The sequence below is a fragment of the Streptomyces sp. Y2F8-2 genome (assembly GCF_014905555.1).
Classification (GTDB): Bacteria; Actinomycetota; Actinomycetes; order Streptomycetales; family Streptomycetaceae; genus Streptomyces; species Streptomyces cynarae.
Map to the genome: position 1 here is coordinate 337,693 of NZ_BNGS01000003.1, position 55,707 is coordinate 393,399.

The 55,707-nt window shown below is 71.4% G+C and carries 55 protein-coding genes and 1 riboswitch (2 of these 56 cut by a window edge); of the genes, 35 read left to right on the plus strand and 20 right to left on the minus strand.

All coding sequences use genetic code 11. The features are described 5' to 3' along the window. Window positions 1-71, minus strand: partial view of a hypothetical protein gene (locus SY2F82_RS11545; protein WP_200418904.1) — the 5' portion only. 706 nt of this gene lie to the left of the window's left edge; 71 of the gene's 777 nt are visible here — the first part of the coding sequence; it begins with the start codon at window positions 69-71; the stop codon falls past the left edge of the window. Window positions 72-303: 232 nt separating this feature from the next. Between SY2F82_RS11545 and purN the strand changes: the two genes are divergently transcribed. Beyond that, window positions 304-1,086, plus strand: a complete 783-nt coding sequence (gene purN, locus SY2F82_RS11550; protein WP_374707145.1) for a phosphoribosylglycinamide formyltransferase — start codon at window positions 304-306, stop codon at window positions 1,084-1,086. Next, window positions 1,083-2,645: a bifunctional phosphoribosylaminoimidazolecarboxamide formyltransferase/IMP cyclohydrolase gene (purH, locus tag SY2F82_RS11555; protein WP_200418905.1), complete on the plus strand. Its 1,563-nt coding sequence runs from the start codon at window positions 1,083-1,085 to the stop codon at window positions 2,643-2,645. The genes purN and purH overlap by 4 nt, the downstream gene beginning before the upstream one ends. A 150-nt stretch (window positions 2,646-2,795) precedes the next feature. Here the strand turns inward: purH and SY2F82_RS11560 are convergent, their stop codons facing one another. Then, window positions 2,796-3,482, minus strand: coding sequence for an RDD family protein (locus SY2F82_RS11560; protein ID WP_200418906.1), 687 nt, complete (start codon window positions 3,480-3,482; stop codon window positions 2,796-2,798). A gap of 269 nt (window positions 3,483-3,751) precedes the next feature. On the opposite strand from SY2F82_RS11560, the gene SY2F82_RS11565 reads away from it, so the two are divergent. From SY2F82_RS11565 to SY2F82_RS11585, 5 genes are all read left to right on the plus strand, one after another. Then, the gene (locus tag SY2F82_RS11565; protein ID WP_200418907.1) at window positions 3,752-4,606 is read left to right on the plus strand and encodes a bifunctional methylenetetrahydrofolate dehydrogenase/methenyltetrahydrofolate cyclohydrolase; all 855 of its coding nucleotides are present in this window, start codon (window positions 3,752-3,754) and stop codon (window positions 4,604-4,606) included. Between the two features lie 64 nt (window positions 4,607-4,670). Further along, complete coding sequence (locus SY2F82_RS11570; RefSeq protein ID WP_308437765.1) at window positions 4,671-5,108, plus strand: DUF3017 domain-containing protein; 438 nt, start codon at window positions 4,671-4,673, stop codon at window positions 5,106-5,108. A gap of 349 nt (window positions 5,109-5,457) precedes the next feature. Continuing rightward, a complete protein-coding gene (locus tag SY2F82_RS11575) occupies window positions 5,458-6,096 on the plus strand; it encodes a helix-turn-helix transcriptional regulator (protein ID WP_200418909.1) in 639 nt (212 codons plus the stop codon). A gap of 399 nt (window positions 6,097-6,495) precedes the next feature. Next, window positions 6,496-7,707 (plus strand): XRE family transcriptional regulator, encoded by a 1,212-nt coding sequence (locus SY2F82_RS11580; protein WP_200418910.1) that lies wholly within the window; start codon window positions 6,496-6,498, stop codon window positions 7,705-7,707. Window positions 7,708-8,137: 430 nt separating this feature from the next. Next, window positions 8,138-9,127, plus strand: a complete 990-nt coding sequence (locus SY2F82_RS11585) for a malate dehydrogenase (RefSeq protein ID WP_200418911.1) — start codon at window positions 8,138-8,140, stop codon at window positions 9,125-9,127. 88 nt (window positions 9,128-9,215) lie between these two features. On the opposite strand, the gene SY2F82_RS11590 is transcribed toward SY2F82_RS11585, so the two are convergent. Next, a complete protein-coding gene (locus SY2F82_RS11590) occupies window positions 9,216-9,992 on the minus strand; it encodes a hypothetical protein (RefSeq protein ID WP_200418912.1) in 777 nt (258 codons plus the stop codon). A gap of 182 nt (window positions 9,993-10,174) precedes the next feature. Here SY2F82_RS11590 and SY2F82_RS11595 point away from each other — a divergent pair, with 182 nt between their 5' ends. From SY2F82_RS11595 to SY2F82_RS11615, 5 genes are all read left to right on the plus strand, one after another. After that, the gene (locus SY2F82_RS11595) at window positions 10,175-11,695 is read left to right on the plus strand and encodes an aldehyde dehydrogenase family protein (protein ID WP_200418913.1); all 1,521 of its coding nucleotides are present in this window, start codon (window positions 10,175-10,177) and stop codon (window positions 11,693-11,695) included. Window positions 11,696-11,815: 120 nt separating this feature from the next. Further along, entirely contained in the window at window positions 11,816-13,345 is a 1,530-nt protein-coding gene (locus tag SY2F82_RS11600; protein ID WP_200418914.1) for a GMC family oxidoreductase, read from the plus strand. Then, window positions 13,345-14,622: a glycine betaine/L-proline ABC transporter ATP-binding protein gene (locus SY2F82_RS11605; RefSeq protein ID WP_200418915.1), complete on the plus strand. Its 1,278-nt coding sequence runs from the start codon at window positions 13,345-13,347 to the stop codon at window positions 14,620-14,622. Before SY2F82_RS11600 ends, SY2F82_RS11605 begins: the two co-directional genes overlap by 1 nt. Continuing rightward, on the plus strand, window positions 14,622-16,565 hold the full coding sequence (locus SY2F82_RS11610) for a proline/glycine betaine ABC transporter permease (protein WP_200418916.1): 1,944 nt from the start codon (window positions 14,622-14,624) through the stop codon (window positions 16,563-16,565). The genes SY2F82_RS11605 and SY2F82_RS11610 overlap by 1 nt, the downstream gene beginning before the upstream one ends. A 1-nt stretch (window position 16,566) precedes the next feature. Next, window positions 16,567-17,529, plus strand: coding sequence for an ABC transporter substrate-binding protein (locus SY2F82_RS11615; protein ID WP_200418917.1), 963 nt, complete (start codon window positions 16,567-16,569; stop codon window positions 17,527-17,529). 16 nt (window positions 17,530-17,545) lie between these two features. Here SY2F82_RS11615 and SY2F82_RS11620 read toward each other — a convergent pair whose 3' ends face one another. Genes SY2F82_RS11620 through SY2F82_RS11630 form a run of 3 tightly spaced genes read right to left on the minus strand, consistent with a single transcriptional unit; the run spans window position 17,546 to window position 19,208 of the window. Then, entirely contained in the window at window positions 17,546-18,262 is a 717-nt protein-coding gene (locus SY2F82_RS11620; protein ID WP_200418918.1) for an isocitrate lyase/phosphoenolpyruvate mutase family protein, read from the minus strand. Beyond that, entirely contained in the window at window positions 18,259-18,705 is a 447-nt protein-coding gene (locus SY2F82_RS11625; RefSeq protein WP_200418919.1) for a carboxymuconolactone decarboxylase family protein, read from the minus strand. The genes SY2F82_RS11620 and SY2F82_RS11625 overlap by 4 nt, the downstream gene beginning before the upstream one ends. Further along, window positions 18,702-19,208 (minus strand): carboxymuconolactone decarboxylase family protein, encoded by a 507-nt coding sequence (locus tag SY2F82_RS11630; RefSeq protein WP_200418920.1) that lies wholly within the window; start codon window positions 19,206-19,208, stop codon window positions 18,702-18,704. Before SY2F82_RS11630 ends, SY2F82_RS11625 begins: the two co-directional genes overlap by 4 nt. Window positions 19,209-19,255: 47 nt before the next feature. On the opposite strand from SY2F82_RS11630, the gene SY2F82_RS11635 reads away from it, so the two are divergent. Continuing rightward, entirely contained in the window at window positions 19,256-20,647 is a 1,392-nt protein-coding gene (locus SY2F82_RS11635) for a PLP-dependent aminotransferase family protein (RefSeq protein ID WP_200418921.1), read from the plus strand. A 54-nt stretch (window positions 20,648-20,701) separates the two neighbouring features. On the opposite strand, the gene SY2F82_RS11640 is transcribed toward SY2F82_RS11635, so the two are convergent. After that, window positions 20,702-21,532, minus strand: a complete 831-nt coding sequence (locus tag SY2F82_RS11640; protein WP_200419419.1) for a hypothetical protein — start codon at window positions 21,530-21,532, stop codon at window positions 20,702-20,704. Between the two features lie 141 nt (window positions 21,533-21,673). On the opposite strand from SY2F82_RS11640, the gene SY2F82_RS11645 reads away from it, so the two are divergent. From SY2F82_RS11645 to SY2F82_RS11655, 3 genes are all read left to right on the plus strand, one after another. Further along, complete coding sequence (locus SY2F82_RS11645) at window positions 21,674-22,015, plus strand: hypothetical protein (protein ID WP_200418922.1); 342 nt, start codon at window positions 21,674-21,676, stop codon at window positions 22,013-22,015. A 6-nt stretch (window positions 22,016-22,021) separates the two neighbouring features. Next, the gene (locus tag SY2F82_RS11650; RefSeq protein WP_200418923.1) at window positions 22,022-23,206 is read left to right on the plus strand and encodes a glutathionylspermidine synthase family protein; all 1,185 of its coding nucleotides are present in this window, start codon (window positions 22,022-22,024) and stop codon (window positions 23,204-23,206) included. A gap of 138 nt (window positions 23,207-23,344) precedes the next feature. Continuing rightward, window positions 23,345-23,434, plus strand: a riboswitch (ZMP/ZTP riboswitch). A 37-nt stretch (window positions 23,435-23,471) separates the two neighbouring features. Beyond that, entirely contained in the window at window positions 23,472-24,923 is a 1,452-nt protein-coding gene (locus SY2F82_RS11655) for a glycine hydroxymethyltransferase (RefSeq protein WP_200418924.1), read from the plus strand. Window positions 24,924-24,933: 10 nt separating this feature from the next. On the opposite strand, the gene SY2F82_RS11660 is transcribed toward SY2F82_RS11655, so the two are convergent. Next, window positions 24,934-25,629 carry a hypothetical protein gene (locus SY2F82_RS11660; protein WP_374707146.1) on the minus strand — a complete coding sequence of 232 codons (696 nt, stop codon included), beginning with the start codon at window positions 25,627-25,629 and terminating at the stop codon, window positions 24,934-24,936. Window positions 25,630-25,719: 90 nt separating this feature from the next. On the opposite strand from SY2F82_RS11660, the gene trpS reads away from it, so the two are divergent. The 3 genes from trpS to SY2F82_RS11675 all read left to right on the plus strand — a co-directional run bounded on the left by trpS (window position 25,720) and on the right by SY2F82_RS11675 (window position 28,599). Further along, complete coding sequence (gene trpS, locus SY2F82_RS11665; RefSeq protein WP_200418925.1) at window positions 25,720-26,733, plus strand: tryptophan--tRNA ligase; 1,014 nt, start codon at window positions 25,720-25,722, stop codon at window positions 26,731-26,733. A gap of 164 nt (window positions 26,734-26,897) precedes the next feature. After that, window positions 26,898-27,479, plus strand: coding sequence for a 2'-5' RNA ligase family protein (locus SY2F82_RS11670; protein WP_200418926.1), 582 nt, complete (start codon window positions 26,898-26,900; stop codon window positions 27,477-27,479). 151 nt (window positions 27,480-27,630) lie between these two features. Beyond that, window positions 27,631-28,599: a YihY/virulence factor BrkB family protein gene (locus SY2F82_RS11675; RefSeq protein WP_200418927.1), complete on the plus strand. Its 969-nt coding sequence runs from the start codon at window positions 27,631-27,633 to the stop codon at window positions 28,597-28,599. Here SY2F82_RS11675 and SY2F82_RS11680 read toward each other — a convergent pair. Beyond that, a complete protein-coding gene (locus tag SY2F82_RS11680; protein WP_236041357.1) occupies window positions 28,502-29,770 on the minus strand; it encodes a D-alanyl-D-alanine carboxypeptidase family protein in 1,269 nt (422 codons plus the stop codon). The genes SY2F82_RS11675 and SY2F82_RS11680 overlap by 98 nt on opposite strands. Before the next feature lie 103 nt (window positions 29,771-29,873). Here SY2F82_RS11680 and SY2F82_RS38780 point away from each other — a divergent pair, with 103 nt between their 5' ends. From SY2F82_RS38780 to SY2F82_RS11705, 6 genes are all read left to right on the plus strand, one after another. After that, a complete protein-coding gene (locus SY2F82_RS38780) occupies window positions 29,874-30,116 on the plus strand; it encodes an SCO4848 family membrane protein (RefSeq protein WP_236041359.1) in 243 nt (80 codons plus the stop codon). 18 nt (window positions 30,117-30,134) lie between these two features. Continuing rightward, window positions 30,135-31,391, plus strand: a complete 1,257-nt coding sequence (locus SY2F82_RS11685; RefSeq protein ID WP_200418929.1) for a metallophosphoesterase — start codon at window positions 30,135-30,137, stop codon at window positions 31,389-31,391. A 148-nt stretch (window positions 31,392-31,539) separates the two neighbouring features. Further along, the gene (locus SY2F82_RS11690; RefSeq protein WP_200418930.1) at window positions 31,540-33,096 is read left to right on the plus strand and encodes an ABC transporter substrate-binding protein; all 1,557 of its coding nucleotides are present in this window, start codon (window positions 31,540-31,542) and stop codon (window positions 33,094-33,096) included. A 156-nt stretch (window positions 33,097-33,252) separates the two neighbouring features. Continuing rightward, on the plus strand, window positions 33,253-33,639 hold the full coding sequence (locus SY2F82_RS11695; RefSeq protein WP_200418931.1) for a TM2 domain-containing protein: 387 nt from the start codon (window positions 33,253-33,255) through the stop codon (window positions 33,637-33,639). Between the two features lie 7 nt (window positions 33,640-33,646). Next, a complete protein-coding gene (locus tag SY2F82_RS11700; protein WP_200418932.1) occupies window positions 33,647-34,039 on the plus strand; it encodes a DUF2752 domain-containing protein in 393 nt (130 codons plus the stop codon). 277 nt (window positions 34,040-34,316) lie between these two features. After that, window positions 34,317-34,580 carry a TM2 domain-containing protein gene (locus SY2F82_RS11705; RefSeq protein WP_200418933.1) on the plus strand — a complete coding sequence of 88 codons (264 nt, stop codon included), beginning with the start codon at window positions 34,317-34,319 and terminating at the stop codon, window positions 34,578-34,580. 21 nt (window positions 34,581-34,601) lie between these two features. On the opposite strand, the gene SY2F82_RS11710 is transcribed toward SY2F82_RS11705, so the two are convergent. The 6 genes from SY2F82_RS11710 to SY2F82_RS11735 form a co-directional block, all read right to left on the minus strand. Continuing rightward, window positions 34,602-35,189 carry a Uma2 family endonuclease gene (locus SY2F82_RS11710; protein ID WP_200418934.1) on the minus strand — a complete coding sequence of 196 codons (588 nt, stop codon included), beginning with the start codon at window positions 35,187-35,189 and terminating at the stop codon, window positions 34,602-34,604. Window positions 35,190-35,344: 155 nt separating this feature from the next. Further along, window positions 35,345-36,115 (minus strand): succinate dehydrogenase iron-sulfur subunit, encoded by a 771-nt coding sequence (locus tag SY2F82_RS11715; protein ID WP_200418935.1) that lies wholly within the window; start codon window positions 36,113-36,115, stop codon window positions 35,345-35,347. Continuing rightward, complete coding sequence (gene sdhA / locus SY2F82_RS11720) at window positions 36,115-37,869, minus strand: succinate dehydrogenase flavoprotein subunit (RefSeq protein WP_200418936.1); 1,755 nt, start codon at window positions 37,867-37,869, stop codon at window positions 36,115-36,117. The genes SY2F82_RS11715 and sdhA overlap by 1 nt, the downstream gene beginning before the upstream one ends. 19 nt (window positions 37,870-37,888) lie before the next feature. Continuing rightward, window positions 37,889-38,371 carry a succinate dehydrogenase hydrophobic membrane anchor subunit gene (locus tag SY2F82_RS11725; protein ID WP_200418937.1) on the minus strand — a complete coding sequence of 161 codons (483 nt, stop codon included), beginning with the start codon at window positions 38,369-38,371 and terminating at the stop codon, window positions 37,889-37,891. Between the two features lie 5 nt (window positions 38,372-38,376). Continuing rightward, the gene (sdhC, locus tag SY2F82_RS11730; protein ID WP_103837432.1) at window positions 38,377-38,757 is read right to left on the minus strand and encodes a succinate dehydrogenase, cytochrome b556 subunit; all 381 of its coding nucleotides are present in this window, start codon (window positions 38,755-38,757) and stop codon (window positions 38,377-38,379) included. Between the two features lie 301 nt (window positions 38,758-39,058). Next, the gene (locus tag SY2F82_RS11735) at window positions 39,059-39,661 is read right to left on the minus strand and encodes a 2-oxo-4-hydroxy-4-carboxy-5-ureidoimidazoline decarboxylase (protein WP_200418938.1); all 603 of its coding nucleotides are present in this window, start codon (window positions 39,659-39,661) and stop codon (window positions 39,059-39,061) included. Window positions 39,662-39,998: 337 nt separating this feature from the next. On the opposite strand from SY2F82_RS11735, the gene SY2F82_RS11740 reads away from it, so the two are divergent. The 3 genes from SY2F82_RS11740 (at window position 39,999) to SY2F82_RS11750 (ending at window position 42,823) form a co-directional block, all read left to right on the plus strand. Next, window positions 39,999-41,558, plus strand: a complete 1,560-nt coding sequence (locus SY2F82_RS11740; RefSeq protein ID WP_374707158.1) for a glycoside hydrolase family 20 protein — start codon at window positions 39,999-40,001, stop codon at window positions 41,556-41,558. A gap of 163 nt (window positions 41,559-41,721) precedes the next feature. Next, on the plus strand, window positions 41,722-42,288 hold the full coding sequence (locus tag SY2F82_RS11745; RefSeq protein WP_200418940.1) for a hypothetical protein: 567 nt from the start codon (window positions 41,722-41,724) through the stop codon (window positions 42,286-42,288). A gap of 220 nt (window positions 42,289-42,508) precedes the next feature. Next, the gene (locus SY2F82_RS11750) at window positions 42,509-42,823 is read left to right on the plus strand and encodes a hypothetical protein (RefSeq protein ID WP_236041422.1); all 315 of its coding nucleotides are present in this window, start codon (window positions 42,509-42,511) and stop codon (window positions 42,821-42,823) included. Window positions 42,824-42,857: 34 nt separating this feature from the next. Here the strand turns inward: SY2F82_RS11750 and SY2F82_RS11755 are convergent, their stop codons facing one another. After that, window positions 42,858-43,742 carry a hypothetical protein gene (locus SY2F82_RS11755; RefSeq protein ID WP_200418942.1) on the minus strand — a complete coding sequence of 295 codons (885 nt, stop codon included), beginning with the start codon at window positions 43,740-43,742 and terminating at the stop codon, window positions 42,858-42,860. 318 nt (window positions 43,743-44,060) lie between these two features. Between SY2F82_RS11755 and SY2F82_RS11760 the strand changes: the two genes are divergently transcribed. The 4 genes from SY2F82_RS11760 (at window position 44,061) to SY2F82_RS11775 (ending at window position 47,670) form a co-directional block, all read left to right on the plus strand. Continuing rightward, the gene (locus SY2F82_RS11760; protein WP_200418943.1) at window positions 44,061-44,663 is read left to right on the plus strand and encodes an RNA polymerase sigma factor; all 603 of its coding nucleotides are present in this window, start codon (window positions 44,061-44,063) and stop codon (window positions 44,661-44,663) included. Between the two features lie 90 nt (window positions 44,664-44,753). Then, window positions 44,754-45,518 (plus strand): hypothetical protein, encoded by a 765-nt coding sequence (locus tag SY2F82_RS11765; RefSeq protein ID WP_200418944.1) that lies wholly within the window; start codon window positions 44,754-44,756, stop codon window positions 45,516-45,518. A gap of 407 nt (window positions 45,519-45,925) precedes the next feature. Further along, the gene (locus SY2F82_RS11770; RefSeq protein ID WP_200418945.1) at window positions 45,926-46,600 is read left to right on the plus strand and encodes an RNA polymerase sigma factor; all 675 of its coding nucleotides are present in this window, start codon (window positions 45,926-45,928) and stop codon (window positions 46,598-46,600) included. Then, window positions 46,600-47,670, plus strand: coding sequence for a hypothetical protein (locus SY2F82_RS11775; protein ID WP_200418946.1), 1,071 nt, complete (start codon window positions 46,600-46,602; stop codon window positions 47,668-47,670). The genes SY2F82_RS11770 and SY2F82_RS11775 overlap by 1 nt, the downstream gene beginning before the upstream one ends. A 221-nt stretch (window positions 47,671-47,891) precedes the next feature. Here the strand turns inward: SY2F82_RS11775 and SY2F82_RS11780 are convergent, their stop codons facing one another. Continuing rightward, on the minus strand, window positions 47,892-48,740 hold the full coding sequence (locus SY2F82_RS11780; protein ID WP_236041361.1) for a L,D-transpeptidase family protein: 849 nt from the start codon (window positions 48,738-48,740) through the stop codon (window positions 47,892-47,894). A 240-nt stretch (window positions 48,741-48,980) separates the two neighbouring features. Between SY2F82_RS11780 and SY2F82_RS11785 the strand changes: the two genes are divergently transcribed. Further along, on the plus strand, window positions 48,981-50,561 hold the full coding sequence (locus tag SY2F82_RS11785; protein WP_200418947.1) for a methylmalonyl-CoA mutase: 1,581 nt from the start codon (window positions 48,981-48,983) through the stop codon (window positions 50,559-50,561). A 51-nt stretch (window positions 50,562-50,612) separates the two neighbouring features. After that, a complete protein-coding gene (gene leuE / locus SY2F82_RS11790; protein ID WP_200418948.1) occupies window positions 50,613-51,272 on the plus strand; it encodes a leucine efflux protein LeuE in 660 nt (219 codons plus the stop codon). Between the two features lie 138 nt (window positions 51,273-51,410). On the opposite strand, the gene SY2F82_RS11795 is transcribed toward leuE, so the two are convergent. The 3 genes from SY2F82_RS11795 to SY2F82_RS11805 all read right to left on the minus strand — a co-directional run bounded on the left by SY2F82_RS11795 (window position 51,411) and on the right by SY2F82_RS11805 (window position 54,859). Then, window positions 51,411-52,334 (minus strand): class I SAM-dependent methyltransferase, encoded by a 924-nt coding sequence (locus SY2F82_RS11795; RefSeq protein ID WP_200418949.1) that lies wholly within the window; start codon window positions 52,332-52,334, stop codon window positions 51,411-51,413. Between the two features lie 210 nt (window positions 52,335-52,544). Then, entirely contained in the window at window positions 52,545-53,885 is a 1,341-nt protein-coding gene (locus SY2F82_RS11800; RefSeq protein WP_200418950.1) for an alpha-2,8-polysialyltransferase family protein, read from the minus strand. Next, complete coding sequence (locus tag SY2F82_RS11805) at window positions 53,882-54,859, minus strand: glycosyltransferase family 2 protein (protein ID WP_200418951.1); 978 nt, start codon at window positions 54,857-54,859, stop codon at window positions 53,882-53,884. Before SY2F82_RS11805 ends, SY2F82_RS11800 begins: the two co-directional genes overlap by 4 nt. Window positions 54,860-55,057: 198 nt before the next feature. Between SY2F82_RS11805 and SY2F82_RS11810 the strand changes: the two genes are divergently transcribed. Then, window positions 55,058-55,707 carry the 5' end (the start) of a DUF6716 putative glycosyltransferase gene (locus SY2F82_RS11810; RefSeq protein WP_200418952.1) on the plus strand. 724 nt of this gene lie beyond the right edge of the window, so only the first 650 of its 1,374 coding nucleotides appear in the window; it begins with the start codon at window positions 55,058-55,060; its stop codon lies off the right edge, out of view.

The following is a 55,707-nucleotide window of genomic DNA, read 5'->3' on the forward strand; positions in this document are numbered from 1 at the left end:
TGCGGCGGCACAGGCGAAGGGTGCCGCTCGCGCAGCAGCAGCGGAGGGAGTCGGAGACTGCGGTCCGGCATCAGGTGTGCGTCTTCCCCTTGGTGGTACGGGCGGGCGGTTCGTCCACGGAGCTCGCCGTGCGGTGGGCGCGCCCCGCACAGGCGGTGCCGCGGGCGTCCCCCTCACCCGGTCAACGTCCCGCGCAGGTGCGGCGTTCCCCGCCTCCGACCGCTTTCCGGGCTGCTTCTTCGGGTGGCTCCTCCCCAGACGCTACCTTCCGGCCACGCCCCCGTCGCCCGGGGGCCTGCCGGTGTGCCGGTATCGTTGCTGACGGTCGGCCGCTTCGTAGACTTCCCCGTATCCCGGGGCGCGAAGCATTCGTACGACCGTACAAACGCTCTCCCGAGCGACCGCACGCACACTTCGCCGAGAAAGGGCCCCGCCGTGCCCGAGTCCGTGGCCGAGACCGTCACCGAGTCCGCGGCCAAGCGCCTGGTCGTCCTGGTCTCCGGTTCCGGCACCAACCTGCAGGCGCTTCTCGACGCCATCGCCGAGGCCGGCCCCGCCGCCTACGGGGCTCAGGTCGTGGCCGTCGGCGCCGACCGCGACGGGATCGAGGGCCTCGCCCGCGCCGAGCGCGCCGGGCTGCCCACCTTCGTGTGCCGGGTGAAGGACTTCGAGAGCCGGGACGCGTGGGACGCGGCCCTCACCGAGGCCGTCGCCTCCTATGAACCCGACCTCGTCGTCTCCGCCGGGTTCATGAAGATCGTGGGCAAGGAGTTCCTCGCCCGGTTCGGTGGGCGGTTCGTCAACACCCACCCCGCACTCCTGCCCAGCTTTCCCGGAGCCCACGGTGTGCGTGACGCGCTCGCGTACGGCGCCAAGGTCACCGGTTGCACCGTCCACTTCGTCGACGACGGCGTCGACACCGGGCCGATCATCGCGCAGGGCGTGGTGGAGGTCCGGGACGAGGACGACGAGAGCGCTCTGCACGAGCGCATCAAGGAAGTCGAGCGAAGACTGCTCGTCGAGGTCGTGGGGCGGATCGCCCGCAACGGCTATCGCATTGAGGGACGAAAGGTAGTTATCCAGTGACCGCCGAGAGCACCAAGCGGCCCATCCGGCGCGCGCTCGTCAGCGTCTACGACAAGACCGGGCTCGAAGAGCTCGCCCGTGGCCTGCACGAGGCGGGCGTGGAGCTCGTCTCGACCGGTTCCACCGCCGGCCGTATCGCCGCCGCCGGCGTCCCCGTCACCAAGGTCGAGGAGCTGACCGGCTTCCCCGAGTGCCTGGACGGCCGGGTCAAGACCCTGCACCCCAAGGTCCACGCGGGCATCCTCGCCGACCTGCGCCTCGAAACCCACCGGCAGCAGCTCGCCGAGCTGGGCGTCGAGCCGTTCGACCTCGTCGTCGTCAACCTCTACCCGTTCCGCGAGACCGTCGCCTCGGGCGCCTCCCCCGACGAGTGCGTCGAGCAGATCGACATCGGCGGCCCCTCCATGGTCCGCGCCGCCGCCAAGAACCACCCGTCGGTGGCCGTGGTGACCAGCCCCGACCGGTACGCCGACGTCCTCGCCGCCGTCCGCGACGGCGGCTTCGACCTCACCGCCCGCAAGCGGCTCGCCGCCGAGGCCTTCCAGCACACCGCCGCCTACGACGTCGCCGTCGCCTCCTGGTTCGCGTCCTCGTACGCACCCGTCGACGACTCGGTCTTCCCCGACTTCGTCGGCGCCACCTACGAGCGCCGCAACACCCTGCGCTACGGCGAGAACCCGCACCAGCCCGCCGCCCTCTATGTCGACGGCACCGGCGGCCTGGCGGAGGCGGAGCAGCTGCACGGCAAGGAGATGTCGTACAACAACTACACGGACACGGACGCCGCGCGCCGTGCCGCGTACGACCACGCCGAGCCGTGCGTCGCCATCATCAAGCACGCCAACCCGTGCGGCATCGCGATCGGCGCGGACGTCGCCGAGGCGCACCGCAAGGCGCACGCCTGCGACCCGGTCTCCGCCTACGGCGGCGTCATCGCCGTGAACCGCCCGGTGAGCCGGGAGATGGCCGAGCAGGTCGCCGACATCTTCACCGAGGTCATCGTCGCGCCCGATTACGAGGAGGGTGCGCTCGAGGCGCTCGCCAAGAAGAAGAACATCCGGGTGCTGAAGGCCCCGAACGCTCCCGAGAACCCCGCCGAGATCAAGCAGATCGACGGCGGTGCGCTGCTCCAGGTCACCGACCGCCTCCAGGCCGACGGCGACGACCCGGCCAACTGGACCCTGGCGTCGGGTGAGGCACTGAGCGCCGAGGAGCTGAAGGAACTCGCCTTCGCCTGGAAGGCCTGCCGCGCCGTCAAGTCCAACGCCATCCTGCTCGCCAAGGACGGTGCCTCCGTCGGCGTGGGCATGGGCCAGGTCAACCGGGTGGACTCCTGCAAGCTCGCCGTCGAGCGGGCGGGCGAGGAGCGGGCGCGCGGCTCGTACGCCGCCTCGGACGCCTTCTTCCCCTTCCCCGACGGCCCGGAGATCCTGATCGCCGCGGGCGTCAAGGCGATCGTGCAGCCCGGCGGTTCGATCCGCGACGAGCAGGTCGTGGAGGCCGCACAGAAGGCGGGCGTGACGATGTACTTCACGGGCACGCGCCACTTCTTCCACTGACACCGGCGGTGCGGGGCCGGCGGGAGCCATCGGGCGAACGCCGGGCCCCGCCGCGGCACTTCACCCGCTGACGCGGGCTGCACACGACGCGCAAGGGCCGTGCCTCCCCCTGTCCGGGGCGAGGCACGGCCCTTGGTGTGGTGCCTGCGGTCAGTTCTGGACGACCATCGTGCCCGCGGCCTTGTCGTGCCAGCCCTGCTGGCGGCCGGACTTGTCCCAGAACGGGGACAGGTAGACCAGGAGCTGGCCGATGCCGCAGGCGATGGAGCCGACCATCGGGATGATCCAGCGGATGAAGGACTTGCCCAGGCCCGGCTTGCCGCCCGTCTCGGCGTTCACCACGTGCAGGCCGACGGCCATCTTGCCCAGGGTGCGGCCCACCAGGCCGACCATCAGCCACTCGTAGAGCAGGCCGATGATCGCGAGGATGCCGATCACGGCGGTGAACTTGGCCACGAAGCCCGAGCTCGCGTTGTTGATGCAGGTGCTGTAGTCGGCGGCGTTCGGGTCGCAGTCCTTGGCCGCCCCCACGGCACCAGCCGCACCCGCGACGGCGAGGATGGTGTAGATGACGCCGAAGACGACGCCGTCGATCAGGCGGGCGCCGAACCGGCGGCCCATCGACGCGACCCGGGGAGCGGGGGCGCCGCCGCCCGCGTAGCCCGGCTGCTGCGGGTAGCCGTAGCCCCCCTGCGGCGGCACGCCCGGCGCCTGCGGGTAGCCGTAGCCGGGCTGCTGGCCCTGCTGGGGGTACTGCTGGCCCTGCTGGGGGTAGCCGTACCCCTCCTGGGGGTTCTGCGGCTGTCCGTAGGGATTGTTGGGCGAGCCGAAACTCATGGCCGGTTTCCTCCGTTGACGCAAGCGGGGACGGTGCGGATTGCGCGGAGGAACGTCACGAACCAAGCGGTTGCCCCCCGAACACGAACCGCAGAACTGCGCCGTTCATCGTTCTAGCAGCGGTGACAATTTGTCCAGTCGGCGGAAACATGTGTTGTGCAGTCGCAATGTGCGCGATCCTCCCGGTCCGGGCGCGCCCGCAGACGACCGTCCGAACCGGTTCCCACCCGGATTGGAACCGGGGCCGGGTCATCCGCGAGGATGGGACCATGACCGCCCAGATTCTCGATGGCAAGGCCACCGCAGCCGCGATCAAGTCCGATCTGACCGCCCGCGTGGCGGCGCTGAAGGAGAAGGGCGTCACGCCCGGCCTCGGCACGATCCTCGTCGGGGACGACCCCGGCAGCCGCAAGTACGTCGCGGGCAAGCACCGCGACTGCGCCGAGGTCGGCATCGCGTCGATCCAGCGCGAGCTGCCCGCGACGGCGACCCAGGAGGAGATCGAGGCGGTCGTCCGCGAGCTGAACGAGGACCCCGCCTGCACCGGCTACATCGTGCAGCTGCCGCTGCCCAGGGGCATCGACGAGAACCGGATCCTGGAGCTGATGGACCCGGCCAAGGACGCGGACGGCCTGCACCCGATGAACCTCGGCCGACTCGTGCTGAACGAGCCGGCCCCGCTGCCCTGCACCCCCAACGGCATCCTCACCCTGCTGCGCCGCTACGGCGTCGAGATCAAGGGCGCCGAGGTCGTGGTCGTCGGCCGGGGCGTGACCATCGGGCGCCCGATGCCGCTGCTGCTGACGCGGCGCAGCGAGAACGCCACGGTCACCCAGTGCCACACCGGCACCCGCGACCTCTCCGCCCACCTCAAGCGCGCCGACATCATCGTCGCCGCGGCGGGATCCGCACACCTGGTCCGGGCCGAGGACGTGAAGCCGGGCGCCGCCGTCCTCGACGTCGGTGTCTCGCGCAACGCCGAGGGGAAGATCGTCGGCGATGTCCACCCGGACGTGGCCGAGGTGGCCGGCTGGATCTCCCCGAACCCGGGCGGTGTCGGCCCGATGACCCGCGCCCAGCTCCTCGTCAACGTGGTCGAGGCGGCGGAGCGCAGTGTCGGCTGAGGCCAGGCCCGCGGGCGACCCCGAGAAGGGGTCCGCGGAGGAGCGGGAAGCCGACACCGAGCCGGTGGTGACGGACGCGGTCAGCGCCCCCGACGCGGACGGTGTGCCACGGCGCGTCACCCGTCGTTTTCCGCGGGTCACGCGGGACACCGCGCGGCCCGAGGGCGGCGGCAGGGCCGCGCCCCGTGACGCTCCCGCGCCCGCCCGGCAGTGGCCGATCCTCGCCGTGCTGGCCGTCGTCGGCCTCGGGCTGCTGCTGACCGCGCTGGACGCGTTCCGCTTCGGCACGATCCTGATCGGCGTCGCGCTGCTGGGCGGCGCCGTGATGCGCTGGGCACTGCCCGACGTGGGCATGCTCGCGGTGCGGTCCCGCTTCACGGACATGATCACCTACGGCGTCCTGGGCCTGGCCATCGTGCTGCTCGCGATGATGGCGCAGCCCCACCCGTGGCTGGAGATACCGTTCCTGGACGACACGCTGCACTTCACGGTCCGTGCCTGAACGGTCCGTGCCTGAACGGGCCGTGCCTGAACGGGCCGTGGAGGAACAAGCCGTACAGGAACGGCCGGTATCGAACGGGCCGTGACAAGCGGTCCCTGGCCAACGGTCTCTCACGAGCAGTCCGTGTCCCGCCTCGGGCGGCGCCCGGTCCCGACCCCCGTCCGGAACCGGGCGCCGGAAACACCTTCATGTACATGCAGGAACTGTTCAACACCTGACGGTTCGCTGTGGCACGGAAGTGACCGTTCCGCTACGGTGTCCGCGCCCCGCAGCGGAACCGGCCTTCCCCCTGACGTCGTCAATCGAACGGAAACACGCTTTTCGACCGGGTGACGCGGAGGGGTGAGGGATGGGCGCCTGGCAGCCGCTGCCGGACGATCTGCCGCCGGAGGTACGGCACTTCGTGGAACAGTTGCGGCTCCTGAAGGACCGCACCGGGCTCAGCCTCGTCGCACTCGGCGCCCGCACCGCGTACAGCAAGTCCTCCTGGCAGCGCTACCTCAACGCCACCCAGCCGCCGCCCCGCCAGGCGGTCACGGCGCTGTGCCGGGTCGCCGGTCTCGAGGCGGAGGAGACGGAACGTTTCGGTGTGCGCTGGGAACTGGCGGTGCGCGCCTGGCCCCGGCAGCCGGCCCCGGCGCCCGCGCCGGCGGGAGGCCCGGCTACTGCTTCCGCCCCAGTGGGAGGCTCGGTCACCGTGCCCGCCTCGGTAGGACGTCCGGCCACCGCGCCCGCCTCGGCGGGAGGCTCGTCCACTGTTCCCGCCCCCGCCGGAAGTCCGGCCACCGCGCCCGCCCCCGCAGGAGCTCCGGCGCCCGCTCCCCTCCCGGGGGAGTACGAGGAGGAGCCGACGCTTCCGTGGTGGGACCGGCTGGAGGAGGAGCCCGAGCCGCGGCCCGCCGGCCGCCGTCTCCTGCTCGCCGCGGTTCTCGGGCTGCTGGCGTTGCTCGTCGTCGCCGTCGTCGGCGCCATGACCTTCGGGTCCTGACATTCGGGTGAGGTGACCGGGGTCCCCTGAGTCCTGAGTCCCCTGTGTCCTCTGAGGTCGCCGCCGTGTCCCTGTTGTGTCGATGTGTTGACAAGTTCGCGCATGGACCGCGAACCGTTCGCACATGGCCGCTAACGTGTCCAATCGGGACGGTCCGGGGCGTCCCGCGCGGCGAACCGGGCGTTCTGTTCGGCCCTACGAACAGGCAGTGGACGCCGGTCCGCAGACCCACGGGGGCGTGCGACGGCGCTCGCTCCCGTCCGACTGCCTCCGTGCGCCCCTGCTCCGGGCACGGAAGCCCCGCCGGGCCAGTCCGGCGTGGGTAGCCACAACGGGGACCGGGAGCGGGCACCACGCACAGGGGAAAACAGGATGTACCGGGGGAAGAGGGGGGAAGCAATGCCTCGCTGGAAGACCTTGCCCGATGAACTCGATCCGCAGGTCAAGGAGTTCGCGGCACAGCTGCGGCGGCTCGTGGACCGCAGCGGCCTCAGCGTCTCCGCCGTGGCCGACCGCACCGGCTACAGCAAGACGTCCTGGGAGCGGTACCTCAACGGCCGGCTGCTCGCGCCGAAGGGCGCGATCGTCGCCCTGGCCGAGGTGACCGGCACCCATCCCGTCCATCTGACCACCATGTGGGAGCTGGCCGAACGGGCCTGGAGCCGGGCGGAGATGCGCCACGACAGAACCATGGAGGCCATCCGGATCTCCCAGGCGCGCGCCGTGCTCGGTGAGTTCGGGGCGGCCACCGAGAACCAGGGCCGCGGCGGCAGGGCGGCCCGCAGCGCCACGGTGGCACCGGGCATCGCGGGCCCTGCGGGCGTGTCCCCGACGGTGCCGCCGCAGCCGACGCCCGAGCAGACCCCGGACGCGGCGGGCGACTCCGGCGCGGTGCGCGGCGGTTCGGCGGGCGCGGGCTCGACGGACGCCGGTCCGACGGGCGGCAACTCCTGGGGGCTCGCCGGGTTCAAAGGGCCGTCGGGGGGCGGCCGCAGCCCGGCCACGGCGCCCAAGTCCGGTGCACCGGCCCCCGCACCCGCCCCCGCACCGGACGTGCCCGGGCCGCACGGACCGGCGCCCTCCGACGCCCGGCCGGACGGCGGCGGGTCCGGAACCGCGCGCCGCAAGCGCCGGCCGGCCATGTTCGTGGCGGGCCTCGTCGGAGCGCTCCTGGTGATCGCGGCGGCCCTCTACCTCACTGGCGGCGACGACGAGAAGGCCGCCGCCCCCAAGCCGTCCGCGGCCTCGCCGAGCCCGGACGCCGACCTGCCGCCGGGCGTCAAGTGCGCCGGCGCCGGCTGCACCGGCAAGGACCCGGAGACCATGGGCTGCGGCGGCACACAGGCCACGACCAGCACCAGCGTCACCGTCGGCACCACCCTCGTCGAGGTCCGCTACAGCAGGACCTGCGGCGCCGCGTGGGCCCGTATCACCCGGGCGGCGCCGGGCGACACGGTCGAGGTGTCCGCGGCCGGGGCGACGAAGCAGACCGGCTCGGTCACCGCGGCAGGGGACACCGACGCGTACACCCCGATGGTGGCGGTGAAGGGCGGGGCCGCGGCGAAGGCCTGCGTGACGCTGGCGTCGGGGCAGAAGGGGTGCACGAAGTAGCACGGCGGCGACAGCGAGGGGCGCGCGGACGGGTGCCGTGCGTCTCTCGCGCAAAAGAATCACGCCACGACACGCATGAGCCTCCCGTCGCGGGGCAAGCGGACCGTACACCCCCACGGGAGTCCGGCAGCGCCGGAGGGCCGAACCCCCCTTCCGGCAGGACATCCCCCACGGCGGCCGCCGCTCAGCCCCCCCTCATCGAGCAGGCGGCCGCCGCCCCATGAGGGTTGTGGGCCGGGCCACACGGACCCGGCCGTCCGGGATCCCGGATGCGCGATAGCCTGACGGCTGGATCTCTCTTGACGCCAAGAGATCGATCATTCGTACCCGTGATCGATCATCGCGGCGGGCGCCGGTCACGAGCCGGTGACGGGGATCCCTCACCCCGGGGCGACGACGCCCCACCGCCAGCTGTCATACGGAGAACGCCATGACCCGCACTCCCGTGAACGTCACCGTCACCGGCGCGGCCGGCCAGATCGGCTACGCACTGCTCTTCCGCATCGCCTCCGGCCAGCTGCTCGGCGCGGACGTGCCGGTCAAGCTGCGCCTCCTGGAGATCACCCCGGCCCTCAAGGCCGCCGAGGGCACGGCCATGGAGCTCGACGACTGCGCGTTCCCGCTCCTGCAGGGCATCGACATCACGGACGACCCGAACGTGGCCTTCGACGGCACCAACGTGGCCCTCCTCGTGGGTGCCCGCCCGCGGACGAAGGGCATGGAGCGCGGTGACCTCCTCGAGGCCAACGGCGGCATCTTCAAGCCGCAGGGCAAGGCCATCAACGACCACGCCGCGGACGACGTGAAGGTCCTGGTCGTCGGCAACCCGGCCAACACCAACGCGCTGATCGCCCAGGCCGCCGCGCCGGACGTACCGGCGGAGCGCTTCACCGCGATGACCCGTCTGGACCACAACCGCGCGCTGACCCAGCTCGCGAAGAAGACGGGCAGCACGGTCGCCGACATCAAGCGCCTGACGATCTGGGGCAACCACTCCGCGACCCAGTACCCGGACATCTTCCACGCCACGGTCGCCGGCAAGAACGCCGCCGAGGTCGTGAACGACGAGAAGTGGCTGGCCGAGGACTTCATCCCGACCGTCGCCAAGCGCGGCGCCGCCATCATCGAGGCCCGTGGCGCCTCGTCGGCCGCCTCCGCCGCCAACGCCGCCATCGACCACGTGTACACCTGGGTCAACGGCACCGCCGAGGGCGACTGGACCTCCATGGCCATCCCGTCGGACGGCTCCTACGGCGTCCCCGAGGGTCTGATCTCCTCCTTCCCGGTCACCACCAAGGACGGCAAGTACGAGATCGTCCAGGGCCTGGACATCAACGAGTTCTCCCGCGCCCGCATCGACGCCTCCGTCAAGGAGCTCGAGGAGGAGCGCGAGGCGGTCCGCGGCCTCGGCCTCATCTGACACGTCGGCGCCCCTGCGCCACGGGCCCCGTTCCGGTTGCTTCCGGAGCGGGGCCCGTTCCTCGTGCCCGGGGCACCTTTCCTCTCCGTCAGCTCCACGGCGGCTGCGGAACCCGTGAGATGTCCACCGTCTGGCCGGCGGGCGGGGTCGTCCTCGGCACCGGCACGTTGTAGGCCGTGAAGGTCAGGCTCAGATCCGTGTCCGGGCCCTTCTGGGCCGCCCGGTAGAGGCGGTGGTTCTTGCCCGTGGTGACGTACAGCGTCGAGGTGAAGCCGTTCACCTGGAAGGACAACGGGACCACCCGGGTGCCGTCCAGGGTCGTCGCGAGGCCCTCCTTCAGGGAGGAGGGTGCGGAGACCTTCGCGACGTCCTGGATTTCACGGAGGTCACAGGTGCTCGCGATGCCGGCCAGCAGGTTGCTGGACGTGGAGCCGTGGATGTAGCGGTTGCTGAACGTCGTGGCCAGGCCGGCCCCCCGCTTGCCGGGGTACTCCGCCTTCCAGAACGCCGCGTCCGGCTTCAGCCACACGTCGTTGCCCCGTTTGACGATCTGGACGGTGCCGCCGTGCCCGCCGAGCGTCATGGTGCCGGCGCAGTTGCCGGCCCGGTCGAGGGTGAGGTCCATTGCCGTCGGCAGACGCTTGCTCGACCTCGCCGTCGCGCTGCGGTCCTCGTAGACGAGCCGGACGGATCTGGCGTTCCGCAGTCCCCGCTCCGCCTGCGCGGCCAGATCCTGTGGGCTCTGGTCGCCTACGGTCCGGGCGGGGACGGCGGCGCTCGCCGGCGGAGAGAACAACATCGGGGGCAACAGCAGCGCCATCGACACGGCGCTCGTAGCGATCGCGAAGCCTTGGGTTCGGGACATCACGTCACCTCCAGTGGCTCAGCGTACTTTTCACCCTTTTCGACCGCATTTTTAGTGACGCTCCGCACTTTCGGCCGCAGGAGCCGCATGCATCGACGAGCAAGGGGCAGGCGCGCACCCGGCCCCGAGTGACACCGGTGTGACACAAGGGCACCGCACAGGAACGGAAGGCAGTACCGATCATGGCCGGACAGCAGGCACGGCAGGCAGAGCAGACGATCCACGTGGCAGGGGAGTGGCGCACGGCCCTCTCCGGTGCCACGCGCGAGGTCCTCGACCCGGCGGATGCCACGCCGTTCGCGGTGGTCGCGGAGGGTGACGAGCGGGACGCCGACGCCGCGGTGGAGGCCGCGCGCCGTGCCTTCGACGAGGGGCCGTGGCCGCACACGCCCGTCGCGGAGCGCGCCGCGCTGCTGCACCGCGTCGCCGATCTTCTCGTACGCGATCGTGAAGAGCTGGGCCTGCTGGAGAGCCGGGACGCGGGCAAGACCGTCGAGGAGGGCCGGGTCGACATCGACTGCGTCGCCGACGCCTTCCGCTACTTCGCGAACCTGGTCGCCGGCGAGGGCGCCGGCCGGGTCGTGGACGCCGGCTCACCGGACGTCCACAGCGTCGTCGTACACGAACCCGTCGGCGTGTGCACGTTGATCACCCCCTGGAACTACCCGCTCCTCCAGGCCAGCTGGAAGATCGCCCCGGCTCTCGCGGCCGGCGACACCTTCGTGGTCAAGCCGAGCGAGATCACCCCGATGACCACGATCGCGCTGATCGACCTGCTGGTGGAGGCGGGGCTGCCCGACGGGGTCGCGAACATCGTCACCGGGCCCGGGCACTCCGTCGGCGCCCGGCTCGCCGAGCACCCCGGCGTCGACCTCGTCTCCTTCACCGGCGGCCTGGTCAGCGGCACGAAGGTCGCGCAGGCCGCCGCCGCGGGCGTCAAGAAGATCGCCCTGGAGCTCGGCGGCAAGAACCCCAACGTCGTCTTCGCCGACGCCTGCGCCACCGAGGAGGGCTTCGACACCGCCGTCGACCAGGCCCTCAACGCCGCCTTCATCCACAGCGGCCAGGTCTGCTCGGCGGGAGCCCGCCTCATCATCGAGGAGTCCGTCCGCGACCGCTTCGTTGCCGAACTCGCCCGGCGCGCCCAGAAGATCAAGCTCGGCCGCGGCACCGAGAAGGGCGTCGAGTGCGGCCCGCTCGTCTCCGAACAACAGCGCGCGAAGACCGAGGCGTACGTCGCCTCCGCGCTCGCCGAGGGCGCGGTGCTGCGCTGCGGCGGCAAGCGCCCCGAGCCCAGCGAGACCCGGCCCGCCACCGGCTGGTTCTACGAGCCGACCGTCCTCGACCACTGCCACCGGGAGATGAAGGTCGTCCGGGAGGAGGTCTTCGGTCCCGTCCTCACCGTCGAGACCTTCCGCACCGAGGACGAGGCGGTCGCCCTCGCCAACGACACCGAGTACGGCCTCGCCGGCGCCGTGTGGACCGCCGACGCAGGCCGTGCCCGCCGCGTCGCCGGCCGGCTGCGCCACGGCACCGTCTGGATCAACGACTTCCACCCCTACCTCCCGCAGGCGGAGTGGGGCGGCTTCGGCAAGAGCGGCATCGGCCGCGAACTCGGCCCCGCCGGCCTCGCCGAGTACCGCGAGACCAAGCACGTCTACCAGAACCTCGCCCCCAAGCCGGTGCGGTGGTTCGCGGGCTGAGCCCCGCCCCGCGACCGATCACCCCCGACCTCCGTCCTCGTCCCCGCCTCCCCCCGATCCCGCGCCTCCCCCCCGATCCGGCACTTCCCCACCTCTCCGTATCCCTGGAGCACGATGCCCATGCCCGAGACCACCCACGAGTACGACTACGTCGTCATCGGTGGCGGAACCGCAGGCTCCGTCATCGCCTCCCGCCTGACCGAGAACCCGGACGTCACCGTCGCCGTCATCGAGGGCGGCCCGAGCGACGTCGGCCGCGACGACGTCCTCACCCTGCGCCGCTGGATGGGCCTGCTCGGCGGTGAACTCGACTACGACTACCCGACCACCGAACAGCCGCGCGGCAACTCCCACATCCGGCACAGCCGCGCCCGCGTCCTCGGCGGCTGCTCCTCGCACAACACCCTCATCGCGTTCAAGCCGCTGCCGTCCGACTGGGACGAGTGGGAGGCGGCCGGCGCCGAGGGCTGGGGCGCCGTACCGATGGAGGCGTACTACGCCCGTCTGAAGAACAACATCGTCCCCGTCGACGAGAACGACCGGAACGCCATCGCCCGCGACTTCGTGGACGCGGCCCAGGCGGCGCTCGGCGTGCCGCGCGTCGAGGGCTTCAACAAGAAGCCGTTCACCGAGGGCGTCGGCTTCTTCGACCTCGCCTACCACCCGGAGAACAACAAGCGCTCCAGCGCGTCGGTGGCGTATCTGCATCCCGTGATGGACGAACGCGCCAACCTCACGCTGCTGCTGGAGACGTGGGCGTACAAGCTGGAGCTGGACGGCACGCGCGCCCGCGGGGTGCACGTGCGGACCAAGGACGGCGAGGAGATCCTCGTACGGGCCCGGCGAGAGGTGGTGCTGTGCGCCGGCGCCGTCGACTCCCCGCGGCTGCTGCTGCACTCCGGGATCGGCCCCAAGGCGGACCTGGAGCAGCTCGGCATACCCGTGGCGCACGACCTGCCGGGCGTCGGTGAGAACCTGCTCGACCACCCGGAGTCGGTCATCGTCTGGGAGACGCACGGCCCGATCCCGGAGAACTCCGCGATGGACTCCGACGCCGGACTGTTCGTGCGCCGCGACCCCGAACACGCGGGCCCGGACCTGATGTTCCACTTCTACCAGATCCCGTTCACCGACAACCCGGAGCGCCTCGGCTACGAGCGGCCGGAGTTCGGCGTCTCGATGACCCCGAACATCCCCAAGCCGAAGAGCCGCGGCCGGCTGTACCTCACCAGCCCGGACCCGTCCGTCAAGCCCGCCCTCGACTTCCGCTACTTCACCGACGAGGACGACTACGACGGCCGCACCCTCGTCGACGGCATCCGCATCGCCCGCGAGATCGCGAAGACCGAGCCGCTGGCGGGCTGGCTGAAGCGGGAGGTGTGCCCCGGCCCGGACATCACCGGTGACGAGGAGCTGAGCGAGTACGCCCGCAAGGTCGCCCACACCGTGTACCACCCGGCGGGCACCTGCCGCATGGGCGCCGAGACCGACGACCTCGCCGTCGTCGACCCCGAGCTGCGCATCCGCGGCCTGGACGGCATCCGTATCGCCGACGCCTCCGTCTTCCCGACCATGACCGCCGTCAACCCGATGATCGGGGTGCTGATGGTCGGGGAGAAGGCCGCCGACCTGATCGGAGGTGGTGCGTGATGAGCACTCCCGTCTCGAGCGCGCCGGTCTTCTCCGTGGACGGCCTGTGGAAGGTCTTCGGCCCCAAGGCGGACCGCGTCCCCTCCGACCCGGAGCTCGGTGCGCTGAGCCCCGCCGAGCTGCGCGAACGCACCGGCTGCACGGCTGCCGTGCGCGATGTGAGCTTCGACGTCCGCAAGGGCGAGGTCTTCGTCGTCATGGGCCTGTCCGGCTCGGGCAAGTCCACGCTGGTGCGCTGTCTGACCCGCCTCATCGAACCGACCGCGGGCACGATCGTCATCGACGGCGAGGACGTCCGCGCCATGGACAGGTCCCGGCTGCGCGAACTGCGCCGCCACCGGGCCGCGATGGTCTTCCAGCACTTCGGCCTGCTGCCGCACCGCACGGTCCTCGACAACGTGGCCTACGGTCTGGAGATCCAGGGCCTGGGCAGGTCCCAACGCCGGGAGAAGGCCGCCGAGGTCGTCGCGAAGGTCGGCCTGGAGGGCATGGAGCACCGCCGCCCCGGCCAGCTCTCGGGCGGTCAGCGGCAGCGCGTCGGGCTCGCCCGGGCGCTCGCCGTCGACCCCGAAGTGCTGCTGTTCGACGAGCCGTTCAGCGCGCTCGACCCGCTGATCCGGCGCGAGATGCAGGAGGAGGTCGTCCGGCTGCACCGTGAGGAGGGCCGCACGATGGTCTTCATCACGCACGACCTCAACGAGGCCCTCAAGCTGGGCGACCGCATCGCCCTGATGCGCGACGGCCGCGTGGTCCAGCTGGGCACCCCCGAGGAGATCGTGGGCTCCCCGGCCGACGACTACGTCCGCGAGTTCGTCCGGGACGTCCCGCGCGAACAGGTCATGACGGTCCGCAGCGCCATGCGCGCCGCGTCCCTGGAGGAGGCGGGCAGCGGCCCGGCGGTACCGCCGGACGCCACGGTCTCCGAGGCGATCGAGGCGGTGGCCCGGGCGGGCGCCCCGGCGCGGGTGGTGGACGACGGCCGCTGCCTTGGCCTGGTGGACCCGGAGGCCCTGCTCGGGGTGGTCGCCGGGGTCGCGGCGAGCAACGAGGCGACGACGGGGGGCACCACGGACAAGGAGACGTCGGCCGCAACCGCTCGGGCCAGGAAGTCCGCGGCCGGGATGGCCGCCGTGGCCGCCGGCAAGCGTGCCGCCGTGGCGGCGCAGCTGGGCGACGGGGCCACTCCCGCGCGAGCCAAGCCGGGAGTGACGGAAGCACCCGGCAAGCAAGGTCCGGCGCACCGCCCGCCGGTCGGCACCGGCAAGGAGGACGCTTGATGGCCACGGTCACCGCAAGCGCCCCGCGCACGCTGCTGCCCGGCTTCGTCAAGACCCGCGCCGCCCGCAAACTCCTGGTGCTCGCGGTCGTCACCGCGGTCCTCGCACCGCTGGTGAACTCCCGCTGGCCGGGCGCCGGCTGGCCCGGCGCGCTCACCGTCGACCTCTCCAAGCCCCTCACCACGGCCAGCGACTGGATCATCGACAACCGGGACAGCCACCCGCTGTTCCTGTACTTCTTCGGCTACATCAGCAACGCCGTCGTCCTCTCCGTGCGCGCCGTCTACCTGGTCCTGCTCGCCGCGGGCTGGCCGGGCGTGACGGTCGCGGCCGCCCTGGTCGCCTGGCGTGCGGCCGGTGTGCGTCTCGCCCTCGGCACCGCCGCGGCGTTCCTCGCCTGCGGTCTGCTCGGCATGTGGGTGGCGACCATGCAGACCCTCGCCCTCATGGTGGTCGCGGTCCTCGCCTCGGTCCTCGTCGGCGCACTGCTCGGCCTGGGCGCCGGTCTGTCCGACCGGGTGGACCGCGCCCTGCGTCCCGTCCTGGACACCATGCAGGTGCTGCCCGCGTTCGCCTACCTCCTCCCCGTGGTCCTGGTCTTCGGCATCGGTGTGCCCGCCGCCGTCCTCGCCACGGTCGTCTACGCCGCCCCGCCGATGGCCCGTCTGACCGCCCTCGGCCTGCGCGGCGCCGACAAGGAGGTGCTGGAGGCGGTCGACTCCCTCGGCGCCACCGCACGGCAGCGCCTGCTGACCGCCCGTATCCCGCTCGCCCGCAAGGAGCTCCTGCTCGGCCTCAACCAGACGATCATGATGGCGCTGTCCATGGCGGTCATCGCCTCGGTGATCGGCGCCGGCGGCCTCGGCGACCGCGTCTACCAGGCGCTGGCGTCGGTCGACGTGGGCGCCGCGCTGGCCGCGGGCATCCCCATCGTGCTGCTGGCCGTCGTCCTGGACCGGGTGACCTCAGCGGCGGGCAACCGGATCGGGCAGGAGCAGCGCAGCGCACGCCCCTGGGCCTACGCGGCCCTCGCCGCCGTCGCCGTGGCCCTGGCCGCGCGCCTGGCGGGCCGCCTCGACTGGCCCACGGGCTGGACGGTGAACATCGCCGAGCCCGTCAACCGCGCCGTCGACTGGATGACCGCCCACCTGTACTCCGGCGTCCCGGTCGTCGGCGGCACCGCCGACTGGGCGGGCCACTTCACCACCTGGGTCCTGGACCCGGTCCGCTCCGGTCTGCAGTGGCTGCCCTGGTGGTCGGTGCTGCTGATCGTCGCCGCACTGGCCTGGCTGATCGGCACCTGGCGCACCGCGCTGACCGCCGTCCTCGCGATGGCCGCGATCGGCGTGCTCGGTGTGTGGAAGCCGTCCCTCGACACACTGTCGCAGGTGCTCGCCGCCGTCGCCGTCACCCTCGTCGTCGGCTTCGCGACCGGCATCGCGGCGGCCCGCAGCGACCGCTTCGAGCGGCTGCTGCGCCCCGTCCTCGACGTCTTCCAGACGATGCCGCAGTTCGTGTACCTCATCCCGGTCGTCGCGCTGTTCGGCGTCGGCCGTGCCCCGGCCGTCGCCGCCGCCATCGTGTACGCCCTTCCGGCGGTCGTCCGGATCACCGCGCAGGGCCTGCGCCAGGTGGACCCGGCGGCGCTGGAGTCCGCCCGCTCGCTCGGCGCGACCAGTGGACAGCAGCTGCGCCAGGTGCAGCTTCCGCTGGCCCGCCCGGCCCTGCTGCTCGCGGTCAACCAGGGCGTGGTCCTGGTGCTCGCCGTCGTCATCATCGGCGGTCTGGTCGGCGGCGGCGCGCTCGGTTACAACGTCGTCTTCGGCCTCGCCCAGGGCGACCTGGCGACCGGTCTGGTGGCCGGGATCGCGATCGTCTGCCTCGGTCTGATGCTCGACCGGGTGACCCAGCCGACCCAGCGACGCGCGACGAAGGGAGCGTGACATGACACTGAACCGCAGGACGGCGCTGATCGCCGCGACGGCGGCCGCATGCTCGCTGCTCGCCGGCTGCGGCGCCGCCGACATGACCAAGCAGGCCTCGCCCTTCGCGAACGCCGGGGGCTCGAAGTCCGTGACCCTGTCCGTGCAGTCCTGGGTGGGCGCCCAGGCCAACGTGGCCGTGGCGCAGTACCTCCTGGAGCACAAGCTCGGCTACCGCGTCGACACCGTCCAGGTCGACGAGGTGCCCGCCTGGGACGCGCTCAGCCAGGGCCGGGTCGACGCGATCCTGGAGGACTGGGGCCACCCGGACCAGGAGAAGCGGTACGTCGAGGACAAGAAGACGATCACCCGCGGCGGCGGCCTGGGGGTCACCGGTCACATCGGCTGGTTCGTGCCGACGTACCTGGCCCGGCAGCACCCGGACATCACCGACTGGAGGAACCTGAACAAGTACGCCTCCCTGTTCCGCACGGCGGAGAGCGGCGGCAAGGGCCAGCTGATGGACGGCTCGCCGTCGTACGTCACCAACGACAAGGCGCTGGTGCAGAACCTGAAGCTGAACTACCAGGTGGTCTTCGCGGGTTCCGAGGCGGCGCAGATCACGCAGATGAGGCAGTTCGCGAAGGAGAAGAAGCCCTTCCTGACGTACTGGTACGCGCCGCAGTGGCTGTTCAAGAAGGTCCCCATGACGGAGGTGAAGCTGCCGCCGTACAAGGAGGGCTGCGACGCGGACCCGGCGAAGGTCGCCTGCGCCTACCCGCACACGCCGCTGCAGAAGTACCTCAACGCCGACTTCGCGAAGAAGGGCGGCGAGGCGGCGCGGTTCCTGAAGAAGTTCAGGTGGACGACGGAGGACCAGAACGAGGTCGCCCTGATGATCGCCGACCAGAAGACGACTCCGGACGAGGCGGCGAAGAAGTGGGTGGACAGCCACGAGTCCACCTGGAAGGCGTGGCTGTCCTGAATCCCGCCGGTCCCGCCTACAGCCCTTGGGCGATCTCGCCCAGCGCCGCTGCCGCCCGCCGCTGCAGCCAGGGTCCGAACGTGATCCGGGTGGCGCCGAGTTCACCCAGCTCGGCGGGCGAGGGGCTCTCGCCGTCGAGCTTGGCGTAGGCGTTGAGCGGCCCCTGGATGCCGGCCCGGAGCAGCGGCAGTACGTTCGCCGGGGCGCCGATCGGATAGATGCAGTCGGCGCCCGCGGCGACGTACAACGCGGCCCGCTCGATGGCGCGTTCCGGGTCCCCGTCCCCGCATGTGAACGTGTCGACGCGGGCGTTGAGGAACAGCCGGTCGCCTGCCGCGGCCCGCACCTCGGCGAGCCGCTCGGCGTGCTGCCGCGGGTCCTTGAGGGCGCCTGAGCTGGAGTCCTCGAGGTTGCACCCGACGGCGCCCGCCTCCAGAAGCCGTTCCACCAGCTCCTTGGGGGCGAGTCCGTACCCGTCCTCCACGTCGGCCGAGACCGGCACATCGACCGCACGGGTGATCCGTGCGACCGCCGAGAACATCTCGTCGGCGGGGGTGGACCCGTCCGCGTACCCCAGGGAGGCGGCGATCCCTGCGCTGGGCGTGGCGAGTGCCGGGAACCCGGCCTCCACCAGGGCCCGCGCGCTCGCCGCGTCCCAGGGCCCGGGCAGGACGAGCGGATCGCCGGGGAGTCGTCCGTGGTGCAGGGCGCGGAACGTGTCGACTTTGCTCACCACTCCATGCTCCCCGCCGGAATGCGCCGGGACACCATCAGCCGGTTCCAGCTGTTGATGACGGTGATGAGGGACAACAGGTGGGCGAGCCGGGCCTCGTCGAAGTGCCGGGCGGCCCGCTCCCACACCTCGTCGGGCACGAAGCCCTCCGTCAGCACGGTCACCGCCTCCGTCAGTGCCAGCGCGGCCCGCTCCCGCTCGTCGAAGACCTCCCCGGCCTCCTCCCAGGCGTTCAGCAGGTCCAGCCGCGACTCGTCGACCCCGTGCTTCCGGGCGATCGCCAGGTGCATGTCCAGGCAGAACGCGCAGTGGTTGAGCTGCGAGGCACGGATCTGGACCAGCTCGGCGAGGGCGGGGTCGCCGAGCCCCTTCTTCGCGGCCGCGCTCAGGGCCTGCATCGAGGCCCGGACCGCGGGGTCCAGGTGGGTGGTCCGAGCCGTCACTTGTACTGGCCCGGCTGGTAGTGCCCCGGCACCGCACGCGTCGACACGGCGAACCGGTTCCATGCGTTGATCACGGCGATCGCCGCGATGAGCTGCGCCAGCTCGGCCTCGTCGAAGTGCTTGGCGGCCTTGTCGTAGACCTCGTCCGGCACGAAGCCGTCGGTCAGGACGGTGACGGCCTCGGTCAGTTCCAGCGCCGCGAGCTCCCGCTCGGTGTAGAAGTGTCGCGACTCCTCCCACGCGCTCAGCTGGATGATCCGTTCCACGCTCTCGCCCGCCGCGAGCGCGTCCTTGGTGTGCATGTCGAGGCAGTACGCGCAGTGGTTGATCTGGGAGGCGCGGATCTTCACCAGCTCCCGCAGTGTCGGCTCCAGTCCCTGCCCGGCCGCCGCGTCGAGCCGGACCATCGTCTTGAAGACCTCCGGGGCGTGCTTGGCCCACGCCATGCGGGGGGTGTGCTCGGGGGCGTACTCGACGGTGGCGGTGTTCTCGTTCATCGTCATGCCTTCGACCCTAGGGGCGAAGCAGCCCAGGAGTATGGTCCATTTCCATGGGGAAAGCATGGGCCACTCTGGGCATCGACCTGCATCTGGAGCCGACCGGCCCGGGCCTGCGCCGGGGCCTGACCGACGCCCTGCGCGAAGCGGTCCGCACCGGCCGCCTGGCGCCCGGCACCCGGCTGCCGTCCTCCCGCTCGCTCGCCGCCGACCTGGGCATCGCCCGCAACACGGTCGCAGACGCCTACGCCGATCTCGTCGCCGAGGGCTGGCTCACCGCGCGCCAGGGCTCGGGCACCCGGGTGGCCGGGCATCCGGTGGCCGGGCCGCCCGAACGGCCCGCCCCGCACCCGCCCGAGCGCGCCCGCCTCCCCTACGACCTGACACCGGGCACCCCGGATCTCGCCTCGTTCCCGCGCACCGCATGGCTCAAGGCCGCCCGCCGCGCCCTCGCCGCCGCCCCGCACGACGCCCTCGGCTACGGCGACCCCCGCGGCCGTGTCGAACTGCGCACCGCGCTCGCCGGCTACCTCTCCCGGGTCCGGGGTGTGCGGGCGGACCCGGAGCGGATCGTGGTCTGCTCCGGCTTCGCGCAGGGCCTGAAGCTCCTCGGCGAGGTGCTGCGGGACCGCGGGGCGGCCTCGCTGGCCGTGGAGTCGTACGGCCTGTTCGTGCACTGGAACATCCTTCAGCGGGCCGGGCTGCGCACGGTGCCGCTGCCCTTCGACGACCTCGGCACGCGGACGGAGGACCTGACCGGCATACCCGCGGTGCTGCTGAACCCCGCACACCAGTTCCCCCTCGGCGGCGCCCTGCGCCCGGAGCGCCGGGCCGCGGTGGTCGACTGGGCCCGTCGCACGGGCGGCCTCGTCCTGGAGGACGACTACGACGGCGAGTTCCGCTACGACCGCCAGCCCGTGGGCGCACTGCAGGACCTCGACCCGGACCACGTGGTGTACCTGGGCACCGCCAGCAAGTCCCTCGCCCCGGGGCTGCGCCTGGGCTGGATGGTCCTGCCCGCGTCCCTGCTCCCGGAGGTGCTGGCCGCCCAGCGGGCCGGAGGCTGGGCCACCGGTGTCCTGGAACAGCTCACCCTCGCGGAGTTCCTCACCTCGGGCGCCTACGACCGCCACGTCCGCGCCGCCCGCCTGCGCTACCGCCGCCGCCGTGACGCCCTGGTCGCCGCGCTCGCGTCCCACGCCCCGAAGGTACGCGTCCGGGGCATCGCGGCCGGCCTGCACGCGGTGCTGCAACTGCCCCCGGGCACGGAGGCGTCGGTGATCAGGGCGGCCACCTGGCAGGGCCTGTCACTGCAGGGTCTGTCGGCCTACCGCCACCCGTCCGCCACCACACGCCCACTGGACGCCCTGGTCGTGGGCTACGGAACGCCACCGGACCACGCGTGGTCGGGGGCGCTGGAAGCGCTGTGCCGTGTGTTGCCCTAAGGCCTCTCGTTGGGATCAGGCCGAGCCCGGCATGATCCCAACGAGAGACCCTAGCTAGGCGGCCTCCGCGGTCCGGGCAGGTGCCTCCCCGAACCGGGCCAGCGCCAGTGCACCCGCCACCGCCACCGCGAACCCCAGGACCGCCAGCCAGCTCAGCCCCTCCCGCGTACGGTCGCCCAGCCACACGACGCCCACCGCCGCCGGGCCCACCGTCTCGCCGACCACCATGCCCGCCGTCGCGACCGTCACCGACCCCCGCTCCAGCGCCGTCGTCAGCAGCACGAACGCCGCCCCGCCGCCCACCACCAGCGCATACGTCGCCGGATTGGCGAGCAGCTCCCACGGCGCCAGCGAGTCGATCAGCCGCACCGCCACCTCGACCACCCCGAACCCGAACCCGGCGCCCAGCCCCAGCACCAGCGAACGCCCCCGCCCCGGCAACCGCCCCCCGGCCAGCCCGAGCAGCAGCACGCACACCGCCGCCGCCAGCATCGCGTACCGGAGCCCCGCCGAACCGCCCCGGTCGCCCTCGGCCCCGGACGCCAGCCCCAGCATGGCCAGCCCCGCGCACACCACCGCCACCGCGGCCCACTCGCTCCCGGTCAGCCGCACCCGCAGCAGCCGTGCCGCGACCACCGCCGTCACCGCCAGGCTGGACGCGAGCGCCGCGCCCACCGCGTAGATCGGGATCGACCGCAGCGCCGCGATCTGGAACAGGAACCCGAGCCCGTCCAGCGCGAGCCCCGCGAGATACCGCCACTGCCGCACGGCCCGCAGCAGCAGCGCCGCGTCCCCGCCACCGCCCCCGCCCGCCGCGCGCGCCGCGACCGCCTGAAACACCGTCGCCGTACCGAAACAGACCGCCGCGCCCAGCGCGCACACCATTCCCACAAGCACAGAGCGACTGTAGGAGACGTCCCGAGGACAGGGGCAGGGGTGAACGCGACGGCGGCGGTCTCTAGTCTGATTGCCGCACAGTCTCACCAACGGCTCAACGAATTCTCACTCGACGGGGGATCAACGAACATGGCGGACACACGCCGGCAACTGCGCTCGGGCACCGTCGTCCTGGGCGGCGTGGGACTCCTCGCCGCCGCCCTCACCGCCTGCTCCTCGGACCCGGACAAGCGCTGCGTCGACCGTGACAGCTACACCCTCGGCAAGGGCTACAAGGTCGTCTCCGACAAGAACTGCACGTCCACCAAGACGTCCGTGAAGGGCGGCTGGTACTACGGCGGCAAGAAGCAGGGCGGCTTCGTCAACGGCGGTTCCTTCACCAAGCCCCGCAAGGGATCCGGGGGCTCCGGGAGCCACGGCGGCGTCGACCGCGGCGGCTTCGGCAGCGGTCACGGCAAGTCCGGCGGCTGAGCCGTCGTGGAACGCCGTACGACCGAGCCCCGCCCCGGCTGGCAGCAGACCGTCGAGGCGCAGGGCCTGATCTATCCCCTCACCCGCTACCCGGACGACTCCCTGCGCCCCTACTGGGACGAGAGCGCCTACTACGTCTTCACGCTCGACGAGGTGGAGGCTCTGGAAGAGGTCGTCGAGGAGCTGCACGCCATGTGCCTGGCCGCCGCCGGGCACATCGTCGCCACGGACCGCTTCGCCGACCTCGGCATCACCGACCCGCGCGTGGCCGCCGCGGTCGCCGAGGCCTGGCACCGCCGCGCCGAACTCCCCTCCGTGTACGGCCGGTTCGACCTGCGCTACGACGGCACGGGCCCGGCGAAGCTCCTGGAGTACAACGCCGACACGCCCACCTCGCTCGTGGAGGCGGCGAGCGCCCAGTGGTTCTGGATGGAGGACCGCTTCCCCGGCGCCGACCAGTGGAACTCCCTCCACGAACGCCTGGTCGCCGCCTGGAAGAGGCAGGCCACGCTGCTTCCGCCCGGCGGCCCGCTGTACTTCGCGCACTCCGCCGACGACGAACTCGGCGAGGACCTGATGACGGTCGCCTACCTGAAGGAGACCGCCGAGCAGGCCGGTCTCGACACCGACTGGATCTCCATGGAGGAGATCGGCTGGGACCCGCTCTCGGAGCGCTTCGTCGACAACCGGCTCCGCTTCATCCGCAGCTGCTTCAAGCTGTACCCCTGGGAATGGCTCACCACCGACCGCTTCGGCGGCCACGTCCTCGACACCCTCGACAACGGCGGCGGCACCGGCAGCACCCTGTGGATCGAGCCCGCCTGGAAGATGCTGCTCAGCAACAAGGCACTGCTCGCGATCCTCTGGGAGCTGCACCCCGGCCACCCGAACCTGCTCCCGGCCCACCTGGACGGCCCCCGGGAGCTGGCCCGCACCACGGGCTACGTCGCCAAGCCGCTCCTCGGCCGCGAGGGCGAGGGCGTCACGGTCCACGCGCCGGGCGGCGCGCCCGTCGTGCGGGGGGAGCCGTGCTGCTACCAGGAACTGGCGCCCCTCCCCTCCTTCGACGGCAACCACGTCGTCCTCGGCGCCTGGGTCGTCGAGGACGAGTCGGCGGGCCTCGGCATCCGCGAGTCGTCGGGCCTGGTCACGGACGAGTACGCGCGTTTCCTGCCGCACGTGATCCTCTAGACACGGTCCCTCCGACGCCGAAGTACCGCCCGCAGCCGGTTCGGCCCCGCGTCCGGCCGCAGGCGGACGTGTGCCCCTTCCGCGTCGCTCGCATGATGGACACGGGAACGGACCGCGCCGCGCCGCCCGGTAGGCTGATCGACGGGCCGTGACTGGCGCGCTGGGATGGGACCGACCATCGGGGAGCGGCCCGGATGCGAGCGAGTGCCGTGCGCCTGGGCCAACCGTGAACCGTGAACGCAAGCCACGCCGCCCGGAGGCCGACATGACAGAGCAGCAGCCCCTCTCCACCGAGTCCACCGCCTTCCGCGCCGTCCTCGACGTGATCCGCGCGGTCGAGCCCCGGGTCGCCGACGCCATCGGCCAGGAGGTCGCCGACCAGCGCGAGATGCTCAAGCTGATCGCCTCCGAGAACTACGCCTCCCCGGCCACCCTGCTGGCGATGGGCAACTGGTTCAGCGACAAGTACGCCGAGGGCACCGTCGGCCGCCGCTTCTACGCGGGCTGCCGCAACGTGGACACCGTCGAGTCGCTGGCCGCCGAGCACGCGCGCGAGCTGTTCGGCGCCCGCCACGCCTACGTCCAGCCGCACTCCGGCATCGACGCCAACCTCGTCGCCTTCTGGGCCGTTCTCGCCCAGCGCGTGGAGACCCCGGCCCTGGAGAAGGCGGGCGTCCGCCAGGTCAACGAGCTCTCCGAGGAGGACTGGGCCGAGCTGCGCCGCGCCTTCGGCAACCAGCGCATGCTCGGCATGTCCCTGGACGCGGGCGGCCACCTCACCCACGGCTTCCGCCCGAACATCTCCGGCAAGATGTTCGACCAGCGCTCCTACGGCACCGACCCGGCCACGGGCCTCATCGACTACGACGCCCTGCGCACCCAGGCCCGCGAGTTCAAGCCGCTGATCATCGTCGCCGGCTACTCCGCCTACCCGCGCCTGGTCAACTTCCGGATCATGCGCGAGATCGCCGACGAGGTCGGCGCCACGCTCATGGTCGACATGGCCCACTTCGCGGGCCTGGTCGCGGGCAAGGTCCTCACCGGCGACTTCGACCCGGTCCCGCACGCCCAGATCGTGACCACCACCACCCACAAGTCGCTGCGCGGTCCGCGCGGCGGCATGGTCCTGTGCGACGACTCCCTCAAGGACCAGGTCGACCGCGGCTGCCCGATGGTCCTCGGCGGCCCGCTCCCGCACGTGATGGCCGCGAAGGCGGTGGCGCTCGCGGAGGCCCGGCAGCCCGCCTTCCAGGACTACGCCCAGCGGATCGTGGACAACTCCCGGGCGCTGGCGGAGGGCCTGATGCGCCGCGGCGCCACGCTGGTGACCGGCGGCACCGACAACCACCTGAACCTGATCGACGTGGCCACCTCCTACGGCCTCACCGGCCGCCAGGCCGAGGCCGCCCTGCTGGAGTCCGGCATCGTCACCAACCGCAACGCCATCCCGGCCGACCCGAACGGCGCCTGGTACACCTCGGGCATCCGCATCGGCACGCCCGCGCTCACCACCCGTGGCCTGGGCACGGCGGAGATGGACGAGGTGGCGGGCCTGATCGACCGGGTCCTCACCACCACCGAGCCGGGCACCACCAAGTCCGGCGCCCCGTCCAAGGCGGCCCACGTCCTGGACGAGAAGGTCGCCCAGGAGATCGCCCAGCGGGCGACGGACCTGGTGGCGGGCTTCCCGCTGTACCCGGAGATCGACCTGGGCTGACCGCTGCCGGTCACCCGAGCTCTCCCAGATCGATGAGCTCCTGACGCGGCGGCTCGGCCACCCGCCGAGCCGCCGCGCGCCGTCGCACGGCCATCGTGCCACCGGCACCCAGCGCCAGCCCCGCCCCGAGCCCCGCGGCCGCCCAGCGCAGGTCGTGCGGAAGACCACTTCCGGGCGCGGCGGGCGCGGCCCCGAAAAGCCCGTCCCGCTCCAACCGCTCGAAGACGTCCTTCGGCACCCGCCGCCACCGGATGTCGTCGTCGGCCACGTCCGGCGCCGGGTCCGACCGCACCCAGGGTGTCCCGTCCGCCGCCAGGAACACCTGGTCCTGCCGCTCGATGGCCACGTCGCCCCCGGGTGCCCGGCGCGTGTACGGCCACCCCCCGATTCCGGTCAGCGCCCACACCACCGTGGCCCGCGCCCGCGGATACCGTCCCCGCTGCCACGTATCGGGCACCCGCTCCGTCCGCGTCTCCGTCGGCGCCAGCAACTGCCACAGCAGCGCGAACCGGCGGTCATCCGGGCGTAAGGTCGTCGTGCGGCCCGAGTCGCCGGTCACGACCAGCGCCAGATCGGGTATGTCCCTGCTCATGGCCCGCGCCGGCGCGGCCGCCCCGCCCAGCGCCACCACCGTGGCCACCACCGTCGTCACCAGCGCCCCCGCCAGCCCGCCGAGCCCGCGCACGCGACCCCTCTCGGTTGTCATGTTCTTTGTTACACCGTCGCAGAAAGATCAGATCACAGCTGTTCCCGGCCAGTTCCAGCCCGGCCCCCCGGACCTGAGAGAATGGTGAACATGGCCTCTGACAGTCCTCGCGTGCTCTCCGGTATCCAGCCCACCGCGGGCTCGTTCCACCTCGGCAACTACCTCGGCGCCGTCCGCCAGTGGGTGGCCCTGCAGGAGACCCACGACGCGTTCTACATGGTCGTCGACCTGCACGCGATCACCGTCCCGCAGGACCCGAAGGACCTGCGTGCCAACACCCGCCTGGCCGCCGCCCAGCTGCTCGCGGCCGGGCTCGACCCGGAGCGGTGCACGCTCTTCGTCCAGAGCCACGTTCCCGAGCACGCCCAGCTCGCCTGGATCATGAACTGCCTCACCGGCTTCGGCGAGGCAAGCCGCATGACCCAGTTCAAGGACAAGTCCGCCAAGCAGGGCGCCGACCGCGCGAGCGTCGGCCTGTTCACCTACCCGATCCTCCAGGTCGCCGACATCCTGCTGTACCAGGCGAACGAGGTCCCGGTCGGCGAGGACCAGCGCCAGCACATCGAGCTGACCCGCGACCTCGCCGAGCGGTTCAACGGCCGCTTCGGCGAGACGTTCACGATCCCGCGGCCGTACATCCTCAAGGAGACGGCGAAGATCTACGACCTGCAGGACCCGTCCATCAAGATGAGCAAGTCGGCGTCCACGCCGAAGGGTCTGATCAACCTGCTGGACGAGCCGAAGACCACCGCGAAGAAGGTCAAGAGCGCGGTCACGGACACGGACACCGTGATCCGCTACGACGTGGAGCAGAAGCCGGGCGTCAGCAACCTGCTGACGATCTACTCGACCCTCACCGGGACCCCGATCGCGGATCTGGAGCGGCAGTACGAGGGCAAGGGCTACGGCGCGCTCAAGACGGACCTCGCCGAGGTCATGGTCGAGTTCGTGACGCCGTTCAGGGAGCGCACCCAGCAGTACCTGGACGACCCCGAGTCTCTCGACTCGATCCTGGCCAAGGGCGCGGAGAAGGCCCGCGCCGTCGCCGCGGAGACGCTGGCGCAGGCCTACGACAAGGTGGGCTTCCTGCCCGCCAAGCACTGACGTCCGGGACCGGCGCGTACCGGCGTACGGACGCGCCACGGCCAAGAGCGCTGTACATCACTGCGGTTGCGCCTGCCCGACGGGCGGTCGTGGCCGTACAGTCGATAGCCGGACGGCTGTGCACGAATCCGACACGACGACCGACACGACGACAGGGAGACGACGTGGGGACCGTAACGATCGGTGTGTCGATCGCGGTCCCGGAGCCTCACGGCAGCGAGCTCCAAGAGCTGCGCGCGGGCTTCGGCGACGCCGCGGCGCGTTGCATTCCCACGCATGTCACCCTGCTGCCGCCGACGGAGGTGGACTCCGCGGATCTGTCCGCGATCGAGGCGCACCTCGTCTCCGTCGCGGCGGCCGGGCGCCCCTTCCCGATGCGGCTGGCCGGCACGGGCACGTTCCGGCCCCTGTCGCCGGTGGTGTACGTGAAGGTCGTCGAGGGCGCCGAGGCGTGCTCCCGGCTGCAGCGGCAGGTCCGGGACCCCTCCGGGCCGGTGGCGCGCGAGCTGCTGTTCCCGTACCACCCGCATGTGACGGTGGCGCACGGCATCGACGACGCGTCGATGGACCGCGCGTACGAGGAGCTTGCGGACTACGCGGCCGAGTGGCCCTGCACGGGCTTCGCGCTGTACGAGCAGGGCGCGGACGGCGTCTGGCGCAAGCTGCGGGAGTTCCCCTTCGGCAGCGCGGTCGTGCCGCCGCAGGCCGCCGCCCCGGCCGAGAACGCCACCCTGCCGAGCCTCTAGATCACCGTATCGGGGCTAAACGGGCATAACCTCTCCATATCTCTCTATCTCTCCTCTGTGTGGCCCCTCACTGAAACGGGCGATGCGGGGAAGCCGGATACAGACCGGAGCACCGGGGTGAAGACCGGGTTCCCGAGGGGAGGGACGGATCATGGACTGGCTGAAGAGACTCCCCGGCATCGGGCCACTGGTCACGCGCCTGATGGCCACGCACGCCTGGCGCTCCTACGAACGCCTGGACCGCGTGAAGTGGACCCGGCTCGCCGCCGCGATGACGTTCGTCAGCTTCGTGGCGCTCTTCCCGCTGCTCACCGTCGCCGCCGCGATCGGCGCCGCGACGCTCAGCCAGGCCCAGCAGAACACCGTCCAGAAGAAGATCGCCGAGCAGTTCCCGGGCATCTCCAGCCAGCTCGACATCCACGGCCTGGTGCAGAACGCCGGCACCGTCGGCGTGATCGCCGGGGCCGTGCTGCTGTTCACCGGCATCGGCTGGGTGGGCCAGATGCGGGACTGCCTGCGCGCGGTGTGGGAGCTGCCGGACGACACCGCGAACCCCCTGGTGCGCACGCTCAAGGACGGACTGGTGCTGGTCGGCCTCGGCGGCGCGGTCGTCGTCACCCTCGCCACGTCCACCGTCGCCACCGCGCTGGTCGACTGGATGGCCGGGCAGCTCGGTCTCGGGGGCGGCTGGGGCAGCGTCCTGCTGCGGAGCGCCGCCTTCGCCGTCTCCGTCCTCGCCGACTTCCTCGTCCTGCTCTACGTCCTCACCCTGCTGCCCGGCGTGGAGCCGCGGCGGCGCCGCCTCCTCGTCGCCGCCCTGATCGGCGCGGTCGGCTTCGAGCTGCTCAAACTGCTGCTCAGCGGCTACATCCAGGGCGTCGCCGGAAAGAGCATGTACGGCGCCTTCGGCGTGCCCGTCGCACTGCTGCTGTGGATCAACTTCACCGCCAAGCTCGTGCTGTTCTGCGCCGCCTGGACGGCGACGCAGAGCAAGGAGGAGGAGGCGGAGGAGGCGGAACAGGTCAGGGACGCGTCCGGCGACGTACCAGATCGGGCAGCGGCCAGCGGCGGTTCACCAGGAACGCCCCCGCGCCCAGCAGCACCAGAAGGCCGGCCGTGAGGGCGAACGCCACGCCCATCCCGCTGGAGCCGCCCTCCCGCACCGAGGCCGCGACCGGCTTGCCGGGCGTCCCGGCCGCGGCGGCGGGAGACGGCGTCCCGCCGGGGTCCGTGCCCGTGGCCGCGCTCTTCGGCGCGACCAGCTCGCCCACCGGCGTCACCTTGCCGGCGGCGCCGAAGCCCCAGTCGAGCAGCCGGGCGGCCTCCTTGTAGACCTCGTTGTGGTCGTGCTTCTCCGGGTTCATGACCGTCACCAGCAGCACCTTGCCGTTGCGCTCGGCGACCCCCGTGAAGGTCGCGCCCGCGTTGGTGGTGTTGCCGTTCTTCACGCCCGCGATGCCCCGGTACGGGGTCATGTCGTAGTCGCCGGCCAGCAGCCGGTTGGTGTTCTGGATCTCGAACGACCCGCGGGACTTCTTGCCGTCCTTCTCGGTGGTCTCGCCCGGGAACTTGGCCCGCACCGTCGAGCAGTAGTCGCGGAAGTCCTTCTTCTGAAGCCCGGAGCGGGCGATCAGGGTGAGGTCGTACGCCGACGACACCTGCCCCTGGGCGTCGTAGCCGTCCGGGCTGACCACGTGCGTGTCGAGCGCCTGCAGTTCCTCGGCGTGCGCCTGCATGTCCTTCACGGTCTGCGGGACGCCGCCGTTCATCGCCGACAGCGCGTGCACGGCGTCGTTGCCGGAGCGCAGGAACACGCCGAGCCACAGGTCGTGGACGGTGTAGGTCTCACCCTCCTTTATGCCGACCAGGCTGGATCCGGCGCCCATGCCGGCCAGATCGGAGGGGAGCACCTTGTGCGTCTCGCTCGCCGGGAACTTCGGCAGCACGGTGTCCGCGAACAGCATCTTCAGGGTGCTCGCCGGAGGCAGCCGCCAGTGCGCGTTGTGAGCGGCGAGGACGTCACCGGACTCGGCGTCGGCGACGATCCAGGAGCGTGCGGTGACGTCCTTCGGCAGCACCGGGGCACCGCTGCCCAGGTTCGCCTGGGTGCCCGGCCTGCCGAGCTGCTCGCCGCCGACGGTCGACATCACGGCCGGAGGGGTGGCCGAGGGCGACGCCGCCGGGGTCTTGGGGGCCGCGAACGCGGTCGCGGGTGCGGCGAGCGAGAGGGACAGCACAACGGCGGAGGCGACCGGCAGGCGGCGCCCGGCGATCTTCTTCAAGGCGGACACGACCGCGAAGGTACCGGGCGCCGAGGGTGAAGTCCCGACCCGTCCCGGCCGTTGCCGCGCACCCCTGGGCGAGTGCCCGCTCGCGACCCGCGATACTGAAGGTATGAAGCTCAGCCGCCCCGTCTCCTGGTTCCTGCTCGCCTTCGGGGTGTGGAGCTGGGTCATCTGGATCACTTTCGTCAAGAACCTCTGGAAGGACGGCAGCGGACTCGCGTTCGACGACGCGGGGAATCCGACGGCGTACTTCTGGGTGCACCTGACGCTCGCCGTCGTCTCCTTTGTCCTTGGGACTGCCATCGGCGTCATTGGGTTGCGCGGACTGCGCGCGCTGCGGCGAACGTCATAGCGGGACGGGGACAACACCGTGGTCGTCGTCTTCGTGCTGGTCGCCCTCGCCGTCCTCGGCGCGCTCGCCGCCCTGCACTGGTACGCGTGGCGGCGGCTGGTCCGCGACACGACCCGCGGGCCGGGCCTCGCCCGCCGTACCGGCACGGCGGTGCTCGTCGCCGGACCGGTGCTGATGGTCGCGGCCCTGGTCGCCGAGCGCGCCGGCGCCCCGTTCTGGCTGCAACGCGTCCTCGGCTGGCCCGGCTTCCTGTGGATGGCGCTGACGCTGTACCTGCTGCTGGCGCTGATGGCGGGGGAGTTGGTACGGCCGCTGGTGCGACGCCTGGTGGAGTGCGGGGCGCGAACGGAGGAGAAGGCACCGGTACCGGCAGCGGTGCCGGTGGGACCGGCACCCGCGGACCCGGAGCCCGCGGACCCGGAGCCCGCGCCGCCACAGGTGCGGTCCGCCCCGTCCCGGCGCCTGTTCGTCTCCCGGGTCGTCGGTGGTGCGGTGGCCGCGGCCGCGGTCGGCACGGTGGGCTACGGCACCTACGGTGTCCTGCGCGGCCCCGCCGTGAAGCGGGTCACGGTGCCGCTGGCCAAACTCCCACGCGCGGCGCACGGCTTCCGGATCGCGGTGGTGAGTGACATCCACCTGGGCCCCGTACTGGGCAGGGGCTTCGCGCAGAAGGTCGTGGACACGATCAACTCGACCCAGCCCGACCTGATCGCGGTCGTCGGCGACCTGGTCGACGGCAGCGTCAAGGATCTGGGCCCGGCGGCGGCCCCGCTGTCCCGGCTGACGGCCCGTCACGGCAGCTACTTCGTCACGGGCAACCACGAGTACTTCTCGGGCGCGGACCAGTGGGTGGAGGAGGTACGCCGACTGGGCCTGCACCCCCTGGAGAACGCCCGCACGGAACTGCCCGCGTTCGACCTGGCCGGCGTCAACGACCTGGCGGGCGAGAGCGAGGGCGAGGGCCCCGACTTCACCAAGGCGCTCGGTGACCGCGACACCTCACGCGCGGTGGTCCTCCTGGCCCACCAGCCGCTGCAGATCCACGAAGCGGTCAGGCACCACGTGGACCTCCAGCTCTCCGGCCACACCCACGGCGGCCAGCTCTGGCCGGGCAACTTCGTCGCGGCCGCGGCCAACCCCACGGTCGCCGGCCTGGACCGCTACGGCGACACCCAGCTGTACGTGTCCCGGGGAGCGGGAGCATGGGGACCGCCGACGCGGGTGGGCGCCCCGTCGGACATCACGGTCGTCGAACTGGCCTCCCGCCAGGCCTGACGCCTTGGCCGAAACCTGACGGAAACAACCCCTGGGTAAGTTCTCTCCCATCTTCAACTAATGCCTCTTCCCCCACTTGAAACACTGTGGTTGGGTGATCATCGCCACAGGGGAGTGGTATGCGCTGAGGGCCTGGGGAGGGGCGCCGATGCGATCGGTTCGCATGCGGATTCTCGCGGCTGTGCTGGTGTTGGCGGCCGCGGGAGTGGGCGGGTGGCAGTTGCTGCCGGCCAAGGAGAACACCAACAGGACCATCACGGTCGGGACCACGGACGCCGTCACGTCGCTCGATCCGGCGGGGGCCTATGACGCCGGATCGTGGGCCTTGTTCAGCGGCGTTTTCCAGTCACTGCTGACCTTCGAGCCCGATGGCGTGGAACCGGTGCCGGACGCCGCCCAGAGCTGCGCATTCGTGGGCACGGACCTGAAGACGTACCGCTGCACGCTGCGCAAGGACGTCACGTTCCCCAGCGGGCGCGCCATGACCGCCGAAGACGTCAAGTACTCCTTCGACCGGGTCAAGCGCATCAACTCCGACGTCGGTCCCGCGACCCTCCTCGACACCCTGCACTCGGTGGACGCGAGCGGGCTGACCGTGACCTTCCATCTGTCCACGCCGGACGCGACCTTCCCGTTCAAGGTGGCCACCGGCGCCGGCTCCATCGTCGACCGCACCAAGTATCCGCAGGACAAGCTGCGCACCGACAACGGTGTCGACGGGACCGGGCCGTACACCCTGACGTCGTACACGAAGGACAAGACGGCCCACCTCGCCCCGAACAAGCACTACAAGGGCGACGTCAAGGAAACCGGGCGGCCCATCGAGCTGCGGTACTACGCCGACCCCGCCGCCCTGGAGAAGGCGTGGAAGGCGAAGGACGTCGATGTCGCCACCCGTCAGCTGCCGCCCTCCGTGCTGGCCGACCTCTCGCCCAGCGACCCCGGCCAGCGCGTCACCGAGGCCGACAGCGCGGAGATCCGCAACATCGTCCTGAACACCTCCGCCGGCTCACCGCTGCACGACCGCCGTGTCCGCCAGGCCATCGCCTCGGTCATCAACCGGGAGGAACTGGTCGGCACGGTCTACGAGGGGACGACGGACCCGCTGTACTCGCTGATCCCGGCGGGTATCACGGGGCACACCACGTCGTTCTTCGACGCCTACCCCAAGCCCGACACCAAGAAGGCCCGCGCTTTGCTCACCGCCGCCGGTGTGAGCGCGCCCGTCCACTTCACCTACGGCTACGCGCAGGGCAGCGGCGCCGCCGCCGAGGAGGCCGCCGACCTCAAGCGGCAACTGGAGGCGACCGGACTGTTCACGGTGGACGTCAAGGGCTACGAGTGGACCGACTTCCAGAAGCGGTACGCGAGCGGCAAGCTCGACGCGTGGGCCGTCGGCTGGGTCGCCGACTTCCCCGACCCGGACAACTTCACCGCGCCGCTCGTCGGCACCGGCAACAGCATGAAGAACGGCTACAGCAACAAGCAGGTCGACGGCCTGATCCTGGACAGCCAGCGCTACTCCGACCGCAGCCGGACCGCCGACGACTTCCAGCGCATCCAGCAGATCGTGGCGCAGGACGTCCCGCTGATCCCGCTGTGGCAGCGCAAGGAGTACGTGGTCAGCAGCGAGGACGTCGGCGGCGGCCAGTACCTGTCGGACGGCACGGGCGTCTTCCGCCTCTGGCGGCTGAACTGGATCTGAGCCACCGCCCCATGTGAACTTCCTGCCGTCACATGTGATCTCCCGAGACGCCCCCGGCTTCTGCGCTCGGGGGCGTCTCGGGCATGATGACCGGGCTCATTTTTCGTCTTGTCGTATCTTCGCGGGGCTCCCCGCAACCGGTCCCAGGAGCAGTCCTTGAGCGAACAGCCGCAGCAGCCCGGTCCCTACGGTTACGGGTACCCGAACCAGCCCCCGGGCCCCCCGCCGGGGTACGGGTATCCGCAGTACGGGTATGCGCCCGGCGCCGTGCCGCCCGGGATGTACACCGGCGACCCCAACGCCCCGTACGGCTACGACCCCTACGGCCGCCCGTACTCGGACAAGTCGAAGGTCGTCGCCGGTGTGCTGCAGTTCGTCCTCGGCTCCTTCGGTGTCGGGCGCTTCTACATCGGCAACGTCGGGCTGGGCCTGGCCCAGCTGTTCACCTGCGGCGGCCTCGGCATCTGGGCGCTGATCGACGGCATCATCCTGCTGACGGGCAGCAACCAGACCGACTCCCAGGGCCGCGTCCTGCGCGGCTGAGGAACCCGTGTCCCCCCAGGCCGTACTGCGGCATCCGGCGGCGGCGCCCCTGGCGGTACTCGCCGCCGGGGCGGCCGGGGCCGGCTATCTGTACGTCACCGATCCGCACGAACCCGGGCACGTGCTGCCCCAGTGCCCGTTCCGGCTCCTGACGGGCCTGTTCTGCCCCGCCTGCGGAGGCACCCGCATGGTGTACGACCTGATGCACGGTCACTTCACCGAGGCGTGGCTGGACAACAGGGCGCTGCTGCTCGCCTCGCCGTACGCCCTCGCTCTGCTGGGCCGTTGGGCGGTCGAAGGGCTGCGCGGCCGTCGCTGGCAGCCACAACTGAGCACGCGGGCGCAGGTGTTGGTCCTGGGGCTGGCGGTGGCGTGGACGGTGATCCGGAACGCCTTCTAGCTTCTAGCGGGCGGGAGTTGAGCGACGTCGGCTTGATGTGACCGCTGCCTGTCCGGATTTGATCACGGAACAGGAACAATCATTCACACCCTCTCCCGCCCTTGCGCTCTCTTTACCTAAGCTCCCAGCTCGCAGGGGGACGACGACAGAAGATCTCCGGCCGGATCCCGGTCGGATCTCTCATTCCATCTTCGCGGCGGGATCCCTCCTGACCCCATTCCGGAGCTAACCATTCCGGTTCTCCGTGATCCGCTACGGCACTTCCAGGAGCAGTCCCATGACCGTCCCCACCCCCGAGGCTCCCTACGGCGTCGACCCGCAGGGCCGCCCGTACTCCGACAAGTCCAAGATCGTCGCGGGCATCCTGCAGATCTTCCTGGGCGGCCTCGGCATCGGCCGCTTCTACGTCGGCTCGGTCGGCGTGGGCATCGCCCAGCTGCTCACCTGCGGCGGCCTCGGCATCTGGGCGCTGATCGACGGCATCCTGTTCCTGACGAGCAACGACCGCACGGACAAGCAGGGGCGGGTACTGCGGGGCTGAGGGGGCGGGGCCTTACCGGTGTTACCGCTGCCCGGCCATGAGGAGCCTGGTGACGTCCAGGGTGACCTTTCCTCCGACGGAGTCGGGGAGTGTGACCAGCTCGCCGGCGATGTGAATGTGGTGCGTGGCGTAGTTGCCTCGGACCGGATCGGTGAGGACGTGGAGGCGTTGGTGCTGGCGGTCGATGATGACGTAGACCGGGATCTTCGCCTCGGCGTAGTAGGCGACCTTGGTACGCAGATCGGTCTTCCAGTTGCTGGACGTGACTTCCATGACGAGGCGGAAGCAAGTCGGGTCGTAGCAGCTGTTCTCGACCAGGTGATCGCGATAGTCGTCGTCGACCACTGACAGGTCGGGGATCACGTAGTCCTCCGCCCCGGTCGGCAGCCAGAGGCCGATGTTCGGTAGCGCTCGCACCAAGCCCAACTGCAGGAACGGTGCCGCGAAGAGCATGAGGGCCTCGGAGTGCGGGCCGTCTGGTGCCGGACTCAAGAGAAGCTGTCCTCCGATGATCTCGACGCGGCGACCCGGAAGACTCTCCATGATGAGATTCGCTTCGGCGATCAGCGGCCGTTCCTCGTGTGGCCGCTCGACGGCTGCTGCGGACATCAGGTGCCTCCCGTGGGCTGGTGTCGAGAGCATCATCGTAGGCCGGAACGTACCCGCACGTCCCTGGCGATCACGTTCACTCGATCGCGTCCCCACACGCCGGAGGGCCCCGTTCCGAGCGGAACGGGGCCCTTGGGCGTCATGCGCGACGAACGTCAGAGGCGGCGGGTGATCAGCGCCCGCTTCACCTCCTGGATCGCCTTCGTGACCTCGATGCCGCGCGGGCACGCGTCCGTGCAGTTGAACGTCGTGCGGCAGCGCCACACGCCGTCCTTGTCGTTCAGGATCTCCAGCCGCTGCTCGCCGGCCTCGTCACGCGAGTCGAAGATGAAGCGGTGCGCGTTGACGATGGCCGCCGGGCCGAAGTACTGGCCGTCGTTCCAGAACACCGGGCAGGAGGTCGTGCAGGCCGCGCACAGGATGCACTTCGTGGTGTCGTCGAAGCGCTCGCGGTCCTCGGCCGACTGCAGACGCTCGCGCGTCGGCTCGTTCGTCTCCTTGGTGATCAGGAACGGCATCACGTCCCGGTACGCCTGGAAGAACGGCTCCATGTCCACGACCAGGTCCTTCAGGACCGTCAGGCCCTTTATGGGCTCGATCGTGATCGGCTTCTCGGGGTTGATGTCCTTGATCAGCGTCTTGCACGCGAGGCGGTTCTTGCCGTTGATCCGCATGGCGTCCGAGCCGCAGATGCCGTGCGCGCAGGACCGGCGGAAGGTCAGCGACCCGTCCAGGTCCCACTTGATCTTGTGCAGACCGTCGAGGACGCGCTCCTTGGGGTCGATCTCCAGCTGGAAGTCCTGCCAGGTCGCCTCGGAGGAGACCTCCGGGTTGTAGCGGCGGACGCGGAAGGTGACCGTGATGTAGGGGGACGCCGCCGAGCCCGAAGCGCCCGCCTCGGCCTTGTCCAGAACAGGGGTAGCCATCAGTACTTACGCTCCATCGGCTGGTAGCGGGTCTGGACGACCGGCTTGTAGTCGAGACGGATGGACTCGGTGCCGTCGTCGCCCACCTCGCGGTACGCCATGGTGTGGCGCATGAAGTTGACGTCGTCACGGTTCGGGTAGTCCTCGCGGTAGTGACCGCCGCGGGACTCCTTGCGGGCCAGCGCGGAGACCGCCATGACCTCGGCGAGGTCGAGCAGGTTGCCCAGCTCGACGGCCTCCAGCAGGTCCGTGTTGAACCGCTTGCCCTTGTCCTGGATCGCCACGTTCTTGTAGCGCTCCTTGAGCTCGGCGATCTTCTCGACCGCCGTCTTGATCGTCTGCTCGGTGCGGAACACCATGACGTTCGCGTCCATGGTCTCCTGCAGCTCACGGCGCAGCTCCGCCACGCGCTCGTTGCCCGTGGAGTTGCGCAGCCGCTCGATCTGCGCGACGACGAGCTCCTCCGGGTTCTCCGGCAGCTCGACGAAGTCGGCCGTCTGGGAGTACTCGGCGGCGGCGATGCCCGCACGGCGGCCGAACACGTTGATGTCCAGCAGCGAGTTCGTGCCGAGGCGGTTGGCGCCGTGCACGGACACGCAGGCGACCTCGCCGGCGGCGTACAGGCCCGGGACGACCGTGGTGTTGTCCGCGAGGACCTCGCCCTGGACGTTCGTCGGGATGCCGCCCATCGCGTAGTGCGCGGTCGGCTGGATCGGGATCGGGTCCGTGTAGGGCTCGATGCCGAGGTACGTACGCGCGAACTCGGTGATGTCGGGCAGCTTGGCGTCCAGCTGCTCCGGCGGCAGGTGGGTGAGGTCCAGGTAGACGTGGTCGCCCTCGGGACCGCAACCGCGGCCCTCGCGGATCTCCGTGTAGATCGAGCGGGAGACGACGTCACGGGAGGCGAGGTCCTTCATGACCGGCGCGTACTTCTCCATGAAGCGCTCGCCGTCCTTGTTGCGGAGGATGCCGCCCTCACCGCGCGCACCCTCGGTCAGGAGGATGCCCATGCGCCAGATGCCGGTCGGGTGGAACTGGAAGAACTCCATGTCCTCCAGCGGGATGCCCCGCCGGTACACCGCCGCCTGGCCGTCACCGGTCAGCGTGTGCGCGTTCGACGTCACCTTGAAGAACTTGCCACAGCCGCCGGAGGCGTAGATCACGGCCTTCGCCTGGAAGATGTGGATCTCACCGGTCGCCAGCTCGTACGCCACGACGCCGGCCGAACGCTTGACGCCGTCGACCTCGGTGATCAGCTGGTCCAGGACGTAGAACTCGTTGAAGAACTCCACGCCCTCCTTCACGCAGTTCTGGTACAGCGTCTGGAGGATCATGTGGCCGGTGCGGTCGGCCGCGTAGCAGGAGCGGCGGACCGGGGCCTCACCGTGGTTGCGGGAGTGACCGCCGAAGCGCCGCTGGTCGATCGTGCCGTTCGGGGTGCGGTTGAACGGCAGGCCCATCTTCTCCAGGTCGAGGACCGAGTCGATGGCCTCCTTCGCCAGGATCTCGGCGGCGTCCTGGTCGACCAGGTAGTCACCGCCCTTGACCGTGTCGAAGGTGTGCCACTCCCAGTTGTCCTCCTCCACGTTCGCGAGCGCGGCGGCCATACCGCCCTGCGCGGCGCCCGTGTGGGAGCGGGTGGGGTAGAGCTTGGTCAGCACGGCGGTGCGGCTGCGCTTCGTCGACTCGATGGCGGCGCGCATACCGGCGCCACCGGCGCCGACGATGACGGTGTCGTACTTGTGGATCTTCATGATTCTCGCAGCCCCGTGCCTAGCGGATGTTCGGGTCGAAGGTGAAGATCACCAGCGTGCCCAGCAGGATGGTGAACACCGTGGCGGTGTACAGCAGGCCCTTCAGCCACAGCCGCGTGTTCGTCCGCTCGGCGTAGTCGTTGATGACCGTGCGCAGGCCGTTGGCGCCGTGCAGCATCGCGAGCCACAGCATGGTCAGGTCCCAGACCTGCCACCACGGGGAGGCCCAGCGGCCGGCCACGAAGGCGAAGCCGATCTTGGAGACACCGCCGTCCAGCACGAGCTGGATCAGCAGGTGGCCGATGACCAGGACGACCAGCACGATGCCGGACAGGCGCATGAACAGCCAGCCGTACATCTCGAAGTTGCCGCGGGTCGACTTCGGGGTCTTCTTCGTCCGCTTGCGGGGCGGCTCGATGACCGGCGCCGGGTTGTCGACGTCGTACAGCGGGGCACCCTCGACGGGGCCGATGCCGGAGGTGGTGGTTTCAGTGGTGGACATGCGCGTCAGCTCCCGAAGAGTTCACGAGCGGCGTGGCCGAGGACGGGGTAGATGGCCCCGAGCATCAGCACGACCCAGACGCCGACGACGGTCCAGAGCATCTGCTTCTGGTAGCGCGGGCCCTTCGACCAGAAGTCGACCGCGATGACGCGGAGGCCGTTGAGCGCGTGGAAGAGGATGGCGGCGACGAGGCCGTACTCCAGAATCGCGACGATCGGTGTCTTGTACGTGGCCACGACCTTGTCGTAGGCCTCGGGGGAGACACGGACGAGTGCGGTGTCCAGCACGTGTACGAACAGGAAGAAGAAGATGAGGACGCCGGTGACTCGGTGAGCCACCCAGGACCACATTCCTTCCCGGCCGCGGTACAGCGTTCCAGCCGGCACGGAAGAACCCTCCGGGAGCGGGGACTAGGGCCGCGCCGGCTTTCTGTGTCGGTCGGGCCCGGCCGGGTACGGTCCACCGGCCCCCAGCATGGTAGCGACGGTTGCCTGCGGCGCTTACGGGGGGCCTGCCGGTGTGATCAATCAGGCACTCAAACGAGCACGGATGGCTCATCGGCCGGACGGCCACCGGGGTGAGAGCTGTTGTTTTTCTGCCGGGTACGGGTGGTTTGCGGATGCTTGCGACCATGCGGCGGAGCCGCACGTGTCACAGCCCCGCGCCCCTAAACGGCGCGTTCCACCGCTAAACGGCGCGTTCCACCGCAGTGCGCTCGGAGAAGTCCCGAACCAGGCGCGTCAGCCTCCCCCTCGCCAAGCGGCGCAGTTCCTCCGTCGCCAGGACCCGCTCCTCCTCGGGATCGTTGGCCAATCGTGATCGGATGGCCGCGAGGAGCTGGTCCAGCAGTTCGTCCGGCGCCACCTCGTCCAGACAGATGATGAACACGTGTCCGAATTTGCTCTCGTATGCCGCGTGTGCCGCGCTCAGCGCGGTGTGGGCGGCGGAGTACGTGCCGTCGGGGAGCGGGGCGAGGGATTCCCCGGCCAGAGCCTCGGCGAGGTCCGCGGGGCTGAGGTCGTACGTCGCCTCGTCGGCCGCGGCGAGCAGGGAGTCGAGGTCCGGGTACGGGCGGTGCTCGGCCACCCGGTGGGCCCAGCGCAGGCTGCGGCAGCAGGCGAGCAGGGCGCGCCGGACGCCGTCGGCGGGCGCGTGGTTGAACCGCTCCAGGCCCGTGGCGGCCTCGGTGCGGTGTTGCGCCGGGAGGGCGGTGTGGCCGGGGAGGTGCGGGAGACGATGCGCGGGCAGCGTGGGTCCTCGGCGGCTGGCGTGACGGCTCGTGCGCGTCACGTGCGGGTCGGCAGGGGATCGTGTGAGAAATGCGCCGCCACGTTAGCGACGGCGGTCGGGTCGGCGTCCAGTCGCTGCCCGGATTTCACCCGGATGGGAGAGTTTCGGGGCCTCTCGTGGACACGTCGGCCGGACGGGGGTCGTAGCTTCGGAGAGAAACGACAGGGGGGCAGAGTGTGGAGGTGAGTCGCGTGCGGTCCAAGGTCGGGCGAATACCAAAACGCATATGCATGCAGAGGAACACGGTGCGGCCGTGCCCCGGGGTCGGAACGGATGTGACCTGGTGACCGGCCGCAGGCGGGTCCCTGAGGGGAAGACGCACGTACGGCGCACCAGGTTGCTGCTGGCGACCACCGGGATCGTGGTGGCGGGCGGTGTGGCGGCGGCCGTGACGCTGTGGCCCTCCGGTGGCGGCTCGCCGAACGGGGCCGGGGCCTCCGTGGGCACGTCGGCGGCGTCCACGGGCTCCGCCCGCTCCTACCCCCTGTCGCAGCCGCCCCGCACCATCCCCGCCGTCAGCCGGTTCACCGCGGCGCGGGGCCCGGGCTGGCGGCCCGCCTCCGGGCACCGGGTGGTGGTCGACAACGCTCAGCTCGCCGACGAGGGGCGGCTGCTCGCCGGGGAGCTGGGCATGGCGTACGGCGGGCAGACCGGCGCCGGCGCCGGTGACGTGGAGCTGGGCCTGGCCGGCAGCGGCAACCAGGAGTCGTACACGCTGACCGTCACGAACGGGCGGGTGAAGATCACCGGGCCCGGCGAGGCCGGCGTCTTCTACGGCACCCGCACCCTCAAGCAGGAAGTGCACGGCGGCGGCACCGCGCCCGAGGGCGTCGTGAACGACGCGCCCGCCAAGCCACGGCGCGGGTTCATGCTCGACATCGCCCGCAAGTACTACACGGCCGGTTGGATCGAGGACCGCATACGTGAGCTGGGCGACCTGAAGTACAACGAACTGGGTCTGCACTTCTCCGACGACCAGGGCTTCCGCATCGAGTCCTCCTCGCACCCGGAGATCGTCTCCAAGCAGCACCTCAGCAAGGCCGAGGTGAAGAGGATCGTCGATCTCGCGGCGAGCCGGCACATCACCGTGGTGCCCGAGATCGACTCGCCCGGCCACCTGGGCGCCGTCATCGCCGCCCACCCCGACATCCAGCTGCGCAACGCCTCCGGCGTCGCCACGCGCGGGGCGGTCGACATCTCCAAGCCCGCGGCGGCGAAGATCGTCGACGATCTGCTGAACGAGTTCTCGGGCGTGTTCCCCGGCGCGTACTGGCATCTCGGCGGCGACGAGTACCTGGCGCTGATGGCGCGCAACCCGGCGGCCTCCTACCCGCAGCTCGCCGCCGCCGCGCGGGCCCGGTTCGGGCCGAAGGCGGGCGTCGCCGACCTCGCGACCGGCTGGCTGAACGACCGCGCGAACGTGATGCGCGGGCACGGCAGGACCATGCGGGCCTGGAACGACGGCTTCTACCGGGGGAGTTCCGTGCAGCCGGCCGGGGACCTTCAGGCCGCGTACTGGACCGGCAAGGAGCTGGGCGCCCGGCAGCCGACCGACTACCTGGGCGCGGGCCGCAAGGTGATCAACTACAACGACGAGTACCTCTACTACGTGCTCGGCCAGCCGCAGACCTTCGTCTACCCCACCGGGCAGCGCATCTACGAACAGTGGACCCCGCGCGTGCTGCGGGGCACGACGGCGGTGCCCGCGCGCTACGACGGGCAGATCCTCGGAGGCGTCTTCGCCGTCTGGAGCGACCGCCCGACCGCCCAGACGCAGGACCAGGTGGCGACCGGGATCCGGATGCCGCTGCGGGCGACGGCGCAGAAGCTGTGGGACTCGCGGACCCCGTCGCTGTCCTGGACGCAGTTCAAGGCGCTGGCGGGCCGACTGGGCTGAAACGCCCCTTCGGGCAGGCTCGATGGCCGAAAATATCCTCCTCGAACGCCTCGACAGCTCCCCCTGGTGTGACTGTGACACTCCCGGTCCGTCGCACGCAGTAAGGGAAGATGCGGGCTCCGTACGGATGAGGCGCCCCGACGAGGCGTTTCGAGGAGGCTTGATGAGCCTGGTGGACCTGATCGCGCAGGCCGACGAGCGGGCACTCGCGGCGAGCGGACTGGCTTGTTTGGACCGGTGTGTGCCGCTCCTGGGAGGCGACGACGAGGTGCTGCGGCCGCTGTGGGCGAGCCTCGTCGAGGGGCACGACTGGGAGCAGCGACTCACCAAGGCGCGCTCGGAGCTGGCGGCCGGGCAGGACTCCGCGGCGGACGATTGCGCCTCCGAGACCGAGGCCGCACGGCTCGCCCGCCGCATGCTCGAGGCGGTCCCCGCCGAGCCGTCCGCCGACGCCCTGCGACGGTGGGCCGACGCCTGCTCGGTGGCCGCGCTGCAGATCCACCGCTTGCTGGACCCCGCCGACGACGACGCCCCGGTCGCGGCCCGCCGCGAGGGCCGTACGGACCGCATGCCGCCGCTCGTCGCCGCCGAACTGCGGCGCCAGATCACCGTCCTGGAACTGGTCACGGACCACGGTGCGGGCGGGCTGCGCCGGGCCCTCGACGTGTCGACCGAGGGGCGCCGGGTACTGCGGGCCGTGGTGTCCCGGCGCGCACGGGGCCGCTCGTAGCCCCAGAGGCGCACAGCCTCATAAACCCCTTCCGCTGCAAGGATCCTGTGACCGTCCTGTGGCGCGGTGGGGCGGTCCTGCGCCGGTGTCGGGGACCCCCTCCGAACGGCGTGACGCGACGGCGGTGGAGCGCGCTCTTCCGGGTGTGAACGCAACTGAGGTGACCAGGCCCCACGCCGCCACGAAGCCCGTCCGTTGGGCCGCCGACGCCGTCACGGCCATGCGCGAGGGCGCCCGGCTGCGGCTCGACTACTCGGCGCAGAGCCTGTGGCGTGTGGACCGGATGATCGAGGAGATGGGCCGTCAGGGCGCGCCGTACGCCGCCGTGGAGACCGCGCTGCGCGGCTTCGGGGCGTACGCGGGCGAGGTGGTGGTCCGGCTGACCGGCGGGGAGTGGTGGTCGTCCGGCGGCGACCACTGGGTGCGCACACCCGACGGCCGCCTTTGGGACCCCATCGACGAGGCCCGCCGCTGCTACCACGGCGACGGCTCGCTGCGGCTGCTGTGCCGGGACGCGACGAGCGGAACGGCTTGAGGGTCCGCCGTGGCCGCCACGGCCGGCCGGGGTTTCACCCGAGGCCCGTCGGGAGGGTGATGGTCCCCGTGAACCCGCCTTCCGTGCGCTCGGTCACGTCCTGGCCGTAACGCATCGTCTGTCCGCCGTAGGGGATGAGGAAGGTGCACCGGAAACGGTGGGACCTGATGCGATACGTGGCGGAGTCGAGGGAGAGCACCTCCTCGACGCGCTCCACCAGGATCTGACTCTCGGGCGCCCTGACGCCGGCCGCGCGCACCTGCTCAAGGGTCGGCGTGAGTTCGCGTACCGCCTGCTTCACGACGCCCCGGTCCCGTACGGCGGGGAGTTTCACCGACGACACCTCGGCCCGCAGTTCGACCGCACTGCCCGACTTCACGACCGAGACGCCGTCGCCCGACTCCTCCCGGGCGTAGTTCCCGAACGCCGTGAGCGCGGCGACCGGGTCCTCCACCAGGTTCGCGATCTTCGGATCCGACAGCGGGCCGCTCTTCCACCGTGCCCCGGCCGCGCCCTTCCTGACGTACCCTGTCCCGTCGACGACGTAGACCTCTTCCGGCTTGGCGACGCCCTTGACGTACGTCGCTCCCGTGGAGTGCAGCGCCACGGGGCTCTGCGTGCGCCGTAGCGTGGCCGTGTACGTGGCGGTGCTCTGCTGTCCCTGCGACGCCAGGCCCTCGTTCCCCTTCACGGCGAACGTCCAGCCCTTCTGCCCGGACATCGCTTCCCCCGCCCGGGCGAGGAACTCCTCGGGTGTCCGTGGTGCGGCGGGTGCCGCCTTCGGCCTGGCGCCGACGTCCGCGGCGGGTGACTCCGCCGGGGCTCCGGTTTCGCCGCTCCCGGCGCACCCGGCCAGGGACAACGAGAGCAGGGACACAGCGGGAACCGCCAGCGCGGCAACGGCGGAACGGGGTCTCACGCGCGCACTCCTTCACGATCGGAAGTCGCCCGGTTGTACAGGAGGTGGAACCGTCGACGCCACCGCACGGGCAAACGGGACAAAGGGCGCGTCGGGCGTGTACGGGAGTTCACGCCGGGCGTGTACGGGAGTTCGGCGTTCGGCACGGCATGGACGCGGGGACGGGAAAATGTCGTGCGCGCCGGCCGGCGCCGCTCGGGCGGACCGGGCGGTCGGCTGCCGTCTGACGGACTGTGACACTTCTGTGAGCCCTGACGCTGATGATCGTGGGTGTTACACACAAACCCGCCGCGAACTCGGCATGGGGCGAGGACAGTCTTGGGTCAGGGAGGGGAACCGCGCCGCGTACACCCGTACGACGCGGAGCTGGGCGCTGCGGTCGCGCGGGCTCAGCAGGGGGATGAAGCCGCCTTCGCGGTGGCGTACCGGATCGTGCAGCCGGGGCTGGTCGGGTATCTGCGTGGTCTCGTCGCGGACGAGGCGGAGGACGTGGCGTCCGACGCCTGGCTGGAGATCGCCCGGGACCTGGGCCGGTTCAAGGGCGACGGGGCGGGCTTCCGCGGCTGGACGGCGACCATCGCCCGGCACCGCGCGCTCGACCACCTGCGCCGCCGGCGCATACGGCCCAGATCGTCGGGGCTGGAACAGGAGGCCCTCGAACTGCCGGGTGCCCACAACACCCATGACCAGGCGCTGGAGTCCATCTCCACCGAGCACGCCCTGGACCTCGTCCGCGGGCTGCCGCGCGACCAGGCCGAGGCTGTGCTGTTGCGTGTGGTCGTCGGCCTGGACGGCCCCGCCGCCGCCCGCGTCCTCGGCAAGCGGCCCGGTGCGGTGCGCACCGCGGCTCATCGGGGGTTGAAGCGTCTGGCCCGCAGGCTGCGCGTGGAAGGCGCGGGAGACGGGGGGTGTGACGGATGACGGCCCCGGGACGCTGGGTGAGTCGAAGTGAGCGGCGGCGCCGGCGGACACGACGACCGGGCCGGCCGCCGGGCAGAGATGGGTGCGGACATGGGTGAACGGGGCAGCGACGGCCGGGTCTTCGGCCGTCGGCGCGTGCAGCCCCGCGGTACCGCGTCCGCCTCCGCGGACGCGGCCGGGAGCGCAGCGCTGGAGGCTCTGCTCGCCGCCGCGCTGCGCGTCGGCGCCCTTGACGCCGAGGCCGAACAAAGGGCGGTGGCCGCGTTCCGAGCCGTCCGGGACGCCGGCGCGCCCCAGGCGCGGACCCGGCGCCGCGACGACTGGCGGCCGCTCGGGCACCGGCGTGTGCGGTCGTCGGTGAAGGCCACGGTCTGCCTGTTTCTCGCGGGACTGACCCTGGGCGGAGTCGCGTTCGCGGCGATCGGCCCGGGCGGCTCCTTCGACGGCGGGGACGGGGGCGGTCACGGGCGGCGGCAGCCGTCGCCGGGCGCTTCGGACCGGTGGAGCGGGGCGCCGGATTCGGCGACGTCCCATGGGCCGGACACCTCCGTCTCCCCCGACCGGCCGGACACCGCCCAGGACACCGAAGCCCACTGCCGCGCCTACGAGCAGCTGAGGAACCGTGGCAACGCCATCGGCTCGACGGCATGGCAGCGGCTCGTCGAGGCCGCCGGCGGTGAGCAGCATGTCGCCGCCTACTGCGCCGAGCAGTTGGCACAGGACGCCGGAAAACCGGGCAAGTCGGGTGAATCCGGCAAGGCAGGGAAGGCGAGCAGGGGTCCTGCGGCTTCCAGCACTCCCGAGCCTGGGGAACAGGCCGAAAAGGCCGACAAGGCCCGCGGGAAGAACAAGTAGTCAGGCGCCCCCACCCCGGCTCCCGGGTGGCCGTGCGCGCGTTGCCCGGGCGGCGGGCCGACGCCGCGAAGCAACGGCCGGGGCCGCCACCCCCCACAGGAGAGGCCCCGGCCGTCGCGCGGTACGGGCCGCGCGGCGGCCCGTCACTCTCTACAGCGCCGTGGATGCGTTTTCTGTCACACCTCGCCGCGTCACGGGTTGGTTGCACGTTGTACGGGCGTGGACGAAGAGCGGTTTCACGCCGTAACGTGCCTTTCGCGCCGACCGCGACGATCAGCAATAACGGGTGATGCAACCGCCGCAGACCACGAGCGGCCTGAAGACCACAGGCAGGACGAGGAATCACGACGGCGAGAGCCCGGCGCGCGCGAGCGGTGCCGGATCAGGCGCACAGAGGGGCAGTTCGGGTGCTGGGGGACGACGCGGAGCTGACGGCCGCGGTACTTGCGGCACGGGAGGGGGACGAGACCGCTTTCCGTACTGTGTACCGCGCGGTGCATCCACGGCTGCTCGGCTATGTGCGCACGCTGGTCGGGGACCCGGACGCGGAGGACGTCACGTCCGAGGCCTGGCTGCAGATCGCCCGTGACCTGGACCGGTTCAGCGGCGACGCCGACCGGTTCCGCGGCTGGGCGGCCCGTATCGCCCGCAACCGCGCCCTCGACCACATACGGATGCGCGGCCGCCGCCCCGCGATCGGCGGCGACGAGACGGAACTGACCGGCAAGCCCGCCGAGTCGGACACGGCCGTGGAGGCCATCGAGGCCCTGGCGACCGACCGCACACTGTCCCTCATCGCCCAGCTTCCGCAGGACCAGGCGGAGGCCGTGGTGCTGCGGGTGGTCGTGGGTCTCGACGCCAAGACCGCCGCCGAGACCCTCGGCAAGCGCCCGGGAGCCGTCCGCACGGCGGCGCACCGCGGTCTGAAGCGGCTCGCGGAGCTGCTCGATGTGAACCCTGACACGGATCCGGAATCGGCTGGCGCGCTCGGCGCCATGCCTCCCCAGCGGGACGCGCACAGACGTGCGGTGTCGTCCGCCGGTGTGACGCATACGCGTTCGCGGACGCAGAAGGACATGTGATGGCCGACGAGCAGGACAGGTGGCTGGACAGGGACGCGGCGGAGCGTCTGCTGCGCGGAGAGCCCCCGGCCCCCGTCGACGCCGATGCGCGCGCCCGCGCCGAACGGCTCGCCGAAGCACTCGCCGCTCTGGCCGCCACACCCTCTTCGACCAGCGGTGAACTCCCGGGCGAGGAGGCCGCGGTGGCCGCGTTCCGGGCCGCCCGCGCGGCCCGGAACGAACCGGCGGCCCTACCCCAAGCTCTCGACTTCGCTCGAGTCGTGGGGACCCCCACCGCCGACGCCGGACTCGTCCGTCTCGGCCGTCCCGAGGCGGGTGGGCGGCGGGCCCGCCGGTGGCGCACGGTGCGCTTCGGACTGGCCGCCACGGTGGCCGCCGGGATGATCGGCGGGGTCGCGGTGGCGGCGGGAACCGGAGTGCTGCCGACACCGTTCCGCGACGAGCCGGGACCTGCCGCGTCCGTGTCGCCCGCCCTGACGTCCCCTCAGCCCTCAGCCACTGAGACGCTTGGCGCGCCAGGAACCGGAGGCCCTTCGTCCGCGACGCCGGGCGGCACGACGGGTGCGCCCGGACGGGACGGCTCCTCGAGCGAGGAGGCACTCGACGGCTCCACCGGGACCGGCCGGCCCGGCGACGCCGGCAACCGCGCCGCGGGCCGGACCGGTGACCGCTGGACCGAGGTGCGCTCGTCCTGCCGTGACATGGCCGGCGGCAAGCTCCTCGGCCCCGAGCGGCTGCGCGACCTGGCGGACGCGGCGGGCGGCAGCGGCCGGGTGAAGGCGTACTGCAAGGGCGTCCTCGGCGGCCGCGACGAGGGTTCCGGCCGCGACGGGAGCGGCAGCGGCGACGGGAAAGGGAACAGCGGCGACAAAGGGAACACCGGTGGGAACGGGAACACCGGCGGCGACGGCGACGGCGACCACGGCGGCAACAGCGGTGACGGCGAAGGCCACATAGCGCCGGTCGCCCCTGCGCCGACCGCACCCCGCGGTCTGGTCGGGCCCGTCCCGACGCACACGGCGTCCCCGCGCCCGACGTACAGCGCGCTGGGCTCCGCCGAGAACTACTGAGCGCTCGCCGTGCCGCGCTGACCTGCGCCTTCGCTTCTCCTGAAAAATTCTTCGCCGGGGGTGTGACACTTTCGGCCGCCGTGGCGCAGTACTGAGTGAGCCGACTGGTCATCGGCCGTCGCACGGAGCCGGGGTTCCCCCCGTACCCACGGCTCGTGCACCGGCGCGGGCGGGACACGTTCCCCCGGTCCCGCCCGCGCCCCACATCCTCCTTCCGGCGCCTACCAGTGGACGACGACCTTGTCGCCGACCCGCACCTGGGCGAACAGCGCCGCGATCGCCGACTCGTCCCGTACGTTCACACATCCGTGCGAGCCCCCGGCGTAGCCGCGCGCCGCGAAGTCGTAGGAGTAGTGCACCGCCTGACCGCCGCTGAAGAACATCGCGTACGGCATCGGCGAGTGGTAGAGCGTGGACACGTGGTCGCGTGACTTCCAGTAGACGCGGAACACACCCTCGCGGGTGGGGGTGTACTCCGTGCCGAAGCGCACCGCCATCGTCGAGAGCGTCCGTCCGTCCACCATCCAGCGCAACGTGCGGCTCGTCTTGTCGACGCACAGCACCCGGCCCGTCATACAGCGCCGGTCCGGGGCCCCGGCCGGCTGCCCGCCCATCAGATACAGCTCCCATGTGCCGGGCTCGTGCGTCATGGCCAGCAACCGCTGCCAGGTGGCCGAGTCGACCTCACCCGTTCGGGGCAATCCGCGCTTGCCCTGGAAACCCCTGACGGCGTTCTCGGTCAGGTCGTCGTACGTCCCCGTCGGGCCGTCGAACAGCCAGTCGACCTGGCGCAGCCGGGCCTGGAGCTCGCGCACCCCGCGACCCGAGTCGCCGCGCCGCCACAGCGTGGCGGGCGAGGGCTTCGGGGTGGGCGCGACGGTGCTCGGCGCGCCGTCCCCGGACGCTGTGCGCCCGGCGCCGGACGGGGTGCGCGGGACCTCGATGTGCACCGGTGAGCGGTTCCCGCCGTCCCCGCCACCCGCCTCCCCCGGCTGCGCCGTGCAGCCGGCGGCCGCGAGGAGCACGGCGGCCCCGGCGACGAGCGACTTCCCCATGCCCCTGGTACGCATACCGCCCCCCCGCCGTCCCACCGGACGCCTCTGTCCGATCGCATCTCCTCAGATGTTCCCCGCGCGTGACCGACGGCGAACCAGGGGGCATGGTTGTGAGCAAGGTCCCAGCGTGCGGCAATTCCACCGCGCGCAGGGCCGCCGCTACAGTCCGTCGCGAGGGTCGTCTGTACTGGCGAGTAATGAAGCCAGGCCACCAAGCCGAGTACGAAGCAACGAAGCAACGCGGAGGCACACACCATGGCGCGCGAGTCGGAGTCCGGACTGCCCATCGAGCCGGTGTACGGGCCGGGCGCCCTCGAGGGCTGGGATCCGGCGGAGAAGCTGGGCGAGCCGGGGGCGTACCCCTTCACGCGCGGCGTGTACCCGACGATGTACACCGGCCGTCCGTGGACGATGCGCCAGTACGCGGGCTTCGGCACGGCGACCGAGTCGAACGCCCGGTACAAGCAGCTGATCGCGAACGGCACCATGGGCCTGTCGGTCGCCTTCGACCTGCCCACCCAGATGGGCCACGACTCCGACGCCCCGATCGCGCACGGCGAGGTCGGCAAGGTGGGCGTGGCGATCGACTCGGTCGACGACATGCGGGTGCTGTTCGGCGGAATCCCGCTGGACAAGGTGTCCACGTCGATGACGATCAACGCCCCGGCCGCGCTGCTGCTGCTCCTGTACCAGCTGGTGGCGGAGGAGCAGGGCGTGTCCGCCGACCAGCTGACGGGCACGATCCAGAACGACGTCCTGAAGGAGTACATCGCCCGCGGGACGTACATCTTCCCGCCCAAGCCGTCCCTGCGGCTGATCGCGGACATCTTCAAGTACTGCAAGGCCGAGATCCCCAAGTGGAACACGATCTCGATCTCCGGCTACCACATGGCGGAGGCGGGCGCGTCTCCCGCGCAGGAGATCGCGTTCACGCTCGCCGACGGCATCGAGTACGTGCGCACGGCCGTCGCGGCCGGGATGGACGTGGACGACTTCGCGCCGCGCCTGTCGTTCTTCTTCGTGGCGCGGACGACGATCCTGGAGGAGGTCGCCAAGTTCCGCGCGGCCCGCCGGATCTGGGCGCGGGTGATGAAGGACGAGTTCGGCGCGAAGAACCCGAAGTCGATGATGCTGCGCTTCCACACCCAGACGGCGGGCGTGCAGCTGACGGCCCAGCAGCCCGAGGTGAACCTCGTCCGGGTCGCCGTCCAGGGCCTCGCGGCCGTGCTCGGCGGCACCCAGTCGCTGCACACCAACTCCTTCGACGAGGCGATCGCCCTGCCGACCGACAAGAGCGCGCGTCTGGCACTGCGCACCCAGCAGGTGCTGGCCTACGAGACGGACGTGACGGCGACGGTCGACCCCTTCGCGGGCTCCTACGTCATCGAGAAGATGACCGACGAGGTCGAGACGGCGGCGCTGGAGCTGATGGAGAAGGTCGAGGACCTCGGCGGCGCGGTGGCGGCGATCGAACGGGGCTTCCAGAAGAACGAGATCGAGCGCAACGCCTACCGCATCGCCCAGGAGACCGACTCCGGCGAGCGGGTCGTGGTCGGCGTCAACCGCTTCCAGCTCGACGAGGAGGAGCCGTACGAGCCGCTGCGCGTCGACCCCGCGATCGAGGCCCAGCAGGCCGAACGCCTCGCCAAGCTCCGCGCGGAACGCGACCAGCCGGCGGTGGACGCGGCCCTGAAGGAGCTGAAGAAGGCGGCCGAGGGCACGGACAACGTCCTGTACCCGATGAAGGACGCCCTGAAGGCCCGCGCGACGGTGGGCGAGGTGTGCAACGCGCTGCGGGAGGTGTGGGGGACGTACGTGCCGTCGGACGTCTTCTGACCGTCGTACCGGCAGGGTGGAGTGTCGTACCCCCGTGCGACACTCCTTGCCATGTTCGGCGTCATCGATCTCCCCACCTACCTGGCAGGGCTCGTCCTCATCGTCCTGCTGCCCGGGCCCAACTCCCTGTACGTGCTGTCCGTCGCCGCCCGGCGCGGGGTGCGCGCCGGGTACACCGCCGCGGCGGGCGTGTGGTGCGGGGACACCGTGCTGATGACGCTGTCGGCCGCCGGGGTCGCCTCGCTGCTCCAGGCGAACGCCGTGCTGTTCGGAATCGTGAAGTACGCCGGCGCCGGATATCTCAGCTGGCTGGCGGTCGGAATGCTGCGCGCCGCCGTCGGGATGTGGCGTGCGCGGCGGGAGAAGGCCGTCGAGGACACGCCCGCCGCCGTTCCCGCCGCCCCCGCCGAGGAGCGGCCCTACCGCCGCGCCCTCGTCATCAGCCTGTTCAACCCGAAGGCGATCCTGTTCTTCGTCGCCTTCTTCGTGCAGTTCGTCGACCCGGGATACGCCTACCCCGCGCTGTCCTTCGTCGTCCTCGGCGCCTTCGCCCAGCTCGCCAGCTTTCTCTACCTCAGCGCCCTGATATTCAGCGGCACCCGCCTCGCGGCGGCCTTCCGGCGGCGCAAGCGGCTGTCGGCGGGGGCCACCTCGGCCGTGGGCCTGCTGTTCCTCGGGTTCGCGGTGAAGCTGTCGCTGGCGAGCGCGTAGCCCGTCACCGTCAGTTCGTGACGTCCGGCCGGTCCTCGGGCAGGTCGCCACGCGACAGGACGCAGGCCGGCTGCACCGGGCCGGGGCGGCGGCCCCGGCCCGGGTGAACGCGGACGGCACCGGGCGTGAACGCGCCGCTCAGCGGTTGCGGGCCTTGCGGATCGCGCGGGTGACCACCGGCGGGAGCAGATCCGCGGCGAGCTTACGGGTGCGGCTGCGCGGGACCGCGGGACGCTTCGGCGGGTCCGCGGGCCGCCGGGTGGGCTGCGCGGGGATCGCGGCCGCAGGGGCCTCGGGGGTGTCCGCGTGCCGCGACGGCGGGAACGGCGGTGCCTGCATGCCCTTGGACTTGAGGCGGACGATGCGGTGGCCGGCGGCCTGCTGGACGCTCAGGTGGCAGTCCTCGCGCCCCTGCACCATCGCCAGCAGCTCTTCCTGGACGGGCTCGGGATCGCCCCAGGTCCCGTACAGCTTCTGCGTGCTCAGACAGATCGGGCGCAGGCCCCTGTTCAGCACCGCCTCCCAGGCGGCGACCGAGACACCGGGGGTGTGCTCCGAGCGGAAGTCGTCCAGGACGACGATTCCGCCGGGCAGCAGCAGGTCGTGGGCCGCTCCTATGTCGCCGTGGACGTGCTCGTACAGGTGCGAGCCGTCGATGTGGACGAACCGGCAGGAGCGCGGCGGCACCGCGTCGGGCACCATGGAGCTCGGTCCCTGAAGGACGCGGGGCAGCGCGTCGTGGAAGGAGAGGTAGTTCTCCTCGAAGGCCTGCCGGGTCAGGGCGCTGTACGACTTCGTCGACTCCGCCCGGTTGGCGTCGTCCGGTGCGTCGCCCCCGAAGAGGTCGCACACCGTGAACCTCTCGCCGTCCCTCAGATGCCGGCCGAGGAAGATCGCACTCTTGCCCATGTACACCCCGACCTCCAGCAGGTCTCCGCGCATCCCGGCGGATTCCTGCCGGTCGAGGAACCAGTTGAAGAGCGTCTGGTCGAGGACGGGGAACCAGCCGGGGACGTCATCGAGCCGGCGGGGCGGTGGAGCCGTTTCTGCTGTGGCGACCATGAGGACAGGGCACTCCCTTGAGCGGACGGAAACGGTGCGAGAGCTGCCCAGCATCTGCCCGGCAGGGGTCATCCGAACGGGCGGCGAGGTGAACAGCGGGCCAATTCCTGTGAGCCGACTGAGGGATGGGGCTTCGAGGGTGCCGCCGTGAGACGGCCCGCCCCCGCCGAAGGGCCGGACGGGGACGGTGCGGTGCCGTGCCGCGGGGGCTCAGGGCCGGGCGGCGCGCCGGCGCCTGAGGGCCCGGGCCCGGCGGGCGACCCTGCGGACGGTGGCGTTGCGCGGGATGAACGCCAGCTGGACGGGGATCCCGCCGGGCAGCGCCAGCGAGGTCAGGCGCCGGCGCTTGAAGTACCGCCAGGTGCGCGGGCTCAGGTGCTCGGTGAGATAACGCTCGGCGTGCGCCCGCAGATCCGGGTAGATCTTCGGCTGCATCGCGAAGCCCACGGCCCGCACGAGCGCGTCGAGGTCCTCGACCTCCATGCCCCGGCGCTGGTCCTCGACCGCCTTGCGGGCCGTCAGCTCGGGCAGCAGCGCGTCGACGATCGTGACCGGGACGCGGTTGCTGTTCTCGTACGGTGTCAGGCGCTCCAGCAGGGTCTCGGTGCCGATACGGGCGACCGGGAGGCCGTAGAACGCGGACGCGGTGAGCAGCGCGGTGGAGAAGCAGCCGACGACCAGGGCCGGACGCATGCGCTGGTACAGCACCTCGGCGAGCACCGGGGTGTCGAGCACCGTCAGGTCGGCGCCCAGCCTCTCGGCCTCCTTCTCCAGCGCGCGCGACCAGCGGGCCGGAGCCGAGGGGTGCGGCTTGAACACCACCCGGGTGTGCCCGAGCGCGACGGCGCCCTTCAGCATCCGTACGTGGAGGTTCTCCTCCTCCACGGCGGTGAGTATGTCGAGCGCCGAGAGGTACTGGCCGAGCAGCAGCGCGGGGGCCTGAACGGCGGGCAGCGCGTCGCCGGTGTCCTCGAGTTCCGCGAGCACCTTGGAGAACGCGTCCGTCGGCACGATCTCCAGCTCGACGCCGAACTCGGTCAGCAGCAGCGGCTTCAGGCCGGGGACCAGGTCCAGGTGCAGCAGCCGGTCCACGCGGGTGCCGACCAGCGGGTCGATCTTGTTGCGGGTGGGGCCGTAGCTCATCAGGCCGTCCGCGTAGACGGTGACGGGCGCGCCGGTGAAGATCTGGCAGACGCCGAGCGCCGGGTTGACCTGGATGGACTCGACGGCCAGCTCGATGTCGTCGTCGCCGAGGTTCCACAGGAGCCGCAGGTGCCGTTCCCACAGCGGGACGTCGTCCAGGCGCGGGGCCCAGCCGCCCGGGTGGAAGGGGTGGATGGTCTCGTTCCAGGAGATGACTTCGTCGAAGCGGCCGCGCAGCCGCTCGAAGCCGGGCATCTCGTCCAGACCGGGCGTGGTCTCGGGCGTCGCCGCGTTGTTGGACACGAGCAGGATGCGCCGGTCGGCGGGCGCGAAGCACTCGCTGTCCAGCGCCGCGGCCAGGGTCGCGGTGCCGTACAGCGTCGACGCCAGGAAGATCTGCGTCGTCACGCGGCCACCCCCGCGGAGGCGGGACGGCGGCGCAGCCGGCGCAGGCGCGAGGCCCGCTCGATGTCCATGGAGTCCAGGGCGTCGTCGAGCACGTCCTGCGGCATGCGCCGCAGTGCGACAGCACTCATCGACTTCAGTTTCCGTGCCACCGGCGGCTCGAACCTTTCGATGGATCCCAGATGGTGGGAAATGATCGCGCAGTAGGTGCGCACGGCCTTGGGGAGCAGTTTGTCGGCATCCTGGTCCCCGGCGGTCTCCGCCACGACCTGGTCGAACGCGCGGATGAAGTCCAGTTGCCGCACATCCCCGATCTGCGTGAGCGAGGAGGCGACACCGCGCCGGTAGTAGACGCCCATGAGGCTCACCGCGGCGAAGGATTCCGCCTCCCGGTGCAGCTTCCAGATCCAGGGCCGGTCCTCGGCGGTGCGCAGGCCGTCGGTGAAGTGCAGCAGACCGCGGTCGACGAGGCGGCGGTGGTATGCACCCGCCCAGGCGTACGCGTAGTCGACGGAGGTGGAGCGGTCGGCGGGCAGGATGGCGTCGCGCGGGTTCATCACCACCCCGCGCCGGCCGTGCGGCACCCGGTGGATGGCGCGCGCCCGCCCGGTGCACTGGACGTGGTCGGTGCGCACGAAGTCGCAGCCCAACTCCTCGATGGCGGCGACCAGTTTGGGATAGTAGCCGGGGGCGAGCCAGTCGTCCCCGTCGAGGAACGTGAGGTACTCGCCGCGTGCCGTGTCGATCCCGGTGTTGCGTGCGGTCGCCAGCCCCCCGTTCTTCTCGTGCCGCACCACCACCGCGCCTGGCAGCTCTCGCTCCGCACGCGCGAGGATGTCCGGTGTCTCGTCGCGCGAGCAATCGTCGACGAGAATGAATTCGAAGTCCTCGCGCGCGTTCGCACGCAGGCTCTTCAGGGTGTCGGGCGCGTATTGCTGCACGTTGTAGAACGGCACGATGACGGAGAGCTTGACCACGCCTGTGACGGTAGGCGGCGGCCCGGCATTCGTCTTGACCGGCGGTTTGATGCGGAGTGAACGACGCGTGGCGGAATAGTGAACCCAGTTGTTTCCTGGCGGTTTCACCGACTGATTCGCTGTCCGTCGCCGCGCTGTTAACCCTTTGTTGTATTCCGCTTCGGCCGCGCCTCGAAATCCCTTCCTAGCGTCTTCGTCGTGCCAGCAAGTACTGCAAGGCGTCTGCGGGTCGCCGTCCTAGCCGATTCCGACACCCGGTGGAAATGGGGTGCGCTCACCGCTGCCCGCATTTCACCGACGGAATTCGCGGAGACCACCGAATCGACGGAAACATCCGATAAAACAGCCGATTCGGACATCCGGCTCGACGGTTTCCTCCTGCGGGGCCGTGCCACCCCCACCGCCCGCCAGCTCAGGGAGGTCGGCGTCCGCGCGGACTCGCTCCGCGAGGTCACCGCCGTCGAATTCCTGCGCGAGATGACGCAGGAGACGTACGACGTCCTCGTGCTCGCACTCGTCGGCGGCGGCGTCCAGGCGATGCTGCACGGTCTCGCCCACGCCTGGCAGGGACGCCCCGAGCGGCCCGTGGTGGTCACCGGCTACGTCGGTGTCGTCTACGAGAAGCTCGCCGACGGCCTGCTGCTGCGGCACGGCGCGGACCTGGTCCTCGCCAACTCCCGCCAGGACGCCGAGCGTTTCAGGGCCGTCCTCGAGGGGGTGGGCGCCGACGCCTCGTCGGTGACCGAGGTCGCGCTGCCCTTCCTCGGCGGCGCCCCCTACGAGAAGAAGGACCCCTACACGGTCGTCTTCGCCGCCCAGCCCTCCGTCCCTGAGACCCGCAAGGACCG

Excerpts from the sequence above, each read along its gene's own strand:
- SY2F82_RS11560 (WP_200418906.1), bottom strand. The coding sequence starts at position 3,482 with ATGAGTTTCGGCTCGCCCAACAATCCCTACGGACAGCCGCAGAACCCC.
- SY2F82_RS11565 (WP_200418907.1), top strand. The coding sequence starts at position 3,752 with ATGACCGCCCAGATTCTCGATGGCAAGGCCACCGCAGCCGCGATCAAG.
- SY2F82_RS11575 (WP_200418909.1), top strand. The coding sequence starts at position 5,458 with ATGGGCGCCTGGCAGCCGCTGCCGGACGATCTGCCGCCGGAGGTACGG.
- SY2F82_RS11580 (WP_200418910.1), top strand. The coding sequence starts at position 6,496 with ATGCCTCGCTGGAAGACCTTGCCCGATGAACTCGATCCGCAGGTCAAG.
- SY2F82_RS11585 (WP_200418911.1), top strand. The coding sequence starts at position 8,138 with ATGACCCGCACTCCCGTGAACGTCACCGTCACCGGCGCGGCCGGCCAG.
- SY2F82_RS11590 (WP_200418912.1), bottom strand. The coding sequence starts at position 9,992 with ATGTCCCGAACCCAAGGCTTCGCGATCGCTACGAGCGCCGTGTCGATG.
- SY2F82_RS11595 (WP_200418913.1), top strand. The coding sequence starts at position 10,175 with ATGGCCGGACAGCAGGCACGGCAGGCAGAGCAGACGATCCACGTGGCA.
- SY2F82_RS11600 (WP_200418914.1), top strand. The coding sequence starts at position 11,816 with ATGCCCGAGACCACCCACGAGTACGACTACGTCGTCATCGGTGGCGGA.
- SY2F82_RS11605 (WP_200418915.1), top strand. The coding sequence starts at position 13,345 with ATGAGCACTCCCGTCTCGAGCGCGCCGGTCTTCTCCGTGGACGGCCTG.
- SY2F82_RS11610 (WP_200418916.1), top strand. The coding sequence starts at position 14,622 with ATGGCCACGGTCACCGCAAGCGCCCCGCGCACGCTGCTGCCCGGCTTC.
- SY2F82_RS11615 (WP_200418917.1), top strand. The coding sequence starts at position 16,567 with ATGACACTGAACCGCAGGACGGCGCTGATCGCCGCGACGGCGGCCGCA.
- SY2F82_RS11630 (WP_200418920.1), bottom strand. The coding sequence starts at position 19,208 with ATGACGATGAACGAGAACACCGCCACCGTCGAGTACGCCCCCGAGCAC.
- SY2F82_RS11635 (WP_200418921.1), top strand. The coding sequence starts at position 19,256 with ATGGGGAAAGCATGGGCCACTCTGGGCATCGACCTGCATCTGGAGCCG.
- SY2F82_RS11640 (WP_200419419.1), bottom strand. The coding sequence starts at position 21,532 with ATGGTGTGCGCGCTGGGCGCGGCGGTCTGTTTCGGTACGGCGACGGTG.
- SY2F82_RS11645 (WP_200418922.1), top strand. The coding sequence starts at position 21,674 with ATGGCGGACACACGCCGGCAACTGCGCTCGGGCACCGTCGTCCTGGGC.
- SY2F82_RS11655 (WP_200418924.1), top strand. The coding sequence starts at position 23,472 with ATGACAGAGCAGCAGCCCCTCTCCACCGAGTCCACCGCCTTCCGCGCC.
- SY2F82_RS11660 (WP_374707146.1), bottom strand. The coding sequence starts at position 25,629 with ATGACAACCGAGAGGGGTCGCGTGCGCGGGCTCGGCGGGCTGGCGGGG.
- trpS (WP_200418925.1), top strand. The coding sequence starts at position 25,720 with ATGGCCTCTGACAGTCCTCGCGTGCTCTCCGGTATCCAGCCCACCGCG.
- SY2F82_RS11675 (WP_200418927.1), top strand. The coding sequence starts at position 27,631 with ATGGACTGGCTGAAGAGACTCCCCGGCATCGGGCCACTGGTCACGCGC.
- SY2F82_RS38780 (WP_236041359.1), top strand. The coding sequence starts at position 29,874 with ATGAAGCTCAGCCGCCCCGTCTCCTGGTTCCTGCTCGCCTTCGGGGTG.
- SY2F82_RS11690 (WP_200418930.1), top strand. The coding sequence starts at position 31,540 with ATGCGATCGGTTCGCATGCGGATTCTCGCGGCTGTGCTGGTGTTGGCG.
- SY2F82_RS11705 (WP_200418933.1), top strand. The coding sequence starts at position 34,317 with ATGACCGTCCCCACCCCCGAGGCTCCCTACGGCGTCGACCCGCAGGGC.
- SY2F82_RS11710 (WP_200418934.1), bottom strand. The coding sequence starts at position 35,189 with ATGTCCGCAGCAGCCGTCGAGCGGCCACACGAGGAACGGCCGCTGATC.
- SY2F82_RS11715 (WP_200418935.1), bottom strand. The coding sequence starts at position 36,115 with ATGGCTACCCCTGTTCTGGACAAGGCCGAGGCGGGCGCTTCGGGCTCG.
- sdhA (WP_200418936.1), bottom strand. The coding sequence starts at position 37,869 with ATGAAGATCCACAAGTACGACACCGTCATCGTCGGCGCCGGTGGCGCC.
- SY2F82_RS11725 (WP_200418937.1), bottom strand. The coding sequence starts at position 38,371 with ATGTCCACCACTGAAACCACCACCTCCGGCATCGGCCCCGTCGAGGGT.
- SY2F82_RS11745 (WP_200418940.1), top strand. The coding sequence starts at position 41,722 with ATGAGCCTGGTGGACCTGATCGCGCAGGCCGACGAGCGGGCACTCGCG.
- SY2F82_RS11750 (WP_236041422.1), top strand. The coding sequence starts at position 42,509 with ATGCGCGAGGGCGCCCGGCTGCGGCTCGACTACTCGGCGCAGAGCCTG.
- SY2F82_RS11765 (WP_200418944.1), top strand. The coding sequence starts at position 44,754 with ATGGGTGAACGGGGCAGCGACGGCCGGGTCTTCGGCCGTCGGCGCGTG.
- SY2F82_RS11775 (WP_200418946.1), top strand. The coding sequence starts at position 46,600 with ATGGCCGACGAGCAGGACAGGTGGCTGGACAGGGACGCGGCGGAGCGT.
- SY2F82_RS11780 (WP_236041361.1), bottom strand. The coding sequence starts at position 48,740 with ATGCGTACCAGGGGCATGGGGAAGTCGCTCGTCGCCGGGGCCGCCGTG.
- SY2F82_RS11785 (WP_200418947.1), top strand. The coding sequence starts at position 48,981 with ATGGCGCGCGAGTCGGAGTCCGGACTGCCCATCGAGCCGGTGTACGGG.
- leuE (WP_200418948.1), top strand. The coding sequence starts at position 50,613 with ATGTTCGGCGTCATCGATCTCCCCACCTACCTGGCAGGGCTCGTCCTC.
- SY2F82_RS11795 (WP_200418949.1), bottom strand. The coding sequence starts at position 52,334 with ATGGTCGCCACAGCAGAAACGGCTCCACCGCCCCGCCGGCTCGATGAC.